Genomic DNA, 54731 nt, shown 5'->3' with positions numbered 1-54731 from the left:
CTGGCTCCTCGATCATGCCGGGCAAGGTCAACCCGGTGATCCCGGAGGCCACTGCCATGGTCGCCGCCCAGGTCATCGGCAACGACGCGACCATCGCCGTGGCCGGCCAGTCGGGCAACTTCGAGCTGAACGTGATGCTGCCGGTGATCGCCCGCAACCTGCTGGAAAGCATCGAGCTGATGGCCAATGCCAGCCGCCTGTTGGCCGACAAGGCCATCGCTACCTTCAAGGTCAACGAAGGCAAGCTCAAGGAAGCCCTGGCGCGCAACCCGATCCTGGTCACCGCATTGAACCCGATCATCGGCTACCTGAAAGCCGCCGAGATCGCCAAGACCGCCTACAAGCAGGGCCGGCCGATCATCGATGTGGCACTGGAGCACACCGACCTGTCGCGTGACCAGCTCCAAGCGCTGCTGGACCCGGAAAAACTCACCGCCGGCGGCATCTGATCCGCGCCAGCGCTCAGGAGAACACACGTCATGCAGCACTGGAAACGCACCACCGACACTGCCAACCGCCTGTTCGAACAAGGTGAGTGGGTCGACGCCCGGGAGCACTACCTGCAAGCCCTGGCCCTGGCCCAGGTGCTCTTCGAGCGCTGGCATGACGTTGATGAGGCGGTGGCCGCGTTGGTCATCTCCCACCACAACCTGGCCGACCTGCACCTGCGGCTGAACCAGCCGCACGAGAGCGCCGACTACCTGTGCTCGGCGCACCAGCGCCTGCTCCAGGCCAGCCAGGAGGCGCGCCTGCCGCAAGCGCTGCGTGACGCTGCCCTGCGCCACAGCAGCCGTACCTACACCGAATTGCTGAGTTTCATCGCCGAGTACGGCCAGTACCCGCGTACCGAGCGCCTGCTCAACCGCCAGGGCGCCGAGGCCAGCGAACTCGCTGCACAGCCGGACTCGCCACCCAGAACCCAAGCCTACGGAATCCACTGACATGCCACATACCTTGCCTGCACTGACCTACGCCTACGATGCCCTGGAGCCGCACATCGATGCGCAAACCATGGAAATCCACCACACCAAGCACCACCAGACCTACGTCAATGGCCTGAATGCGGCCATCGAGGGCACCGAATGGGCCGATTGGCCGGTGGAAAAGCTGGTGGGCGCGGTCAAGCAGCTGCCAGAAAACCTGCGCGGCGCAGTCACCAACCACGGCGGCGGCCATGCCAACCACAGCCTGTTCTGGACTGTCATGTCGCCCAAGGGCGGTGGCCTGCCACAAGGTGAACTGGCCAAGGCCATCGATGCCCAGCTGGGTGGTTTCGAGGCCTTCAAGGACGCCTTCACCAAGGCCGCGCTGACGCGCTTCGGCAGCGGCTGGGCCTGGCTCAGCGTGACCCCGCAGAAAACCCTGGTGGTGGAGAGCAGCGGTAACCAGGACAGCCCATTGATGCACGGCAACACGCCGATCCTGGGCCTGGACGTGTGGGAGCACGCCTACTACCTGAAGTACCAGAACCGTCGCCCGGAATACATCGGTGCCTTCTACAACGTGATCGACTGGGCGCATGTGGATCAGCGCTACCACGAAGCCCTGAAGTGAGCCTTGCCGGTATGCGTTCCGAGGTGATGTCTGTCAGCAGTGTGCGCTTGTTCCGGCTGGCAATGGGTACCTTGCTGTTACTGGCCGGCACTGCGCTGCTGCTGGCGCGTGGCATCGCCTGGCTGGACCTTGAACCGCGCATGTTGCGTGCCCTTGAGGGCGGTGCATTGTGCGCGCTGGGTACGGCGTTGGGCGCAGTACCGGTGCTGGTGATTCGCAACATGCCGGTGGCCCTGGCCGACACCCTGTTGGGTTTCGGCGCGGGAGTCATGCTGGCGGCAACGGCCTTTTCCCTGATTATTCCTGGGCTCAATGCGGCCCAGGCGATCGGTTTCAGCCAATGGGGCGCCGGCGGCTTGATCAGCTTCGGCCTGCTGTTCGGGGCGTTGTGCCTGTTCTTGGTCGACCTCAAGGTATCCGGCGCCTCGCCAGAGGCCTTGGTTGGCAGCGAGAACCAGCCGGTGATCGCGGCGCGCATCTGGCTGTTCGTGATCGCCATCATCGCCCACAACATTCCCGAAGGCATGGCCATTGGCGTTTCTGCCGGTGGCGGCATGCCTGATGCTGACAGCCTGGCGATGGGCATTGCCTTGCAGGATGTGCCCGAGGGCCTGGTGATTGCGCTGGTGCTGGCGGGGGCGGGCATGCCGCGGTTCAATGCGTTCCTGATCGGCGCAGCGTCCGGCCTGGTCGAACCGCTGGCCGCCGTGGTGTGTGCGTGGCTGGTGAACGTTGCCGAACTCTTGCTGCCACTGGGGCTGGCTTGTGCGGCGGGGGCGATGTTGCTGGTGGTGACCCAGGAGATCATTCCCGAGTCGCGCAGCAACGGCCATCACCGCCTGGCCAGCTTGGGGCTGTGCATCGGCTTTTGCCTGATGATGGTGATGGACACAGCGATGTCCTGACGGGACGCATCGCGAGCTCTGCTCGCTCCTACAGGATACACACAGGCCTGGTAGGAGCGAGCGCAGCTCGCGATGCGCCGCTTGCGGCGCTTATTCGCCTTCGTCGAAGTAGTTGTTGATCAGAGCCACCAAGGCTTCCAGGGCGTCGTTGTCCTGTTCGCCCTCGGTAAACAGGTGCACCTGGGTGCCCTTGCCGGCGGCCAGCATCATCACCGCCATGATGCTCTTGCCGTCCACCAGCTTGTCGGGTGCGCGGCCGACGCGAACCTGGCAGGGAAACTTGCCGGCCACGCCAACGAACTTGGCTGCCGCCCGGGCATGCAGCCCCAACTTGTTGATGATGGTGATTTCGCGGGCGGGCATGGTGGGGTGGATCCTGTGGGCTAGAGGTCGCGGTGACGGACCTGGACGTTTTTCAGAGACTGTTGCAACAGCTGGCCGAGGCGTTCGGTGATGTACACCGAGCGGTGGTGGCCGCCAGTGCAGCCAATGGCGATGGTGACATAGGCGCGGTTGCTGGCGGCAAAGCGCGGCAACCATTTCAGCAGGTAGCTGGAGATATCATTGAACATCTCCTCGACATCCGGCTGGGCCGCCAGGTAGTCGATGACCGGCTGCTCCAGGCCCGAATGCTCGCGCAATTCCGGCTTCCAGTAGGGGTTGGGCAGGCAGCGAACGTCGAACACCAGGTCGGCATCGACCGGCATGCCGCGCTTGAAGCCGAACGACTCGACCAGGAACGCGGTGCCAGGCTCGGGCTGGTTCAGCAGGCGCAGCTTGATCGAGTCGCGCAGCTGGTACAGGTTGAGGTTGGTGGTGTCGATCTTCAGGTCGGCAAGGTCGGCGATCGGCCCCAGCAGTTCGGTTTCTACCCGGATGGCCTCGGCCAGCGAGCGGTCGGCGTTGGTCAGCGGGTGGCGCCGGCGGGTTTCCGAGAAGCGCTTGAGCAGGGTGTCCTCGTCGGCATCGAGGTACAGCACATCACACTGGATATGACGGGCACGGGCTTCCTCCAGCAGCTCGGGGAAGCGCGACAGATGGCTGGGCAGGTTGCGCGCATCGATGCTGACCGCCACCTTCGGCTGCAGCAGCTCGGTGTTGATCAGCGCATTTTCCGCCAACTGCGGCAGCAGCCCGGCCGGCAGGTTGTCGATGACGTAGTAGCCGTTGTCTTCCAGTACATCGAGGGCCGTGCTCTTGCCGGAGCCGGACCGGCCGCTGACGATGATCAGGCGCATGTTCAGTGCTCGTTCTGGGCGTCCAGGACAACCTGGTACAGGGACTCGCTGCTGACGGCGGCACGCAGGCGATCGCGAACCTCCTTGCGATCGAGCATGCTGGCAATCTGGCGCAGCAGTTCAAGGTGCGCATCGGTGGCCGCTTCCGGCACCAGCAGCACGAACAGCAGGTCGACCGGGGCGCCGTCGATGGCGTCGTAGTCGATCGGTGCATCCAGGTGCAGCAGGGCACTCACCGGTGCGGCGCAGCCTTCGAGCCGGCAGTGGGGAATGGCAATGCCATTGCCAAAGCCGGTGGAGCCGAGCTTTTCGCGGGCGATGAGTTTTTCGAAGACGTCTTGCATCGCAAGCTCGGGCACTTGCTCGGCAATCAGGGTAGCGACCTTTTCCAGGGCGCGCTTCTTGCTGCCGCCCGGCACGTTCACCAGGGAACGGCCGGGGGTCAGGATGGTTTCAAGTCGGATCATGGGTGAGAGGGATCAGCGGGCGGCTGCGCCTTGCAGCAAGCTTTGCTGTTTTTCCTTGTGTTTTTTCAGTTGGCGGTCGAGCTTGTCGGCCAAGGCGTCGATCGCTGCATACATGTCTTCGTGTTCGGCGTTGGCAACCACTTCACCGCCGGGAATCTGCAGGGTCGCTTCGACCTTCTGCTGCAGCTTCTCAACTTTCATGATGACCTGCACGTTGGTGATCTTGTCGAAGTGACTTTCCACGCGGGCGAGCTTTTCAAGCACGTAATCGCGCAGTGGCTGGGTGACTTCTACATGCTGTCCACTGATATTGACTTGCATACAGCTTCTCCTTTGTTGCCCGTGCATAAAGAGGCAGGTGTTGCACCTGCCCCGCAAACGCTGTGGCACATCCAGGGGCTACATCAGTCGCTTGCGCTCGCTCGACGGTGCGATGCCGAGGGACTCGCGGTACTTGGCGACGGTGCGACGGGCTACCTGGATGCCTTGTGCCTCCAGTAAACCAGCGATCTTGCTGTCACTCAATGGCTTTTTCTGATTTTCCGCCGCAACCAGTTTCTTGATGATCGCGCGGATCGCCGTGGACGAGCATTCTCCGCCTTCGGCGGTGCTGACGTGGCTTGAGAAAAAGTATTTCAGTTCGTAGATGCCACGCGGGGTGTGCATGTATTTCTGCGTGGTGACCCGGGAAATGGTCGACTCGTGCATGCCCACCGCTTCGGCGATGTCGTGCAGCACCAGCGGCTTCATGGCCTCGTCGCCGTGGTCGAGGAAACCGCGCTGGTGCTCGACGATCTGCGTGGCCACCTTCATCAGGGTTTCGTTGCGGCTTTGCAGGCTCTTGATGAACCAGCGCGCCTCCTGCAGCTGGTTGCGCATGAAGGTGTTGTCGGCGCTGGTATCGGCGCGGCGCACGAAACCTGCGTACTGCGGGTTGACCCGCAGGCGCGGAATGGCTTCCTGGTTCAGCTCGACCAGCCAGCGCTCGCTGTCCTTGCGCACGATCACGTCGGGCACCACGTATTCCGGCTCGCTCGACTCGATTTGCGAACCCGGGCGCGGGTTCAAGCTCTGCACCAGCTCGATGACCTGGCGCAGCTCGTCTTCCTTGAGCTTCATGCGGCGCATCAGCTGGCTGTAGTCGCGGCTGCCGAGCAGGTCGATGAAATCGGTGACCAGGCGCTGGGCCTCGGTCATCCATGGCGTGTTTGCGGGCAGTTGGCGCAGTTGCAGCAGCAGGCATTCGCCCAGGCTGCGCGCGCCGACGCCGGCTGGCTCGAACTGCTGGATGCGGTGCAGCACGGCCTCGACCTCGTCGAGCTCGATGTCCAGCTCGGGGTCGAAACCTGCGCAGATTTCTTCGAGGGTGTCTTCCAGGTAGCCCTGGCCGTTGATGCTGTCGATCAGGGTAACGGCGATCAGGCGATCGGTGTCGGACATCGGCGCCAGGTTCAACTGCCACAGCAGGTGGCTTTGCAGGCTTTCGCCGGCCGATGTGCGGGTGGTGAAGTCCCACTCGTCGTCATCGTTGCTCGGCAGGCTGCTGGCGCTGGTCTGGTAGATGTCTTCCCAGGCCGTGTCGACCGGCAGCTCGTTGGGAATGCGCTCGCTCCACTCGCCCTCTTCGAGGTTTTCGGCACTGGCAGTGCTTTCCTGGAAGCTGGTGTCCTGAACTTCGGCGGCCGGTTTGTTCTCGGCGTTGTCGGCCATCGGGTCGCTGTTGTCGAAGTCGTCGCCGTCTTCCTGACGTTCGAGCATCGGGTTGGACTCCAGCGCTTCCTGGATTTCCTGTTGAAGGTCCAGGGTCGACAACTGGAGGAGGCGAATGGCCTGTTGCAACTGAGGGGTCATCGTCAGTTGCTGGCCCATTTTTAGGACGAGCGATGGTTTCATGGCAGGGGCTTAATACCTTGTTCGCCGGCGCGCATGCGCCATCCACTACACGAGGGCGCCGCGGCGCCAAATTCAAGCAAGTTTTATGCCTCAAATTGTAGCGTTTGCCTAGAGCACGGTAACAACTTAAGCCCCCATCGGGCGGGATTACCAGTGCTCCGGGCGCGTCCCGGGGTCAGAGTCGGAACTCGTGGCCCAGGTAGACCTCCTTGACCAATTCGTTGGCCAGAATGGTCTGGGCATCGCCTTCGGCGATCAGTTGGCCGTCGTTGACGATATAGGCGGTTTCGCAGATATCCAGGGTTTCACGCACGTTGTGGTCGGTGATCAGCACCCCGATGCCCTTGGCCTTGAGGTGGTGGATGATCTGCTTGATGTCGCCCACGGAAATCGGGTCGACGCCAGCAAAGGGTTCGTCCAGCAGGATGAACTTCGGTGCAGTGGCCAGGGCGCGGGCGATCTCGACGCGGCGGCGTTCGCCACCGGAAAGGCTCATGCCCAGGTTGTCGCGGATGTGGCTGATGTGGAATTCCTGCAGCAGGCTTTCCAGCTCCTTGCGCCGGCCGTCACGGTCGAGGTCCTTGCGGGTTTCGAGGATGGCCATGATGTTGTCGGCCACCGACAGCTTGCGGAAAATCGATGCTTCCTGCGGCAAGTAGCCGATGCCTGCGCGGGCGCGGCCGTGCATGGGCTGGTGGCTGACGTCGAGGTTGTCGATCAGGACGCGGCCCTGGTCGGCCTGGACCAGGCCCACGATCATGTAGAAGCAGGTGGTCTTGCCGGCGCCGTTGGGGCCGAGCAGGCCAACGATCTGGCCACTGTCGATCGACAGGCTGACGTCGCGCACGACCTGTCGCTTCTTGTAGCTCTTGGCCAGGTGCTGGGCTTTGAGGGTTGCCATTTACTCGGCCTTCTTCTTCGGCTGGATCACCATGTCGATGCGCTGACGTGGCTGGGTCACGTTGCCACCACGACCGGCGGTCGCAACCTGGGTCTTGGTGTTGTAGACGATCTTCTCGCCTTCGGTGGTGTTGCCTTCGTTCTCGACCTTGGCGCGGTCGGTGAGGATCACGGTGTCCTTCTGCGCCTGGTACTGGATGGTCACCGCCCAGCCCTTCATCTTGTCGGGCTTGGCAGCGGTTTGCTGCTGCTCGAAGTAGGCCAGGTTGCCCACCGAGGTCACCACGTCGATGTCGCCATTGGCGGCACGGGTCATGGTCACGGTGTTGCCTTTGATCATCATGGAGCCCTGGGTGATGATCACGTCGCCGGTGTAGGTCGCCACGCCTTGCTTGTCGTCCAGGTGCGCGTTGTCGGCCTGGATGCGGATCGGCTGGTCACGGTCGTTCGGCAGGGCGAAGGCGCTCGCGCTTCCCAGTGCTGCTGCGCTCAGGCTGAGCAAAAGGGGGAGGGTTTTAACGAGCCTCATACTGTCCTCTTACGTTAGAGAGCAAGTCCATCTTGCTTTCTTTCAAATACGCTTTCATTCCTGTGCCCGTAGTCGTGCCACCGGCGCCGTCGATTCTAACGGGTTGGTCGGTCTGCGCATATTGCTTCTGCGGGAACACGGTCATGCGCGAACTGGTAATGATGGTGTCACGTTTCTTTTCGTCGGTGCGGGCCACCCGAACGTTGTCGATCAACTCGACCTGGGTGCCGTCCGGGTTGACCTCGGCGCGCACGCTCTGCACGTGCCAGGGGTACTCGGTGCCGCGGTACATGTGCAGGTCGGGCGTGGTCAGCAGGGTGACCTCGGTGGCCTTGACGTGCTCGACCTTGTCGGCGGTCATTTCATACTGCAGCTTGCCGTCTGGCAGGAACTGCACGCTGTGCGCATTGATCGCGTAGTAGTCGATGGCGCTTTCGTCGACCTGGGCCACGGGCTGGTCGAGGAAGCTCTCCGGGCTGACATTCCAGTAGCCGATTGCCACCAGCAGGGCGGCGGTCGCCGCGAGCAGCGCAATATTGCGGGCTTTCTTGCTGAACATGGGCAGCCTTACAGGTAGTTGGCGTTGGCAGCGTCCAGGGTGCCCTGGGCCTGCATGATCAGTTCGCAGAACTCGCGCGCCGCCCCCTCGCCGCCGCGTGCCTGGGTCACGCCGTGGGCGTGCTGGCGAACGAACGGCGCGGCGTTGGCCACCGCGATGCCCAGGCCTACCCGGCGGATCACCGGCAGGTCGGGCAGGTCGTCGCCCAGGTAGGCGACTTGCTCATAGCTTAGGCCCAGTTCGGCAAGCAAGCCGTCGAGAACCACCAATTTGTCTTCGCGGCCCTGGAACAGGTGCGGGATTCCGAGGTTCTTCGCCCGGCGCTCGACCACCGGGGTCTTGCGCCCGCTGATGATCGCCGTGGTCACGCCCGAGGCCATGAGCATCTTGATGCCCTGGCCGTCGAGGGTGTTGAAGGTCTTGAATTCGCTGCCGTCTTCAAGGAAGTACAGGCGGCCGTCGGTGAGCACGCCGTCGACATCGAAGACGGCGAGCTTGATGGCCTTGCCGCGTTGCATCAGGTCCTGGGTCATCTTTAAGGCTCTCTTGTTACATCACGCCGGCGCGCAGCAGGTCATGCATGTTCAGGGCGCCGGTGGGGCGGTCGTGCTTGTCGACGACCACCAGGGCGCTGATCTTGTGGTCTTCCATGATTTTCAGGGCCTCGGCGGCGAGCATGTCGGCGCGGGCGGTCTTGCCGTGTACGGTCATCACCTGGTCGATCAGGGTGGTGTGCACGTCGATGTTGCGGTCCAGGCTGCGGCGCAGGTCGCCGTCGGTGAAGATCCCGGCCAGGGTGCCGTCGGCTTCCATGACAACGGTCATGCCCAAACCTTTGCGAGACATTTCCAGCAGGGCGTCCTTGAGCAGGGTGCCGCGCTGCACTTGCGGCAGTTCGTCGCCGGCGTGCATCACGTTTTCCACCTTCAGCAGCAGGCGACGGCCCAAGGCACCGCCGGGGTGCGAGAAGGCGAAATCTTCGGCGGTGAAACCGCGTGCTTCAAGCAGGGCGATGGCCAGGGCGTCACCCAGCACCAGCGCCGCGGTGGTGGAGGAGGTGGGCGCCAGGTTCAGCGGGCAGGCTTCCTGGCTAACGCTGGCGTCGAGGTTGACCTCAGCGGCCTGGGCCAGGGGCGAGTCCGGGTTGCCGGTCAGGCTGACCAACTGGATGCCCAGGCGCTTGATCAGCGGCAGCAAGGTAACGATTTCAGCGGTGCTGCCGGAGTTGGACAGGGCCAGGATGACGTCGTCACGGGTGATCATGCCCATGTCGCCGTGGCTGGCCTCGGCCGGATGCACGAAGAATGCCGGCGTGCCGGTGCTGGCCAGGGTGGCGGCGATCTTGTTGCCGATGTGCCCGGACTTGCCCATGCCAACCACCACGACCCGGCCCTTGCTGGCCAGGATCAGTTCGCAGGCCTTGACGAAATTGGCGTCGAGACGGGCCACCAGGCCTTCTACGGCCTCGAGTTCCAGGCGCAAGGTACGCTGGGCGGATTGGATCAGCTCGCTGGATTGGCTCATGTCGAAAAGCAATGCCTGATTAAAAGGCGGCGATTATAGCTGCAATGGAAGAAAGCCTCACCCTTTCGATTGCCTCATCAATTGCCATCAAAGCCTGTCATTGGCCTGAACGACTCGTTCCATGGCCTTGGGGCGGGGCTGTCAGCGGTGCTATAGTTCGCCGCTATTCAGCCTGCCAGGGGTACGTGTGCCTTCCATGAGGGGGCCGGCGTCCATGAGTGCGAGGCTGCACTAGCAAGGAGTCTAGATGAGTGTGGATAGCGCCTACGCGGTCGAGTTGAAGGGAGTGACCTTCAAGCGCGGTTCGCGCAGCATTTTCAGCAATGTCGACATCCGCATCCCGCGGGGCAAGGTCACCGGCATCATGGGGCCTTCGGGGTGTGGCAAGACCACGCTGCTACGCCTGATGGGCGCGCAGCTGCGGCCGTCGAGCGGTGAGGTGTGGGTGGCCGGGCAGAACCTGCCGAGCCTGTCGCGCAGCGACCTGTTCGACGCCCGCAAGCAAATGGGCGTGCTGTTCCAGAGCGGCGCGCTGTTCACCGACCTCGATGTGTTCGAGAACGTCGCGTTCCCGCTGCGCGTGCATACCCAGCTGTCGGACGAGATGATCCGTGACATCGTGTTGATGAAGCTGCAGGCCGTGGGCCTGCGCGGTGCCATCGACCTGATGCCCGACGAGCTCTCCGGCGGCATGAAGCGCCGGGTGGCGCTGGCCCGGGCGATTGCCCTGGACCCGCAGATCCTGATGTACGACGAGCCGTTCGTCGGCCAGGACCCGATCGCCATGGGCGTTCTGGTGCGCCTGATCCGCCTGCTCAACGATGCCCTGGGCATCACCAGCATCGTGGTGTCCCATGACCTGGCGGAAACCGCCAGCATCGCCGACTACATCTACGTCGTGGGCGATGGCCAGGTGCTGGGCCAGGGCACTCCGGACGAGCTGATGGGCTCGGACAATCCGCGGATTCGCCAGTTCATGAAGGGCGACCCGGACGGCCCGGTACCGTTCCATTTTCCCGCGCCTGACTACCGCGCCGATTTGCTGGGAGCGCGTTGATGCGCAGAAAATCCATTCTCGAACGTATTCGCCTGTTCGGCCGCTCGGCGATCGACGTGCTGGCGGTGCTGGGGCGTTCCTGCCTGTTCCTGTTCCATGCCCTGGCAGGGCGTGGCGGCATCGGTGGCGGCTTCCAGCTGCTGACCAAGCAGCTGTATTCGGTGGGCGTGCTGTCGCTGGCGATCATCGTCGTGTCCGGCGTGTTCATCGGCATGGTGCTGGCCCTGCAGGGCTACAGCATCCTGACCAAGTACGGCTCCGAGCAGGCCGTGGGGCAGATGGTCGCCCTGACCCTGCTGCGCGAACTGGGCCCGGTGGTGACCGCGCTGTTGTTCGCCGGCCGCGCCGGTTCCGCGCTGACGGCCGAAATCGGCAACATGAAATCCACCGAGCAGCTGTCGAGCCTGGAAATGATCGGCGTCGACCCGCTCAAGTACATCGTCGCGCCGCGCCTGTGGGCGGGCTTCATCTCGCTGCCGCTGCTGGCGCTGATCTTCAGCGTGGTCGGCATCTGGGGCGGTTCGTGGGTCGCGGTCGACTGGCTGGGCGTCTACGAAGGCTCGTTCTGGGCCAACATGCAGAACAGCGTTTCCTTTACCGACGACGTGCTCAACGGGCTGCTCAAGAGCCTGGTGTTCGCCTTCGTCACGACCTGGATCGCCGTATTCCAGGGGTATGACTGCGAGCCCACCTCAGAAGGGATCAGCCGTGCCACCACCAAGACCGTGGTTTATGCCTCGTTGGCAGTACTGGGTCTGGACTTTATTCTGACCGCCTTGATGTTTGGAGATTTCTGATGCAAAACCGCACCCTGGAAATCGGTGTCGGCCTGTTCCTTCTGGCCGGGATCCTGGCGTTGCTGCTGCTGGCCCTGCGTGTCAGCGGCCTGTCGGCCAGCCCGAGCAGCGATACCTATAAAGTTTACGCCTACTTCGACAATATCGCCGGTTTGACGGTCAGAGCTAAAGTGACCATGGCCGGTGTCACCATCGGCAAGGTTACCGCCATCGATCTGGACCGTGATTCCTACACCGGTCGGGTGACCCTGCAGCTGGACAAGTCGGTGAACAACCTGCCGACCGACTCCACTGCCTCGATCCTGACCGCCGGTTTGCTTGGCGAGAAATACATCGGCATCAGCGTGGGCGGCGAGGAAGACGTGCTCAAGGATGGCTCGACCATCCATGACACCCAGTCGGCACTGGTGCTGGAAGATCTGATTGGCAAGTTCCTGCTCAACACCGTTGGCAAGGAACCCAAAGAAGCGCAACCGGCTAAATAAGGAGTTTCCATGATTTCGATCCTGCGACGTGGCCTGCTGGTGTTGCTGGCGGCCTTCCCCCTGATGGCACTGGCTGCGCAGTCGCCGCACGACGTGGTTCAGGGCACCACCACCGAACTGCTCAGCGACCTCAAGGCCAACAAGGAGCAGTACAAGGCCAACCCCAATGCCTTCTACGATGCGCTCAACCGCATCCTCGGCCCGGTGGTGGATGCCGACGGCATTTCCAAGAGCATCATGACCGTCAAGTATTCGCGCAATGCCACCCCAGCGCAGATGCAGCGCTTCCAGGAAAACTTCAAGCGCAGCCTGATGCAGTTCTATGGCAATGCGCTGCTGGAATACAACAACCAGGGCATCACCGTCGACCCGCCCAAGGCTGACGACGGCAAACGCGCCAGCGTTGGCATGAAGGTCACCGGCAACAATGGCGCGGTGTACCCGGTGCAGTACACCCTGGAAAACCTCGCCGGCGAGTGGAAGGTGCGTAACGTGATCGTCAACGGCATCAACATCGGCAAGCTGTTCCGCGACCAGTTCGCCGACGCCATGCAGCGCAACGGCAACAACCTGGACAAGACCATCGATGGCTGGGCCGGCGAAGTGGCCAAGGCCAAGCAAGCGGCGGACAGCTCGCCGGAGAAAACCGTCAAATGAGCGAGGCTGCCGTGAGCATGGCCGAGCCAGGCGTGCTGTGCCTGGCCGGCGTGCTGGATTACCGCAGCGGCCCGGGCCTGCGCAAGCAGGGCAAGGCGTTGATCGACGCCTGCCGGGAAACCCGGCTGGTGCTCGATTGTTCGGCGGTGGTGCGCTCCACCAGCGTCGGCCTGTCGCTGCTGCTGGCGTTCATCCGTGACGCCCAGGCGGCGGGCAAGGCCTGCGACGTGCGCGGCATGCCCGATGACATGCGGGAAATTGCCGAGGTCTATGACCTCGATGAGGTACTGGCGAGCTAATGGCTTGGCAGTGAAGAACAGCCCCTCGGTCGCGTGCCCCTTCGTTGGGCTTCGCAGGCGAGGGGCTTTTTTGTATGATGGCCGACCCGTGCGCATCGGGCGCCGATTGAGGTTGAGCATGCAGGCCGTAGAAGTTAAGAGCTTCCTTGAAGAGAAATTGCCGGGATCCCGGGTCGAAGTTGAGGGCGAAGGCTGCAACTTCCAGTTGAACGTGATCAGCGACGAGTTGGCTGGCCTGAGCCCGGTCAAGCGTCAGCAGGCGATCTATGCTCACCTGAATCCGTGGATCGCCAATGGCAGCATCCATGCGGTAACCATGAAATTTTTCAGCAGCGCAGTCTGGGCTGAGCGCACCTGAGCCAACATGGCGGCGAGACACCAATGGACAAACTGATTATTACTGGCGGCGCTCGTCTTGATGGCGAGATCCGCATTTCGGGCGCGAAGAACGCTGCCCTGCCGATCCTGGCGGCGACCCTGCTGGCCGATGGCCCGGTCACCGTGGGCAACCTGCCGCACCTGCACGACATCACCACCATGATCGAGCTGTTCGGGCGCATGGGCATCGAGCCTGTGATCGACGAAAAGCTGGCGGTGGAAATCGACCCGCGCACCATCAAGACCCTGGTCGCGCCGTACGAGCTGGTCAAGACCATGCGCGCCTCGATCCTGGTGCTCGGCCCCATGGTCGCACGCTTCGGCAAGGCCGAAGTCGCGCTGCCGGGCGGCTGCGCCATCGGCTCGCGCCCGGTCGACCTGCACATCCGCGGCCTTGAGGCCATGGGTGCGAAGATCGAAGTCGAAGGCGGCTACATCAAGGCCGAAGCCCCTGAAGGCGGCCTGCGCGGCGCGCAGTTCTTCTTCGACACCGTGAGCGTCACCGGCACCGAGAACATCATGATGGCCGCTGCCCTGGCCAAGGGCCGCAGCGTGCTGCAGAACGCCGCCCGCGAGCCTGAAGTGGTCGACCTGGCCAACTTCATCAATGCCATGGGCGGCAAGGTGCAGGGTGCTGGCACCGACACCATCACCATCGATGGCGTCGAGCGCCTGGGTTCGGCGCACTACCGCGTCATGCCCGACCGTATCGAAACCGGCACCTACCTGGTTGCCGCTGCCGTGACCGGTGGCCGCGTCAAGGTCAAGGACACCGACCCGACCATCCTCGAGGCGGTACTGGAAAAGCTCAAGGAAGCGGGCGCCGACATCACCACCGGCGAAGACTGGATCGAGCTGGACATGCACGGCAAGCGGCCAAAGGCCGTCAACCTGCGTACCGCGCCGTACCCGGCCTTCCCGACCGACATGCAGGCCCAGTTCATTTCCCTGAACGCCATTGCCGAAGGCACGGGCGCGGTCATCGAAACCATCTTCGAGAACCGCTTCATGCACGTGTACGAAATGCACCGCATGGGCGCGCAGATCCAGGTCGAGGGCAACACCGCCATCGTCACTGGCGTGCCGTCGCTCAAAGGTGCGCCGGTCATGGCCACCGACCTGCGTGCGTCCGCCAGCCTGGTGCTGTCGGCGCTGGTTGCCGAAGGCGACACGCTGATCGATCGCATCTACCACATCGACCGTGGTTACGAGTGCATCGAGGAAAAACTGCAGATGCTCGGCGCGAAAATCCGCCGCGTACCGGGCTAGTTGCCCGCGGGTGCAAGGACGCACCCTTCGAATTGAATGCGGTCGGGCGAAACACGCCCGGCCGGCAGTAGCCGCTTAAGGACCGACGTTCCAATGTTGACCATCGCGCTTTCCAAAGGCCGTATTCTCGACGATACCCTGCCGTTGCTGGCCGAGGCCGGTATCGTGCCTACCGAGAACCCGGACAAGAGCCGCAAGCTGATCATCCCCACCACGCAGGACGACGTGCGCCTGCTGATCGTGCGTGCCACCGACGTGCCGACCTATGTCGAGCATGGCGCCGCCGACCTCGGTGTGGCTGGCAAGGACGTGCTGATGGAGTACGGCGGCCAGGGCCTGTACGAACCGCTGGACCTGCAGATCGCCCGCTGCAAGCTGATGACCGCCGGCGTGGTTGGCGCGCCTGAGCCCAAGGGCCGCCTGCGCGTGGCCACCAAGTTCGTCAACGTAGCCAAGCGCTACTACGCCGAACAGGGCCGCCAGGTCGACATCATCAAGCTGTACGGCTCCATGGAGCTGGCCCCGCTGATCAACCTCGCCGACAAGATCATCGACGTGGTCGACACCGGCAACACCCTGCGTGCCAACGGCCTGGAGCCCCAGGAACTGATCGCCACGATCAGCTCGCGCCTGGTGGTCAACAAGGCCTCCATGAAAATGCAGCACGCCCGCATCCAAAGCCTGATCGACACGCTGCGCCAAGCAGTCGAATCACGACACCGCGGCTGACTCCTGAGCGCGGCCTCTGCTGCCGCGCCCGTCTATCCGCGTCATAGCCATTTTTCTCGGGTGCCCGCGCGGATGGACTGGTAGCCTAGGGCGCCTGAGCATTCGCTAATAATCGAGGCCCTCGCCATGACCGTGTCCACTGCAATTGCCCGTCTCAACGCCGCTGATCCGGATTTCGCCCGACATCTGGATCATCTGCTGAGCTGGGAAAGTGTGTCCGATGACGCGGTCAACCAGCGCGTGCTCGACATCATCAAGGCTGTGCGCGAGCGCGGCGATGCGGCGTTGGTGGAGTTCACCCAGCGTTTCGATGGCGTCGATGCCCAGTCGATCAACGACCTGATCCTGGGCCGCGAGCGCCTGGAACTGGCCCTGACCCGGATCACCCCGGCCCAGCGTGAAGCCCTGGAAAAAGCCGCCAACCGCGTGCGTGTGTACCACGAGCGGCAGAAGCAGGACTCCTGGCAATACACCGAAGCCGATGGCACCGTGCTTGGCCAGAAGGTCACCCCGCTGGACCGTGCCGGCCTGTACGTGCCGGGTGGCAAGGCGTCGTACCCCTCGTCGGTGCTGATGAACGCCATCCCGGCCAAGGTAGCCGGCGTGGCCGAAGTGGTGATGGTAGTGCCGACCCCGCGTGGCGAAATCAACGAGCTGGTGCTGGCGGCAGCCTGCATCGCCGGGGTCGACCGGGTGTTCACCGTGGGCGGCGCCCAGGCTGTTGCGGCATTGGCCTATGGCACCGATAGCGTGCCTCAGGTGGACAAGATCGTCGGCCCGGGCAACATCTACGTGGCCACCGCCAAGCGCCATGTGTTCGGCCAGGTGGGTATCGACATGATCGCCGGCCCGTCGGAAATCCTCGTGGTGTGCGATGGCCAGACCGACCCGGACTGGATCGCCATGGACCTGTTCTCCCAGGCTGAACACGACGAAGACGCCCAGGCCATTCTGGTCAGCCCGGATGCCGCGTTCCTCGACCGCGTGGCTGCCAGCATCGACAAGCTGCTGCCGACCATGGAACGTGCCGAAATCATCGAGAAGTCGGTCAACGGCCGTGGCGCGCTGATTCAGGTGCGTGACATGCAGCAGGCCATCGAAGTCGCCAACCGCATCGCCCCCGAGCACCTGGAGCTGTCGGTCGCCGACCCGCAGGCCTGGTTGCCGCACATTCGCCACGCCGGTGCGATCTTCATGGGCCGCCATACCAGCGAAGCGCTGGGCGACTACTGCGCCGGCCCCAACCACGTGCTGCCAACCTCCGGCACTGCGCGCTTCTCGTCGCCGCTGGGGGTGTATGACTTCCAGAAGCGTTCGTCGATTATCTTCTGCTCCGAGCAGGGCGCGTCGGAGCTGGGCCACACCGCATCGATCCTGGCCCGCGGCGAGTCGCTGACCGCCCACGCCCGCAGTGCCGAATACCGTATCCTGACCCAAGACAAGGGGAACTGAGCATGAGTCGATTCTGGAGCCCCTTCGTCAAGGACCTCGTGCCTTACGTCCCGGGCGAGCAACCCAAGCTGGCCCGCCTGGTCAAGCTGAACACCAACGAGAACCCCTACGGCCCGTCGCCCAAGGCGCTGGAAGCCATGCGCGGCGAGCTGAACGACAACCTGCGCCTGTACCCGGACCCCAACGGCGACCGGCTCAAGCAGGCAGTGGCCGACTACTATGGCGTCACCCCGGCCCAGGTGTTCGTCGGCAATGGCTCGGACGAGGTGCTGGCGCACATCTTCCACGGCCTGTTCCAGCACGCCCAAGGCCCGCTGCTGTTCCCGGATGTCAGCTACAGCTTCTACCCGGTGTACTGCGGCCTGTACGGTATTCCGTTCGAGCAGGTGGCGCTGGACGAGCAGTTCCAGATCCACGTTGCCGACTACAGCAAGCCCAATGCCGGGATCATCTTCCCCAACCCCAACGCGCCAACGGGTTGCCTGCTGCCGCTCGAAGCCGTCGAGCAACTGCTGCAGGCCAACCGTGACTCGGTGGTGGTGGTGGACGAGGCCTATATCGATTTCGGCGGTGAAACGGCCATCGGCCTGGTGGACCGCTACGACAACCTGCTGGTGACCCAGACCCTGTCCAAGTCGCGTTCGCTGGCAGGCCTGCGTGTTGGCCTGGCAGTCGGCCACCCAGACCTGATCGAGGCGCTGGAGCGGATCAAGAACAGCTTCAACTCCTACCCGCTGGACCGTATGGCAATCGTGGGTGCGGCCGTGGCCTTCGAGGACCAGGCGTATTTCGAGGAAACCTGCCGCAAGGTGATCGACAGCCGCGAGGCGCTGGTCGAGCAGCTGGTTGCCAAGGGCTTCGAGGTACTGCCTTCGGCGGCCAACTTCATCTTCGCCCGCCACCCGCAGCAGGATGCGGCGCAACTGGCTGCGCGGCTGCGTGAGCAGGGCGTGATCGTGCGCCACTTCAAGCAGCAGCGGATCGCCCAGTTCCTGCGCATCACCATCGGTACGCCAGAGATGAACCAGGCGCTGATCGACGCGCTGAGCTAACCCACGCCCGGTGATGTACCGGTAGGAGCGAGCGCAGCTCGCGATGCGGTGCCACAGGCAGGTTGCTAGTTTGAAGCCTGTTGCGCCTGTTCGATCGCATCGCGAGCTTTGCTCGCTCCTACGGGGTTTTGGCGCGCAGGCGTCACCTGAATTGATGTAAACGTGGGGTTCGATTAAGCTGCAGCAATTCATCGGATGATTGGTTGAATTGCATGAACACAGAAGTCACCCGCCGATCCCTGGTGGAATTGGCCGTGGAGCGCATGCGTGAACGCATCCTCCAGGGCGACTGGCAGGTCGGGCAGCGCCTGCCCACCGAGCCTGAACTGGCCCTGCAGCTGGGCATCAGCCGCAACACCGTGCGCGAAGCCATGCGGGTGCTGGCCTTCGCCGGCCTGGTGGAAATCCGCCAGGGCGACGGCAGCTACCTGCGCACCAGCCAAGACCCACTGCAGGCGGTGCAGGCCATGGCGCGCTGCACGCTGGAGCAGGCCCGGGAAACCCGGCATATCCTCGAAACCGAGGCCATCGGCCTTGCCGCCTTGCGCCGTACCGAGGCCGACCTGCAAGGGCTGCGCGCCGCACTGGCCGGCAGTGGCGAGCATTTTCACGGTGACGTCGATGCCTATGTGACCTGCGACCTGGTGTTTCACCAGCGGCTGATCGATGCCGCGCACAACCCGGCCCTGAGCGAGCTGTACCGCTACTTCTCCGGGGTGGTCGCCAGCGCGCTGCAGCACAACATGGCCACTGTTCCGCGCTGCCAGGCAACCTTCGACCTGCACGGGCAGATCGTCGACGCCATCGAGCAGCGTGACCCACAGCGGGCCAAGCAGCTGAGCCGTACCCTCATCGAATCCTGACCACGAGAAAAGCATGTCTGAATCCATCACCCGCGAGCGCGAGCTCGACCCCTTGCTGATCGATGCCGAGGCCGACGATGCCCAGGTGCAGGCTACCGTGCAGCGCGTACGGCCCTGGTTGCTGCTGCTGGGCCTGGTGCTGGTGGCGCTGAACCTGCGCCCGGCGCTATCGAGCATGGCGCCGGTGCTTGGCCTGGTGTCCGAAGGGCTGGGGCTTAGCGCGTCGCAGGCCGGCTTGCTGACCACCTTGCCGGTGCTTTGCCTGGGCCTGTTCGCGCCCCTGGCGCCGCTGCTGGCGCGGCGTTTTGGCAGCGAGCGGGTGATTCTTGGCATTCTCCTGGTCCTGGCCCTGGGCATTGTCGTGCGCAGCACGCTGGGCGAGGCAGGGGTGTTCATCGGCAGCATCATGGCCGGCGCGAGCATCGGCATCATCGGTGTGTTGTTGCCGGGTATCGTCAAGCGCGACTTCCCCCGGCATGCCGGGACCCTCACCGGCGTGTACACCATGGCCCTGTGCCTGGGCGCCGCCATGGCAGCCGGCGCCACCGTGCCGCTGACCCAGCACTTCGAAGGCAGCTGGGCGCTGGGCCTGGGCTTCTGGATGATCCCGGCGCTGCTGGCGATGCTCGTCTGGTTGCCCCAGGCACGGCAGGGCCATGGCCTGCACAAGGCGGCTTACCGCGTGCGCGGGCTGTGGCGCGACCCGTTGGCCTGGCAGGTAACCCTGTACATGGGCCTGCAGTCGTCGCTGGCGTACATCGTGTTCGGCTGGCTGCCCTCGATTCTGATTGGCCGTGGCCTGAGCCCCACCGAGGCGGGGTTGGTGCTGTCCGGCTCGGTGATCGTGCAACTGGCCAGTTCCCTGGCCGCGCCGTGGCTGGCGACGCGGGGCAAGGACCAACGGCTGGCCATCGTGGTGGTGATGCTGGTGACCCTGGCCGGGTTGTTCGGTTGCCTGTATGCGCCGCTGTCCGGGTTGTGGGGCTGGGCAGTGGTGCTGGGGCTGGGGCAGGGCGGCACCTTTGCCCTGGCGCTGACCCTGATCGTGTTGCGTTCCAAGGATGCCCATGTGGCGGCGAACCTGTCGAGCATGGCCCAGGGCGTGGGTTATACCCTGGCGTCCATGGGGCCGTTCGCGGTAGGGCTGGTGCATGACCTCACCGGCGGCTGGGCGGCGTTGGGCTGGATCTTTGCGGTGCTCGGGGTGGGGGCCATCGTGTTTGGCCTGGGCGCCGGGCGGGCGTTGCATGTGCAGGTGACCAGCGAGAAGGTTTGACATTGTGGGTGGTTTTGCCGGCCCTTTCGCGGGGCAAGCCCGCTCCTACAGGAGCGAAGAGGCCGGTACTGGCTAATCCATACGCGGCAGATTATCGTGCAGCTTCCCACTTGCCAGGAACGGACCTGCCCCATGAGCGACGCCAACCGTGAGCTGATCACCCGCTTCTACCAGGCCTTCCAGCGCCTGGATGCCGAGGCCATGGTGGCCTGCTACAGCGACGATATCGCATTCAGCGACCCGGTGTTCGGCACCTTGCGCGGCCGCGATGCCGGCGACATGTGGCGCATGCTCTGCGCGCGCGCCAAGGATTTCTCGTTGACCTTCGACAGCATTCGCGCCGATGAGCGCGGTGGCGCTGCCCACTGGGTGGCTACCTACCTGTTCAGCCAGACTGGCCGCACCGTGGTCAACGATATCCAGGCCCGCTTCGTGTTCCGCGATGGCCTGATCTGCCAGCATGACGACAGCTTCGACCTGTGGCGCTGGTCGCGTCAGGCCCTGGGCGCGCCGGGGGTATTGCTGGGCTGGTCGCCGATGTTGCAGAACAAGGTGCGCCAGCAGGCCTTCAAGGGGCTGCGTGCGTTCCAGCAGGCCAGCTGAGCGGTTAAGCTGTCGGCCATGAACACGGTCAACGAAACTGCCCCCACCCCAGTGTGCAAGCCCTGGTACGTCTACCTGGTGCGCGCAGCCAACGGCTCGCTGTACTGCGGCATCAGCGATGACCCGCAACGTCGGTTCATCGCCCATCAGAAAGGGCAGGGCGCCCGCTACTTCAAGACCAGCCCGGCGCAGGCGCTGGTGTATGTGGAGCAGTGGCCAGACAAGGGCGAGGCGCTGCGCCAGGAGCGCCTGGTGAAGAAGTTGCGCAAGTCGGCCAAGGAGGCGCTGGTGACCTCCTATGGGGCCTTGGCGGGTAGCGGTTAGGGCCGCTCGTGCAGGGAACATTGCACGCATGCGCGCCCCTGTAGGAGCGGGCTTGCCCCGCGAACACCGGCGAAGCCGGTGCCACGTACCGCGTCGCCTGCTTCGCGGGGCAAGCCCGCTCCTACAGAAATCTACCTTAAATCAGACAGTTACGATTCAGTCTTTGCGGCGCTTGAGCTGATCCACCAGGGTGGTCGGCAGGCCCTTGATGATCAAGGTGCCAGCCGCTTCGTCATATTCCACCTTGTCGCCCAGCAGGTGGGCTTCGAAGCTGATCGACAGGCCTTCGGCGCGCCCGGTGAAGCGGCGGAACTGGTTGAGCGTGCGTTTGTCCGCAGGAATCTCCGGCGACAGGCCGTAGTCCTTGTTGCGGATGTGGTCATAGAAGGCCTTGGGGCGGTCCTCGTCGATCAGGCTGGACAGCTCTTCGAGCGTCACCGGCTCACCCAGCTTGGTCTGGGTGGTGGCGTACTCGACCAGGGTCTGGGTTTTCTCGCGGGCGGATTCTTCCGGCAGGTCCTCGCTCTCGACGAAATCACTGAAGGCCTTGAGCAGGGTACGGGTTTCACCCGGGCCGTCGACGCCCTCCTGGCAGCCGATGAAGTCGCGGAAGTAGTCCGACACCTTCTTGCCGTTCTTGCCCTTGATGAACGAGATGTACTGCTTGGAGTTCGGGTTGTTCTTCCACTCCGAGAGGTTGATGCGCGCTGCCAGGTGCAACTGGCCGAGGTCGAGGTGGCGCGAGGGCATCACGTCCAGCTCGGCGTTTACCGCCACGCCTTCGCTGTGGTGCAGCAGGGCAATCGCCAGGTACTCGGTCATGCCCTGCTGGTAGTGGGCGAAGAGGATGTGGCCGCCGGTGGAGAGGTTGGACTCCTCCATCAGCTTCTGCAGGTGTTCGACGGCTTGGCGGCTGAACCCGGTGAAGTCTTTTTCGGCGTCCAGGTACTGCTTCAGCCAGCCGCTCAGCGGGTAGGCGCCGGACTCGCCGTGGAACAGCCCCCAGGCCTTGCCTTGCTTGGCGTTGTAGCTGTCGTTGAGGTCGGCCAGCAGGTTTTCGATGGCATCCGATGCGCCCAGCTCGGAGTCACGGGCATGCAGCACAGCGGGGCTGCCATCGGGCTTCTTGTCGATCAGGTGGACGATGCAATGACGGATTGGCATGAAGTTCTCGGTGCGTCTGAGCGGGCTGGGGCGGCCGGGTTGTGCCGCGCTGCAAAAGTCGTTCAGTTTACCCCAGACCACAGGGGGTGCAGTGGCCGGATGTTGGCGGAAATGCCGGTTGTTCGTTTTTTGTTCAAATTTGTGGCTTTTCGGCTGAAACCCCCGAAAAACCTGCACTAAATCGAAGCCGGTAGCGGATATTTATCCATTCCTGTGGTAGCTTTGCGCGGTCTTGCGCCCCCCGTGTGGCGCATTGCTGGCAGCGCGCTCATGCCGTGTCGAACCAAACGCCAATTTGCGTATCTACATGCGCGATTGGCGCGGCCCTCCAGAATTCAGGGGCTGGCCCGATAACGTCGTAGCACGCTGCATAACTACCTGAATTTGATAGGGAAGGAACACCACCATGGCATTGACCAAAGACCAACTGATTGCCGACATCGCCGAATCGATCGACGCGCCAAAAACCACCGCTCGCGCTGCCCTGGAGCAACTGGGCCAGATCGTAGCCGACCAACTGGAAAACGGCGCTGAAATCACCCTGCCAGGCATCGGCAAGCTGAAAGTCTCCGAGCGTCCTGCCCGTACCGGCCGCAACCCTTCGACTGGCGCTGCCATCGAAATCGCTGCCAAGAAAGTCGTCAAGTTCGTTCCTGCCAAAGTGCTGAACGATTCCATCAACAAGTAATTGTTGATGCGTTGACCAAAACCGCGCCCGGCTTGCCCGGGCGCGGTTTTTTCATGCCTGCGATTTACGCAGCAGGTGCCAGGCCTGGCGTGCCTCGGTATCCGCGAAGCTCCAGGCAACCATGCGGCTTTGCTTTTGCCCCTGGCCCATCTCGACGATACGCACGGCCTGGGCGCCGGCTTTCTTCAGCGCCGCCTCGATGCCGGGCAGGTTGCTGGCCTTGGACACCAGGCTGGTGAACCACAGCACTTGCCGGGCGAACTGCGCGCTTTCCTCGACCAGTTGGCTGACGAAGCGAATCTCGCCACCTTCGCACCACAGCTCATTGTTCTGCCCGCCAAAGTTCAGCACGGGCAGCTTGCGCTTGGGGTCTTGCTTGCCAAGGTTCTTCCACTTGCGCTGGCTGCCCCGGGTGGCCTCTTCGCGCGAGGCGTGGAAGGGCGGGTTGCACAAGGTGAGGTCGAAGCGTTCATCCTCGTGCAGCAGGCCGCCAAGGATATGCTTGCGGTTGGCTTGCTGGCGCAGGGCGATGGCCTTGCCCAGGCCGTTGGCTTGGACGATGGCCTTGGCCGAGGCCAGGGCCACCGGGTCGATGTCCGAGCCCAGGAAGCGCCAGCGGTAGTCGCTATGGCCCAGCAGCGGGTAGATGCAGTTGGCGCCCACGCCGATGTCCAGTGCGCGCACCTGGGCGCCCTTGGGGATCTCGCCGGCGTTGTCCTCGGCCAGCAGGTCGGCGGCGACGTGCAGGTAGTCGGCGCGGCCGGGAATCGGTGGGCACAGGTAGTCGGCGGGGATGTCCCAGTGCTGGATGCCGTATTGGGCCTTGAGCAGGGCACGGTTGAACACGCGCACGGCTTCGGGGTTGGCGAAGTCGATGCTGGGTTTGCCGTGGGGGTTGGTAATGGTGAAGCGGGCCAGGTCAGGGTGGGCCTTGATCAGGCTGGGGAAGTCGTAGCGGCCCTGGTGGCGGTTGCGCGGGTGCAGGGTGGGTTTGGTGGTCATGGTGAGGTCCGGTGTTGCAGGCCGAGGGGCTGCTGTGCAGCCCCTTCGCGGCACAAGGCCGCTCCTACAGGATAGCGGCGCCTGATCTACCGGCGCCGTCCCTGTAGGAGCGGCCTTGTGCCGCGAAAGGGCCGCGCCGCGGCCCCATCGGTCTTAATGATTACAGCGCTGCAATCCGCGCATGCTGCTCGGTGAAGTTGGCCAGGGCCTGTTCCGACTCGGCCAGCTTGGCGCGTTCCTTCTCGATCACCGCAGGCGGTGCCTTGTCGACGAAGGCGGCGTTGGACAGCTTGCCGCCGACACGCTGAACCTCACCCTGCAGACGCTGGATTTCCTTGTTCAGGCGCGCAAGCTCGGCATCCTTGTCGATCAGCCCGGCCATCGGTACCAGCACCTGCAGGTCACCGACCAGGGCAGTGGCCGACAGCGGCGCTTCGTCGGCGTCGCCCAGCACGGTGAACGACTCGACCTTGGCCAGTTTCTTCAGCAGTGCCTCGTTTTCCTGCAGGCGGCGCTGGTCGTCGGCGTTGGCGTTCTTCAGGAACAGCGGCAGCGGCTTGCCTGGGCCGATGTTCATTTCGGCGCGGATGTTGCGCAGGCCGACCATCAGCTCCTTGAGCCACTCGATGTCACCTTCGGCAGCGGCATCGATGCGGCTTTCATTGGCCACTGGCCATGGCTGCAGCATGATGGTCTTGCCTTCGATACCGGCCAGCGGCGCGATGCGCTGCCAGATTTCCTCGGTGATGAATGGCATGAACGGGTGCGCCAGGCGCAGGGCAACTTCCAGCACGCGCACCAGGGTACGGCGGGTGCCGCGGGCACGTTCGACCGGGGCGTTCTCGTCCCACAGTACCGGCTTGGACAGCTCCAGGTACCAGTCGCAGTATTGGTTCCAGATGAACTCGTACAGCGCCTGGCTGGCCAGGTCGAAGCGGAACTGCTCAAGCTGGCGGGTCACTTCGGCTTCGGTGCGCTGCAGCTGCGAGATGATCCAGCGGTCAGCCAGCGACAGCTCGTAGGCTTCGCCGTTCTGGCCGCAGTCCTCGCCCTTGTCCAGCACGTAACGGGCGGCGTTCCAGATCTTGTTGCAGAAGTTGCGGTAGCCTTCGACGCGGCCCATGTCGAACTTGATGTCGCGGCCGGTGGAGGCCAGCGAGCAGAAAGTGAAGCGCAGGGCGTCGGTGCCGTAGCTGGCGATACCTTCCGGGAACTCGGCCTTGGTCTGCTTGGCGATCTTCTCGGCAAGCTTGGGCTGCATCATGCCGCTGGTGCGTTTTTCCAGCAGGGCGTCGAGGGTGATGCCGTCGACGATGTCCAGCGGGTCGAGCACGTTGCCCTTGGACTTGGACATCTTCTGGCCCTGGCCGTCGCGCACCAGGCCGTGCACGTACACGGTCTTGAACGGCACTTGCGGGGTGCCGTCCTCGTTCTTGATCAGGTGCATGGTCAGCATGATCATGCGCGCAACCCAGAAGAAGATGATGTCGAAGCCGGTCACCAGTACGTCGGTGGAGTGGAACTTCTTGAGGAACTCGGTTTGTTCCGGCCAGCCCAGGGTGGAGAAGGTCCACAGGCCCGAGCTGAACCAGGTGTCGAGCACGTCGTCGTCCTGGCGCAGGGTCACGTCGCTGCCCAGGTTGTGCTTGGCGCGCACTTCTTGCTCGTTGCGCCCGACATAGACCTGGCCGGCCTCGTCGTACCAGGCCGGGATGCGGTGGCCCCACCACAGCTGGCGGCTGATGCACCAGTCCTGGATGTCGCGCATCCAGGAGAAGTACATGTTCTCGTACTGCTTGGGCACGAACTGGATACGGCCGTCTTCCACGGCGGCGATGGCAGGCTCGGCCAGCGGCTTGGTGGAAACGTACCACTGGTCGGTCAGCCACGGCTCGATGACCGTGCCCGAACGGTCGCCCTTCGGCACTTTCAGGGCATGGTCGTCGATGCTGACCAGCAGGCCCTGGGCGTCCAGGTCGGCGACGATCTGCTTACGCGCCACGAAGCGGTCGAGGCCGGCGTACTGGGCGGGCAGGGTGGTGTCGAACTGCTCGTTGACGCTGCCGTCGAGGTTGAAGGCCTGGGCGGCGGACAGCACCAGGGCGTTCTTGTCGAAGATGTTGAGCAGCGGCAGGTTGTGGCGCTTGCCGACTTCGTAGTCGTTGAAGTCGTGGGCCGGGGTGATCTTCACGCAGCCGGTGCCGAACTCAGGGTCGCAGTAGTCGTCGGCGATGATCGGAATGCGACGGCCAACCAGCGGCAACTCGACGAACTTGCCGATCAGCGCCTGGTAGCGCTCGTCGGTTGGGTTGACGGCGACGGCGGCGTCACCGAGCAGGGTTTCCGGACGGGTGGTGGCGACCACCAGGTGGTCCTTGCCTTCGGCGGTCTTGGCGCCGTCGGCCAGCGGGTAGCGCAGGTTCCACAGGTGGCCCTTCTCGTCGTGGTTTTCCACTTCGAGGTCGGAGATGGCCGTGTGCAGCTTGGTGTCCCAGTTGACCAGGCGCTTGCCGCGGTAGATCAGGCCGTCTTCGTGCAGGCGCACGAACGCTTCCTTGACGGCCTCGGACAGGCCGTCGTCCATGGTGAAGCGTTCGCGGCTCCAGTCTACCGAGGAGCCCAGGCGGCGGATCTGGCGGCTGATGTTGCCACCGGACTGATCCTTCCACTCCCAGACTTTTTCCAGGAACTTGTCACGGCCCAGGTCGTGGCGGTTCTGGCCCTTGGCTTCGAGCTGGCGCTCGACCAGCATCTGGGTGGCGATACCGGCGTGGTCGGTGCCTGGCTGCCACAGGGTGTCGCGGCCTTGCATGCGGCGGAAACGGATCAGGGCGTCCATGATCGCGTTGTTGAAGCCGTGGCCCATGTGCAGGCTGCCCGTCACGTTCGGTGGCGGGATCATGATGGTGTAGGACTCACCTGCACCTTGTGGAGCGAAATAGTTTTCGGACTCCCAGGTGTTGTACCAGGAAGTTTCGATAGCGTGCGGCTGGTAGGTCTTATCCATGCGCGGCGGGACCCTGTGCATTTATTCGGGAAAGCCGGGAAGTATAACCAAGCTGGGGGGTTGAGGCGACAGCCGCTGGGGCTGCTTTGCAGCCCATTCGCGGCACAAGGCCGCTCCTACAAGGGCATGGCGGTGCCTGCAGGAGCGGCCTCGTGCCGCGAATGGGGCGCAAAGCGCCCCTGGGTGTTACTCGGAACGCTTGATCAACCGCTCGATCCGCGCATCCAGGCGGCGCTTGATTTCGTTCTCGATGTGCGGGGTGAAGTCGTTGATCACGTCCTGCATGATCATCTGCGCAGCGGCGCGCAGTTCGCTTTCCAGGTGCAGCAGGGTGTCCTGGCGGCGGGTTTGCGGGTCGTCCTCGGGGGCCGCTTCCGGCTCGGGCGCAGCCGGCAGCGGCGCGTTGCCCGGCGGAACATCCAGCAGCAGGGGAATCTGCTCGACCGTTTCGGTCAGCAACGGCGGCTGCAGGTCGGCGTCGCCCAGTAGCTGGCGAATCGACTCGAGGTCGTCGAGCAGATGGGCGGAATCGGGAAGGGGGGAGGGCTTGTCCATCGTCTTCAAAGTCGCTGTAAGCGGTGATCTTGCAGAGCATAGCCCTGTTCACGGTAGAAACGGAACCGCTCGCGGGCCGATTGGCGGATGCCCGGCTCCTCGACCACGATCTCGGCCACCCGCTGGAACTGGCCGACGAACCCCGGCACATCGGCGCCCAGGTTGATCAGCAGGTCGCGGTGCTCGCCGGCACCGTCGGCCGCCAGGCCAAGCGCCACTTGGGCGTCGGCGTGCAGCTCGGCAAGGTCGTGGGGCACGAAGGCTTCGCCCTTGAAGCGCCACAGGCGCGCGTCCAGCTCGCTGCGCTGCTCGGCATCCTGGCAATGCAGGTAGACCTGGTGGCCAAGGCGCCAGGCCTTCTCGCACAGCTTGCAGGCGAAATCCAGCCGCGCCGACAACGAGTCGGTGGGCAGGATATAGAAATCGACTTTACTCATGGTGGGTTCGGCCAACCGGCGGCGCCAGGGGCGCCACCGGTTTCAGCGCATCAGGCGCCGGCGCGGTCGAGCAGGTACTGGGTCAGCAGCGGCACCGGGCGGCCAGTGGCGCCCTTGTCCTTGCCACCGCTGATCCAGGCGGTGCCGGCGATGTCCAGGTGCGCCCAGTGGTAGGCCTTGGCAAAGCGCGACAGGAAGCAACCGGCGGTGATGGTGCCCGCCTTCGGCCCGCCAATGTTGCCCATGTCGGCGAACGGGCTGTCGAGCTGTTCCTGGTACTCATCGAACAGCGGCAGTTGCCAGGCGCGGTCGTCGGCACGCTTGCCGGCGTCGAGCAGCTGGCCCACCAGCTCGTCGTCGTTGCCCATCAGGCCCGAGGTGTGGCTGCCCAGGGCAACGATGCAGGCGCCGGTCAGGGTGGCGATGTCGATCACCGCCTGGGGCTTGAAGCGCTCGGCGTAGGTCAGGGTGTCGCACAGCACCAGGCGGCCTTCGGCGTCGGTGTTGAGGATTTCGACGGTTTGCCCGCTCATGGTGGTGACGATGTCGCCCGGGCGGGTAGCGCCGCCGCTGGGCATGTTCTCGGCGCAGGCCAGCAGGCACACCAGGTTGATCGGCAGCTGCAGTTCCAGCACGGCGCGCAGGGTGCCGAACACGCTGGCGGCGCCGCACATGTCGAACTTCATTTCATCCATGCCGGCACCGGGCTTGAGGCTGATGCCGCCGGTGTCGAAGGTGATGCCCTTGCCCACCAGCACGAATGGCTTGTCGGCTTTCTTGCTGCCCTGGTAGTTGAGCACGATCAGGCGTGGCGGCTGGTCGCTGCCCTGGCCCACGGCATAGAACGCGCCCATGCCCAGGTCCTTGATCTTCTTCTCGTCCAGCACTTCGACCTTCAGGCCCTTGTGCGCCTTGCCCAGCTCCTTGGCCTGTTCGGCCAGGTAGGTCGGGTGGCACAGGTTCGGCGGCAGGTTACCCAGGTCGCGGGTGAAGGCCATGCCGGTGGCGATGGCGCTGGCGTGCTTGACGGCACGCTCGACCTCGGCCTGGCCGGCCTTGTCGGCCAGCAGGGTGATTTTCTTCAGGGCACGGGGCTCGGCCTTCTGGCTCTTGAAGCGGTCGAACACATATTCGCCGTCGACCAGGGTTTCGGCCAGCAGGCGGTATTTGCCGTAGTGGCCATCACGGTTGCTCACCGCGATGTCATCCAGGGCCAGCACCGCGTCGCTGCCGCCCAGGCCCTTGAGCACGCCGGCCACGCTGGCGGCCAGCTTGCGCCAGGCGCGATCGCCCAGGGTCTGGTCCTTGCCGCTGCCCACCAGCAGCACGCGCTCGGCCTTCAGGCCCGGCAGGCTTTGCAGCAGCAGGGTCTGGCCTGGCTTGCCGGCCAGGTCGCCGCGCTTGAGCACGGCGCTGATGGCGCCTTCGCTGGCCTCGTCGACGGCCTTGGCCACGGCGCCGAGCTTGCGCCCTTCAGCGACCGGCACGACCAGGGTGGCGGTTTTAATCGATGCAGCAGCTACGCTTTTTACAACCAGTTCCATGTCAGGGTCCCCGAGAGATCTTTGCAGGTGGCGCGTGTTGAGAGTGGCGCGCTGGACGGGGCTGGCGGCGAACCCGCGCACCAGCGGAAAAGCTGCCAGTTTGAGCCTCTGACAAGCGTGCTGACAACCCCGGCGTGCGGCTTCATGCGCGGCCAAGTGACAGGCGCGGCCAATCACAGGATAATGCGCGCACTTTAAATGGAGGTTCGTCCTAGGCGAACCGGCTTTGGTCCTGGCTGTCACAGGCCAATGTTTGGCAGTCCGCCCCTGACAACCCAGGAGTGTCTGGTTTGATCGTCTTTCGTTATCTGTCCCGCGAGGTCCTGGTGACCTTGAGCGCCGTCAGCGCCGTGCTGCTGGTGATCATCATGAGCGGGCGTTTCATCAAGTACCTGGCCCAGGCGGCCCAGGGCATACTCGACCCGGGCGTGTTGTTCCTGATCATGGGCTTGCGCCTGCCGGGCTTCCTGCAGCTGATTCTGCCGCTGGGGCTGTTCCTGGGCATTCTGCTGGCCTATGGCCGGCTGTACCTGGAAAGCGAGATGACCGTGCTGTCGGCCACCGGCATGAGCCAGCAGCGCCTGCTGGCCCTGACCATGGCACCGGCGGCGCTGACCGCCCTGGTGGTGGCCTGGTTGAGCCTGAGCCTGGCGCCCCTGGGGGTTGGCCAGCTGCAGCAGGTGATTGCCCAGCAGGACGCCCTGACCGAGTTCGACACCCTGGTGCCGGGCCGCTTCCAGACCCTGCGCGACGGCTCGCGCGTTACCTATACCGAGCAGCTGTCGGACGACCGCATCCGGCTTGGCGGCGTGTTCATTTCCGAGAAACGCTTCAACCAGGACAAGACCAAGGACCGCGCCCCGTCGGTACTGGTAGCCGAGAAGGGCCACCAGGAAGTGCAGGCCGACGGCAACCGTTACCTGGTGCTGGAGAACGGCTACCGCTATGACGGCAACCCCGGCCAGGCCGATTACCGTGCGATCAAGTACGACACCTACGGGGTGCTGCTGCCCAAGCCGGAAGTGGCCGAGGAAGTGACCGACCGCGAAGCCATCCCGACCCTGGACCTGTTCGGCAAGACCGACCCGCGCGAGCGTGCCGAGCTGCAATGGCGGCTGTCGCTGCCGATCCTGGTGTTCATCGTGACCCTGATGGCGGTGCCGCTGGCCCGGGTCAACCCACGCCAGGGGCGCTTCCTCAAGCTGCTGCCGGCAATTCTTCTGTACATGGCTTACCTGACGATGCTGATTTCCGTACGCGGCGCCCTGGAAAAGGGCAAGTTGCCAATTGGCCTGGGCATCTGGTGGGTGCATGGCCTGTTCCTGCTGATCGGCCTGGCCCTGATGTACTGGGAACCGCTGCGCCTGAAGCTGGCAGCCCGCCGCGCGGAGGTGGCCCATGGCTAAGCTCGACCGCTACATCGGCATGAGCGTGCTGGTGGCCATCCTGGCCGTGCTGGGCATCATTCTGGGCCTAGCGTCGCTGTTCGCCTTCATCGACGAGATGGGCGACCTGAGCGACACCTACACCCTGATGGACGCCAGCAGCTTCGTGCTGCTGACCGCACCGCGCCGGGTGTATGAAATGTTGCCGATGGCGGCACTGATCGGCTGCCTGATCGGCCTGGGCAGCCTGGCCAGCAGCAGCGAACTGACCATCATGCGCGCCGCGGGGGTTTCCATCGGCCGCATCGTCTGGGCGGTGATGAAGCCGATGCTGGTGCTGATGCTGGTCGGCCTGCTGGTGGGCGAGTATGTGGCCCCGGTGACCGAGAACAAGGCCCAGGCCGACCGCTCCCTGGCCCAGGGTGGTGGCGAGGCGCAGAGCTCCAAGCGTGGCATGTGGCACCGCCAGGGCGAGGAATTCGTGCACATCAACGCCGTGCAGCCAAGCGGGCTGCTGCTGGGTGTGACCCGCTACCGCTTCGACAACGAGCGCAAGATCCTCACCTCCAGCTTCGCCCGCCGTGCCCAGTACAACGACGACCACTGGATGCTCAGCGATGTCAGCACCACCTTCTTCCGCGGTGACCACACCGAGGTGGTGAAGGCGCCGTCCGAGCGCTGGGATGTTTCCCTGACGCCGCAGCTGCTCAACACAGTGATCATGGCCCCTGAGTCGCTGTCGATCACAGGGCTGTGGGACTACATCCACTACCTGTCCGACCAGGGCCTGAACAACGCCCGTTACTGGCTGGCGTTCTGGACCAAGGTGCTGCAGCCGATGGTGACCGCGGCGCTGGTGCTGATGGCCATCTCGTTCATCTTCGGCCCGCTGCGTTCGGTCACCCTGGGCCAGCGCGTGTTCACCGGTGTGCTGGTGGGCTTCGTGTTCCGTATTGGCCAGGACCTGCTCGGCCCTTCGAGCCAGGTGTTCGGCTTCCCGCCGCTGCTGGCGGTGGTGATTCCGGCAGGCATTTGCGCCGTGGCCGGTTTGTGGCTGCTACGCCGCGCCGGTTGATGGCCCGGGCCTAGCATCGCGAGCTGCGCTCGCTCCTACCAGGCCCGGTAGGAGCGAGCGCAGCTCGCGATACGGCCACACAGGCAAACCACGACCAACCCCTTCACTTCTTCTGTTTCGGCACCCGCACCAGTTGGGTTTCCGAATAGATGTCATGCCACCCGCGCTTGCGCTTGTCGACCAGCGACCAGAAGAAACCCAGCCCCAGGCATAGCAGCGATGCGATCGACACCACGAAGCGCAGCAGCGCCTGCCACAGGCTGATCGCGCTGCCGTCGGCATTCTGCACCCGCACGCCCCACACCTGCATGCCCAGGGTCTGGCCGCCATGGGTCCAGAACTTGGCAAAAAAACCAAACAAGGCAAACAGCAGCACCGTCGACAGCAGCGGGTCGCCGTCCAGTGCACCGGCCTCGGTCAGTTCGCGCATGCGCGCCTCGCCAATGATCGCCATCTGGATCATCTTGTAGGCCCCGGCGGTGACGATCAGCAATGCAGTGCACAACAGGCAGTCATAGAACATCGCCGCCAGGCGTCGGCCCAGGCCGACCGGTGGGAAATCACCCTGGGGGGAGAGCAGGGGCTTGGACATGCGAAACGGCTCCAGTTAGCGAAGCCGGTATTCTACGGGCAAAAAAAAGCCCCTGCACATGGCAGGGGCTTTTCTTCGAAGTCGGGGGCGGCTTAGCCGGCGACCTGAACCTTGTCAGCCTGCATGCCTTTCTGGCCTTGGACTGCTTCGAAGGTGACCTTCTGGCCTTCTTTCAGGCTCTTGAAGCCGTTGCCTTCGATGGCACGGAAGTGCACGAACAGATCCGGACCGCTTTCTGGGGTGATGAAACCGTAACCTTTCTCGTCATTGAACCACTTGACGGTACCGTTCTGACGCTCAGCCATTGTCTTATTTCCTATGAAGCTTAAATTTTGATGACAGTTACTTTCGCATTAATCAGTACGCGAAAGTTTACCGGGCTGGGTTGCAGGAAAGTAAGAGACGCCAAACGGGTTGTAGCAAATTGCGGCTACTGGCCCAGGTCACGAACTGTTGCGACCCACGCAAACACAGTGCACTGACTCTACGCCAACTCCCAAGAAAAAAACAAGCCCTTGGTCGACTAGAAAATAGGCGTTTTTTCGATTACCGCCCGCCGTGCCAGAACGGGCGTGGCGCCTGGCCTGGCGCCATGTTCAAAAGTTATTGGGCAGGTTCGAAATCGAATATGCCGAACCTGCCAAAAAACCTCAGGTCACACCTTCAACCCCGGTAGTAACGTTGTGCAACGAAAGGCATTTTGCTGACTTTCAAGGCAACTTGCTTGCCGCGTACCAAGGCGAACAATGGCGTGTCGAGCGCGGCATGTTCGTTATCGATATAACCCATTGCCACCGGCGCACCGAGCGTCGGGCCAAAACCTCCGCTGCACACTTTGCCAACGCTTTTGCCGCCGGCATCGACAATCTCTGCACCTTCGCGCACCGGCGTACGTTCCTGTGGCAGCAGGCCGACCCGTTTGCGTGCCACGCCTTGCTGCTGTTGGGCGAACACCGGCTCGGCGCCGGGGAAACCACCGGCACGGGCGCCATCGGCGCGGCGCACCTTGGAAATGGCCCAGAGCAGGCTGGCTTCGATCGGCGTGGTGCTGCTGTCCATGTCATGGCCGTACAGGCACAGGCCGGCCTCAAGGCGCAGCGAGTCGCGTGCGCCCAGGCCGATTGGCTGCACTTCAGGCTCGGCCAGCAGGCGCCGGGCCAGGGCTTCGGCGGCGCTGGCAGGCACCGAAATTTCGTAGCCGTCTTCACCGGTGTAGCCCGAGCGGCTGACGTAGCAGGCCTGGCCCAGCAGGGTCAACGGACGGAACTGCATGAAGGTCATGCCGGCCACTTCCGGCGCCAGGCGCTCAAGCACCTTTACCGCTGCCGGGCCTTGCAGGGCGAGCAGGGCACGCTGCTCGAACAGCGGCTGCACCTCGCAGCGGCCACCGATGTGCTGCTGCAGGTGGGCCAGGTCCTGTTCCTTGCAGGCGGCGTTGACCACCAGGAACAGCGTGTCGTCACCCAAGTTGGCGACCATCAGGTCGTCGAGAATGCCGCCTTGCGGGTTGGTGAACATGGCATAGCGCTGCATGCCCACCGGCAGGTCGATGATGTCTACGGGCACCAGGCTCTCCAGGGCGGCAGCCGCGTCGGCGCCGCGCAGGATGATCTGGCCCATGTGCGAGACGTCGAACAGGCCGGCCTGTTCGCGGGTGTGCAGGTGCTCCTTGAGTACCCCCAGCGGGTACTGCACTGGCATGTCGAAGCCGGCGAACGGCACCATGCGCGCGCCCAGTTCCAGGTGCAGGGCGTGCAGTGGGGTCTTTTGCAGTGTTTCGGACATCGATGACTCCTTGGTTGTTTGTCGGGTCAACATTCGATGATGTTGACGGCCAGACCGCCGCGAGCGGTCTCCTTGTATTTGCTTTTCATGTCGGCGCCGGTCTGGCGCATGGTGCGGATCACCTTGTCGAGCGACACGTAGTGCTGCCCGTCGCCGCGCAGGGCCATGCGCACCGCGTTGATGGCCTTCACCGAGCCCATGGCGTTGCGCTCGATGCACGGCACTTGCACCAGCCCGCCAATCGGGTCGCAGGTCAGCCCCAGGTTATGTTCCATGCCGATCTCGGCGGCGTTTTCCACTTGCTGCACGGTGCCGCCCAGCACTTCGCACAAGGCCCCGGCGGCCATCGAGCAGGCCACCCCGACCTCGCCCTGGCAGCCGACTTCGGCCCCGGAAATCGAGGCGTTTTCCTTGTAGAGGATGCCGATGGCGGCAGCGGTGAGCAGAAAACGCACCACGCCGTCCTCGTTGGCCCCGGGAATGAAACGCATGTAGTAATGCAGCACCGCCGGCACGATCCCCGCCGCGCCATTGGTGGGCGCGGTGACCACGCGCCCGCCATGGGCGTTTTCCTCGTTCACCGCCAGTGCGTAGAGGTTGACCCAGTCGAGCACCGACAGCGCATCGCGCAGGCTGGCCTCGGGGTGGCTGCTCAGTTGCCGGTACAGCGCCGGTGCGCGGCGCTTGACCTTGAGCCCGCCGGGCAGGATGCCTTCGTGGCGGCAACCGGCTTCGACGCAGTCTTGCATCACCTGCCAGATACGCAGCAGCCCGGCACGGGTTTCGGCTTCGGGGCGCCAGGCTGCTTCATTGGCCAGCATCACCTGGCTGATCGCCAGGTGCTGCGCGCTGCAGTGGCCAAGCAACTGCTTGGCGGTGGTGAACGGGTAGGCCAGTGCGGTGCTGTCTTCAACGATGCGGTCCTGACCGGCGGCGTCCTCGTCGACCACGAAACCGCCGCCCACCGAGTAGTATTCGCGGCTGCGAATTTGCAGGCCGGCGCTGTCGAAGGCGCGGAAGATCATGCCGTTGGGGTGATAGGCCAGTGGCTTGCGGATCATGGCCAGGTGCTGCTTCTCGACGAAGTCGATTGGCTGTTCACCCAGCAGGCTGAGCTGGCCGCTGGCACGGATGGCCTGCAAGCGGGCGGGGATGGCTTCGGTGTCGACGGTATCGGGGTGCTCGCCTTCCAGGCCGAGCAATACCGCCTTGTCGCTGCCATGCCCCTTGCCGGTGGCGCCCAGCGAGCCGTACAGCTCGGCCTTGACGCAGGCGGTGCTCGCCAGCAAGCCATCGCGGCGCAGCCCCTCGGCAAAGCGCGCGGCGGCGCGCATGGGGCCGACCGTGTGGGAACTGGAAGGGCCGATGCCGATCTTGAACAGGTCGAAGACGCTCAGTGACATGATGATCTCCCTACCGGTTTGCCAGTTTATCGAAGGGCCTTGCAGGAGCGGGCTTGCCCCGCGAACACCGGCGAAGCCGGTGCCATGTAGCGCGCCGGCTTCTTCGCGGGGCAAGCCCGCTCCTACACCATGCCTGCAGCCTTGCCGGTTAAGCTATCAGGCGTCCTGATAGCTCTCGATCGACGGGCAGGCACACACCAGGTTGCGGTCGCCGAACACGTTGTCGACCCGCCCGACCGGCGGCCAGTACTTGCCTTCAACCAGGCTCGCCAGCGGGTACACCGCCTGCTCACGGCTGTAGCCATGGGCCCATTCGCCAACCAGCTCGGCCGCGGTGTGCGGGGCGTTTTTCAGCGGGTTGTCGTCCTTGTCCAGGCTGCCGTTCTCCACGGCGCGAATCTCCTCGCGGATCTGGATCATCGCGGCGCAGAAGCGGTCCAGTTCTTCCTTGGACTCGCTTTCGGTCGGTTCGATCATCAGCGTGCCGGCCACTGGGAAGGACATGGTCGGGGCGTGGAAGCCGAAGTCGATCAGGCGCTTGGCCACGTCGTCGACACTGATGCCGCTGCTGTCCTTGAGCGGGCGCAGGTCGAGGATGCACTCGTGCGCCACCAGGCCATTGCCACCGGTATACAGCACAGGATAGTGCTCTTCCAGGCGCCGGGCGATGTAGTTGGCGTTGAGAATCGCCATCTGCGAGGCGCGCTTGAGGCCGGCGCCGCCCATCATGCGAATGTACATCCAGGTGATCGGCAGGATGCTGGCGCTGCCGAACGGTGCGGCGCACACCGCGCCTTCGGTGTTCTCCAGCTGCGCGTGGCCGGGCAAGAACGGCGCCAGGTGCGACTTCACGCCAATCGGGCCGACACCCGGGCCGCCGCCGCCGTGGGGAATGCAGAAGGTCTTGTGCAGGTTCAGGTGCGAGACATCACCGCCGAACTTGCCCGGGGCGCACAGGCCGACCATGGCGTTCATGTTGGCGCCATCGATGTACACCTGGCCGCCGTTGTCGTGGATGATCGCGCAGATTTCGCCGATGGCTTCCTCGAACACGCCATGGGTGGACGGGTAGGTAATCATGATCGCGGCCAGGCGCTCGCGGTGTTCGATGGCCTTGGCGCGCAAGTCCTCGACATCGACGTTGCCACGGGCGTCGCAGGCGGTGACCACCACGCGCATGCCAGCCATGTGCGCGGTGGCCGGGTTGGTGCCATGGGCCGAGGACGGGATCAGGCAGATGTCGCGGTGGCCTTCGCCACGGCTGCGGTGGTAGGCGCGAATCGCCAGCAGGCCTGCGTATTCGCCCTGGGAGCCGGCGTTGGGCTGCAGCGACACGGCGTCGTAGCCGGTGGCGGCGCACAGCATGGCTTCCAGCTCGTTGGTCATCTGCAGGTAGCCCTGGCTCTGGGCGGCCGGTGCGAATGGGTGCAGGTTGCCGAACTCGGCCCAGGTGACCGGGATCATCTCGCTGGCGGCGTTGAGCTTCATGGTGCACGAGCCCAGTGGGATCATGCTGCGGTCCAGCGCCAGGTCCTTGTCGGCCAGGCGGCGCAGGTAGCGCATCAGCTCGGTTTCGCTGTGGTAGCGGTTGAACACCGGGTGTTCGAGGATGGCCGACTGGCGCAGCAGCGCGGCCGGCAGGCGCGAGCCGGTGCTGGCGGCCAGGGCGGCGAAGTCAGGCTGGGCCTGGTCGCCACCGAGCAGTTGCCACAGCGCCTCGACATCGGCCTGGGTGCTGGTTTCGTCGAGCGACAGGCCCAGCAGGCCTGCGTCGATCTGGCGCAGGTTGATGCCCTGGGCGCGGGCCTTGTCATGCAGGCTGGCGGTGGCGCTGCCGGTGGCCAGGGTCAGGGTATCGAAGGCGCTTTCACCCACGACGCCCAGGCCCAGGCGCTGCAGGCCGGCGGCGAGGATCGCGGTCAGCGCGTGGGTGCGCTGGGCAATGCGCTTGAGGCCGGCCGGGCCGTGGTACACGGCGAACATGCTGGCGATGTTGGCCAGCAGCACCTGGGCGGTGCAGATGTTGCTGGTGGCCTTCTCGCGGCGGATGTGCTGCTCGCGGGTTTGCATGGCCAGGCGCAGGGCCGTCTTGCCGAAGCGGTCGATCGACACGCCAACCAGGCGCCCCGGCATGTCGCGCTTGAACCCATCGCGGGTGGCGAAGTAGGCCGCATGGGGGCCGCCGAAGCCCAGGGGCACGCCGAAGCGCTGGGCGCTGCCGATGGCCACGTCGGCGTCGAATTCGCCCGGCGGGGTGAGCAGGGTCAGGGCCAGCAGGTCGGCGGCAACGGCCACCAGGGCGTTGGCCGCGTGGAAGCGCTGCACCACCTCGCGGTAGTCGAACACTTCGCCATTGCTGGCCGGGTATTGCAGCAGCGCGCCGAAGAAGGCGCTGACATCATCGAGCTCGCGCTCGTCACCCACGACGATTTCGATGCCCAGCGGTTCGGCTCGGGTGCGCAGCACGTCGAGGGTTTGCGGGTGGCAGTGCACGGAGGCGAAGAAGGCGTGGCTGGCCTTGTTCTTCGACAGGCGCTTGCAGAAGGTCATGGCCTCGGCGGCGGCGGTGGCTTCGTCGAGCAGGGAGGCGTTGGCGATCGGCAGGCCGGTGAGGTCGCTGACCAGGGTCTGGAAGTTCAGCAGCGCTTCCAGGCGGCCCTGGGAAATCTCTGGCTGGTAGGGGGTGTAGGCGGTGTACCAGGCCGGGTTTTCCAGCAGGTTGCGCAGAATCGGCGCTGGGGTGTGGGTGTTGTAGTAGCCCTGGCCGATGTAGCTCTTGAACAGCTGGTTCTTGCCGGCGATGGCCTTGAGCGCGGCCAGTGCATCGGCTTCGCTCTGGCCGTCGTGGTCACCGAGCACGCTGGTGCCCTTGATGCTGTCTGGGATAACGGCGGCGGACATGGCGTCCAGCGAGTCGAAGCCCAGGCTGGCGAGCATGGACTGCTCGTCGGCGGCACGTGGGCCGATGTGGCGGGCGATGAATTCGTTGGCGGTGCCGAGGTTGATGGTCATGGTCTGGTTCCTCAGGCGTCGTCGTTGGCTTTGATCAGGCGGTCGTAAGCGTCTTGGTCGAGCAGGGCACCGACTTCGGCCATGTCGGCCGGCTTGAAGCGGAAGAACCAGCCTTCGCCCAGCGGGTCTTCGTTGACCAGCTCAGGGCTGTCGTTGAGCGCATCGTTGACGGCAAGCACTTCACCGCCCAGGGGCATGTACACACCGCTGGCGGCCTTCACCGATTCGACGGTGGAGGCTTCGGCACCCTTGTCGTAATGCTGCAGCTCCGGCAGTTGCACATAGACCACATCGCCAAGGGCGTTCTGGGCATAGGCGGTGATGCCTACGGTGACGCTGCCGTCGGCTTCGACGCGCAGCCATTCGTGATCTTCGGTGAAACGCAACTCGCTCATGGGGATTCCTCGGGAAGCAGGACGTTGGGCGCGGTGGGCCCGCGCTCTTGGGGTGAGGAATGCTAAGCAATAATGCGGCCAATCATTATAAACCCATATAAATCAATAAGTTATGTTGTTTTTTAGTGAGGTCTCTTTTGTGACTGGAATGAATACGTTCCAGTTAGGAAGGCGAGGGAAAGAACTTGAGGATCAAACCCTTGGATTACGGCGACAAGGGGGTGTGTATTGTTTTCGTTACGATGTATCGAAATCGATACTGGCGTCGCAACATGCCATCTGGCAGGCCTGCCGTTCTGATCGAGATGTGACTGGAATAAGAGCAACTTTGTAGTACGGAATACATTGTTGCGTGGGAAGTTTCCCAATAGTGCCGGATCGTCTGTATGCCAATAGAACTGAGGGTAGACTTATTCCCGGACGTCAGCGAAGGTGGGGCGGTATAGGGTGTTGTAATATAATTATACATTCTACGATGTTTCATGTTGATATGCACGGATAGAGGGATTGGTTTATGAGGCAGTTTTCTGATTATACAGAAAAAGAATTTTATGATTTTTTAAATGGTATTTATCGAGTGGATGTGTATTTGTATCCGACGGAGCGATCCCATATAGATGCAGTTATCGATTTTGAACGATTGACTGGTCATCCGGTCGGGTCTGATCTTATATCTAAACCTAAAAAATTCGGTATTGAAGATGCTCCGCGAGCCATGCTGAATGAAGTAATGAGATGGCGTGCCGAGCAGGGCCTTCCGGGCTTCAAGGATTCTTGACTTGCCTATAAAACGCCGCGGCCGTTTCAGGTTGGGGAGTCTGTGTTCACTGCTCTCGGCGTATCGTGAGCTCTGCTCCTTCCAGGACGACAGGTAGGCAGGTTGACCGGTGTGGTTTCCCATAAGCGGTGGATGGCACCGGCTCTGCCGGTGTTCGCGGGCAAGCTCGCTCCTACAGTGATACGGCTACGTCAGAGACTTACGAATTTTTCCATAGAAGGTAATTTATGCGAAGGCTAATATCTGATTACACAGAGGAAGAATTTTTTGAAATAGTGGATGCGATTTATCAGGGTGACCCTAGGCTTTATCCGACCGACCGGGCTCACACGCAAGGAATACTGGAGTTTGAACGTCTAGCAGAGCATCCAGCGAAATCCAATCTAATTTTTAGACCTAGTAAAGTCGGAATTAAGGATACCCCGACTGATATTGTAAATGAGGTCAAAAGATGGCGAGCTGAGCAAGGCCTACCGGGATTCAAGGAGTCCTGATCACCCTCCGGAATTCCCCGGCCCAAACAGGCTGGGGAATTTTTGGTGTCAGCGAATTAATTTTTTGGGATGAACAAAAATCTTGGCATTTGTAATGCTGGGGATTGAGCGTCGCGAGCGGCGTATCGTGAGCTTTGCTCCTTCTAGGACGACAGGTGGGCAGGTTGACCGGTGTGGTTTTCCGTAAGTGGTGACCCAGCAGGCGGCGCGGTGGATGGCACCGGCTTTGCCGGTGTTCGCGGGCAAGCCCGCTCCTACAGGATACGGTTAAATCAGAGACTTACGAATTTTCCATAGAAGGTAATTTTTATGCGAAGGCTGATATCTGATTACACTGAAAGAGAATTTTTTGATTTTGTTTATGCGATATTTCACGCTGATCCTAGAGTTTATCCGACGGATCGGGCGCATACGAAGGGGATACTGGAGTTCAAGAGGCTCTCGGGACATCCTTCTGGCTCTGATGTGATTTTTCGGCCTAGAAAAGTGGGAATTAAAGATTCTCCTGCGGATGTAGTAAAGGAGGTTAAAAGATGGCGAGCCGAACAAGGCTTACCGGGTTTTAAGGATTATTGACTTACCTATAAAACTCCCCGGCCGTTCCAGGCTGGGGAGTCTGTGTTCACTGCTCGCGATTGGCTGCAACGCAGCCCCGGCATGATGGGTCGCAAAGCTGAAACCCTGGGGCCGCTGCGCGCCCCATCGCGAGCTGCGCTCGCTCCTACCGGGGCGGTGTCGGGCTGAGGTAGGCGCTCGACTTCGTCGATAAAGAACCCCCACCATCGGCCCCACCAGAAACGCCAGCTGCGAGGGGCCGAAACGGTGGGTCACGGCCTGCGTGTTGGTGATGGCAGTGGGGCTGCGCCCAGGCCGAACCCGCAGTGGCCTGCCGCCAATACTGCGGCATCGTAGTTGCGTTCCATGACCCGGAAGCATCGCAAACTTTGCTCGCTTCTATGAAAGAAATCGTAACTTTCTGATTTAGCGGGGAACTCTGTAGGAGCGGGCTTGACCCGCGAAGCAGGTAATGCGGTGAATGGCACCGGCTGCGCCGGTGTTCGCGGGGCAAGCCCGCTCCTACAGGGGCTATTGCCCGCAAGCGCGCTGCAATATTTCACGTGGCGGATCAAAAGGAGATGTGAAAGCGATGAAAGATAGAATCTCGGATTACACAGAGCACGAGTTTCTTGAGCTTGTACACGGCATTTATCATGGTGATCCAGTTCTTTATCCGACGGATCGGAAGCATACGGATGGGATTATTAAGTTCGAGCGGTTATGTGAGCACCCACTGGGTTCTGATCTGATTTTCTATCCGAGCAAGGTAGGAATTAAGGACTCCCCTCAAAGCGTGGTAGAGGCAGTGAAGAAATGGCGAGCCGAGCAAGGCTTACCAGGGTTCAAGGAGTCCTGACCACCCTTCGCAACTCCCCGGTCCATCGAGGCCGGGGCGGGTGCCTGGTAGGAGCGAGCAAAGCTCGCGATGGGCTGCAAAGCAGCCCCGGCATTGCGAGCCGCGGAGCTGAAAACGTGGGGCCGCTGCGCGCCCCATCGCGAGCTGCGCTCGCTCCTACCGGGGCGGTGTTGGGCTGAGGTAGGCGCTCGAATTCGACGGTAATGTTCAGCCTGCGGCAACGAACGGCAGCGCCAGGTACAGCTTGATTACGATCACGTTGATGATGTCGATAAAGAACGCCCCCACCATCGGCACCACCAGAAACGCCAGCTGCGAAGGCCCGAAACGGTGGGTCACGGCCTGCATGTTGGCGATGGCAGTGGGCGTAGCGCCCAGGCCGAATCCGCAATGGCCGGCTGCCAATACCGCAGCATCGTAGTTGCGGCCCATGACCCGGAAGGTGACGAAGATGGCGAACAGCGCCATCAGCAGGGTTTGTGCCGCCAGGATGACCAGGAAGGGCAGGGCCAGTGCTGCCAGGTCCCACAGTTTCAGCGACATCAGCGCAATGGCCAGGAACAACGACAAGCTCACATTGCCCAGCACCGACACTTCCCGCTCGAACACCTGGTAAAGGCCCAGGGCGGACAGCCCGTTGCGCAGCAGCACACCAACGAACAGCACGCAAACGAAGGTCGGCAGTTCGAACGCCGTGCCCTGCAGCTGGCCATTGAGCAGCGTGCCGCCCAGCAGGCTGACAGCAATCAACGCCAGGGTTTCAATAAACGACAAGGGCGTGATCAGGCGCTCTTTACCAGGCTCTTCAAAGCCCTTGGGCATGTGTGGCGCTGCCTGCTCGCCGCCGGGCAGTTGGACCCGCTTGATCAGCAGGCGGGCGACCGGGCCGCCGATCAGGCCACCCAGCACCAGGCCAAAGGTGGCCGACGCCAGGGCCAGCTCCGAGGCCGAGGCCAGGCCGTATTTCTCGCTGAAAGTGGTGCTCCAGGCCGCCCCGGTGCCGTGGCCGCCGGACAGGGTGATCGAGCCGGTCAGCAGGCCCATCAGCGGGTCCAGGCCCAGCGCCGTGGCCAGGCCGATGCCCATGGCATTCTGCACCAGCAGCAGCCCGGTGACCGCGAGCAGGAAAATGCCCACCACCCGGCCACCCTTCTTCAAGCTGGCGAAGTCGGCATTCAGGCCGATGGTGGCGAAGAAGGCCAGCATCAACGGCGCCTGCAGCGAGGTGTCGAACTGCACCTTCAGGTCAAAGCTACGTAAACCAAGCAACAGCAAGGCGACCACCAGGCCGCCAGCCACCGGCTCGGGAATGTTGTAGGTGCGCAGGATGGCCACGCGCTTTACCAGGCCATGCCCAAGCAACAGGACGAGAGAAGCGGCTACCAGCGTGCCGTAGAAATCGAGTTCCAGCATGAGAGGCGTTCTTTCCAGCAAACAGGGATGAACGCCATTTTCGCAGCAGTGTTCGATGAAGTATTGGCCAGGCCCGTAGGGCTTTTCTGAAAGCTTTCCGCGATAAGGATTAGCCTTTGCCCGGAATACCGTATTTGCGCAAACGTTGCGCAATGGCCGTATGCGAGGTCTGCAGGCGCCCGGCCAACTGCCGGGTGGACGGGTAGCTGGCGTACAGGCGTTGCAGCAGTTCGCGCTCGAAGTCGCCCACCGCCTGTTCCAGGCTTGCCACTTCGCCATCCTGGCCTCGGGCCACCGAGGTGCCGGCGATATCCAGGTCACCGATATCCACCAGGTTGCTTTCGCAGATGGCCGCTGCGCGGAAAATCACGTTCTGCAACTGGCGCACATTGCCTGGCCAGGGGTTGGCCAGCAGCGCCGAGTGGGTGGCGGGTGTCAGCCGGCACGCTGGGCGCTGGATCTGCGTGCAGGCCTGCTGCATGAAGTAATGGGCGAGCATCAGGATGTCCTGGCCGCGGTCGCGCAGGGGCGGTACTTGCAGGTTCAGCACATTCAAACGGTAGAACAGGTCTTCGCGGAAAGTACCTTCGGCCACCATGCGCTCAAGGTCGCGGTGGGTGGCGCTGATGATGCGCACGTCCACCTTGACCTCGCGGTCGCCGCCTACCCGGCGAAAGCTCCCGTCGCTGAGAAAACGCAACAGCTTGGCCTGCAGGTAGGGTGACATTTCGCCAATTTCGTCGAGGAACACCGTGCCCTGGTTGGCCAGTTCCATCAGCCCCGGCTTGCCGCCACGCTGGGCACCGGTGAAGGCGCCGGGGGCGTAGCCGAACAGCTCGCTCTCGGCCAGGCTTTCGGGCAGTGCCGCGCAGTTCAGGGCCAGGAAGGGCGCGGCCTGGCGGCTGCTGATGGCGTGGCAGGCGCGGGCCACCAACTCCTTGCCGGTGCCGGTTTCGCCGTGTACCAGCAGCGGTGCATCCAGGGCCGCGACACGCAGGGCGCGGGCCTTGAGGGTGCGAATGGCCGGCGACTCGCCCAGCAGGGCGTCGAAGCCTTCGGCGTGGTCGTGGTGCAGGGCCGACAGGCGCTCGCCCATGCGGTTGGGCGGGTACAGGGTCAGCAGGCCGCCAGCGTGGGTGATCGGCGATGCGTCCAGCAACAGGCTCTGGCCGTTGAGCTGCATCTCGCGCATGGGCAGGTGAAAATTGTTGTCCAGCAGCGCCTGCAGCAGGCCGGGGTCGTTGAACAGTTCACCCACCGTACGCCCGGCCGACTCCCGGCCGCACAGGGCAATCAGCGCGGGGTTGGCCAGCAGCACCTTGCCTGCGCTGTCCACCGCCAGCACCGGGTCGCTCATGGCCGCCAGCAGCGCGTCGAGCTGCAGGTGGCGGCGCTGGCCGGGGAGGATGTCGACCACGTCCACCGATTGCACGCCGTGTACCTCGAACAAGGCATCGTGCAGTTCTTCGAGCACGGCAGGGCTCAGGGTCGGGGCGTCGATGTAGACGTTGGGCGGGACCATCTCCACGGCGTCCAGGTTGAGGTTGCGGGCACCGAGCAGGGCGAGGACTTCCTGGGTGATGCCGACGCGGTCGATGAAGCTGACGTGGATGCGCATGGGGGAGGCGGGGGTCGTGGCCGGGGAGGGCAGTAGTATGCCTCAACATCGCCGGGGCCGCTCTGCGGCCCTTTCGCGGCACAAGGCCGCTCCTACAGGGGGCGCGGTTGCCTGTAGGAGCGGCCTTGTGCCGCGAAAGGGATCACTCCAGGTGTTCAGACTTGATCGGGTCGCCGGATTTCACATCCAGTTTCTGGCGGATGTCTTCGAACATGGCGTCGTAGAGTTTGTGCGGCGACGCCAGGGTTTCGAATTTCTTGGGCGGGGCAAGGTGCTGCTGCGCCTTGCGGCTGAGCACCATCAGAAAGCTCGGCAGCACCTGGTCCTTGGCCAGGAAGAACGGTTCATCGACGGGCTTGCCCTCGATGCTGCCGTGCATGCGGAACTGGATGCCTCTGCCTTCCTTGGGGTCGGTGACCGCTTCGTAGTCGATGTTCAGGTCGTAACTGTGGTCATTGTTGTTCAGCGCGGTGCGCTCGATATGGACATGACCTGGCGCGTACTTGGCCATAGCAGACTCCTGCAGAAGGTGAACATGGCGAGCCTTCACGGCCCGCCGACTGCATTCAACGGTAGCTGATACCGGGCTTGGCGGTACTGACGCGGGTGCCGGCGGTGCCCTTGACGATATCTTCGATGTTTTCCAGCGAGCTGACTACCGCCACCTTGCCGGTGTGCCGGGCGAAGTCGCAGGCAGCCTGCACCTTTGGCCCCATGGAGCCGGCGGCAAAGCCCAGGCGTTCAAGCTCGTCGGGGTGGGCCTGGGCAATGGCTTTCTGCGTCGGCTTGCCCCAGTCGATGTAGGCGGCATCCACGTCGGTGGCGATGATCAACAGGTCGGCATCCAGTTGTTCGGCCAGCAATGCCGAGCACAGGTCCTTGTCGATCACCGCCTCGATGCCCTTGAGCTTGCGGTTTTCATCGTACATGGTGGGGATGCCGCCGCCACCGGCGCAAATCACGATGCTGCTCTTTTCCAGCAGCCACTTGATCGGGCGGATTTCAAAGATGCGCTTGGGTTTGGGGCTTGCCACCACGCGGCGGTACTTGTCGCCATCGGGCTTGACCACCCAACCTTTTTCCTTGGCCAGGCGCTCGGCCTCGTCCTTGGCATAGACCGGGCCGATGAACTTGGTCGGGTCTTTGAAGGCCGGGTCGTTGGCGTCCACTTCGACCTGGGTCAGCAGGGTGGCGAAGGGCACTTCGAAGGCGAGCAGGTTGCCCAGCTCCTGTTCGATCATGTAGCCGATCATGCCTTCGGTTTCGGCACCCAGCACGTCCAGCGGGTAGGCCTCGTCGGGCTTGTAGGCCATGCCTTGAAGCGACAGCAGGCCAACCTGCGGGCCGTTGCCGTGGGCGATGACCAGCTCGTTGCCGGGGTGAATCTTGGCGATCTGTTCGGTGGCGGTGCGGATATTGGCGCGCTGGTTGTCAGCGGTCATGGGCTCGCCGCGGCGCAGCAGGGCGTTGCCGCCCAATGCAACAACGATACGCATGGGGAATGTCCTTTGAACGAATAGACAATGAACCGTCATTACACAAGGGCCGGTGGGTTACCTGTGGGAGCGGGCAGGCCCGCTGCCACAGTTACCCTGCAAGCCACTTGCGAGCGGTGGCGGATTACAAGTCAGCCAGGGTCGAAACCAGGATCGCCTTGATGGTGTGCATGCGGTTTTCCGCCTGCTCGAAGGCGATGCAGGCCGGCGACTCGAACACGTCATCGGTCACTTCGATGCCGTTGGCCAGGTCCGGGTACTGCTCGGCGATCTGCTTGCCAACCTTGGTTTCGGAGTTATGGAACGCCGGCAGGCAGTGCATGAACTTGGTCCGTGGGTTGCCGCTGGCCTTCATCAGCTCCTTGTTCACCTGGTAAGGCTTGAGCAGCTTGATGCGCTCGCCCCAGGCTTCGATCGGCTCGCCCATCGACACCCACACATCGGTGTGGATGAAGTCCACGCCCTTGACCGCCGCCTTGGCGTCTTCGGTCAGGGTGATGCGTGCGCCGCTTTCTTCGGCGTACTGCTTGCAGCGCGCTACCAGGTCGTCATGGGGCCACAGGTCCTTCGGTGCGGCGATGCGCACGTCCATGCCCAGCTTGGCGCCGATCAACAGCAGCGAGTTGCCCATGTTGTTGCGGGCGTCGCCCAGGTAGGCATAGCTGATGTCGTGGAGGGGCTTGTCGCTGTGCTCGCGCATGGTCAGCACGTCGGCGATCATCTGCGTGGGGTGGTATTCATCGGTCAGGCCGTTGAACACCGGCACGCCGGCGAACTTGGCCAGCTCCTCGACGATCTCCTGCTTGAAGCCGCGGTACTCGATGGCATCGTACATGCGCCCAAGCACGCGGGCGGTGTCCTTCATGCTTTCCTTGTGGCCGATCTGCGAGGAATTGGGGTCGATGTAGGTGACGTTGGCGCCCTGGTCGTAGGCGGCCACCTCGAAGGCGCAGCGGGTGCGGGTGGAGGTTTTCTCGAAGATCAGGGCGATGTTGTTGCCCTTCAGGTGTTGCTGCTCGGTGCCGGTGTACTTGGCGCGCTTGAGGTCGCGGGACAGGTCCAGCAGGTACTTCAGCTCGCGGGTGCTGTGGTGTTCGAGGCTGAGCAGGTTGCGGTTGTGGATGTTGAACGCCATGACAGAGTCTCCTTGAGTGTGGTGAACGTCCCGGCCGCCACTTCGTGGGTGCGGCCGGGTGTGCAATGGGCGTTAGTAGTCGATTGGGTCGCGTACGATCGGGCAGGTCATGCAGTGGCCGCCGCCGCGGCCGCGGCCCAGCTCGCCGGCGCTGATGGTGATGACCTCGATGCCGGCCTTGCGCAGCAGGGTGTTGGTGTAGGTGTTGCGGTCGTAGCCGATGACCACGCCGGGCTCGATGGCCACCACGTTGTTGCCGTCATCCCACTGCTCGCGCTCGGCGGCGAAGCTGTTGCCGCCGGTTTCGACCACGCGCAGCGTGACCCCCAGCTGCTCGCCGACCACCTCGATGAACGATTTGTTGATGCGGCGCACGTCCATGCCGTACGGCTTGCTTTCGTCGGGGCGGATGATGAACGGCACGATCTCTTTCACCACTTCCGGGAAGACCGTGACCAGGTCGCGGTCGCAGAAGCTGAACACGGTGTCCAGGTGCATGGCGGCGCGGGACTTCGGCAGCCCGGCGACGATCACTTCCTTCACTGCGCCCTTGGCGAACAGGTTGCGTGCCAGCTGGCCGATGGCCTGGCGCGAGGTGCGCTCGCCCATGCCGATCAACACGATGCCATTGCCAATGGGCATCACGTCACCGCCTTCGAGGGTGGACTGGCCGTGTTCCTTGTCTGGGTCGCCGTACCAGACTTGGAAGTCGGCGTTGGTGAATTCCTTGTGGAACTTGTAGATGGCGGTGGTCAGCAGGGTTTCCTGGCGACGCGCCGGCCAGTACATCGGGTTCAGCGTCACGCCGCCGTAGATCCAGCAGGTGGTGTCGCGGGTGAACTGGGTGTTGGGCAGCGGTGGCAGAATGAAACTGGAATGGCCCAGGTAGTCGTTGTACATCTTGACCACATCGGCGCCTTCGCTCTGCGGCAGGTCCTGGCCGGCTACACCACCAATCAGGAACTCGGCCAGGTGGCGTGGCTCAAGGCCTTCGAGCCAGCTGCGCACTTCGTTCTTCAGGCCCACGCCCACGGTGTCGTCGGTGATCTTGCGGTCAAGGATCCAGGCCAGGGCCTCCTTGTTCTGCACGATGTCGGTCAGCAGGTTGTGCATCTCCAGCACGTCCACGCCGCGCTCGCGCATCTTGGTGACGAAATCGAAGTGGTCACGCTTGGCCTGGTCGACCCAGATCACGTCGTCGAACAGCAACTCGTCGCAGTTGCTTGGGGTCAGGCGCTTGTGCGCCAGGCCCGGGGCGCAAACCATTACCTTGCGCAGCTTGCCAGCTTCGGAGTGCACGCCGTACTTCTGTTTCTCAGTGGACATGGTTCAATCCTCCATTAAGGCAAATACGTGGGTCACAGGGTCAGGAAGCCGTCATACAGGCCATAGGCCGCCAGCAGGGCGCCAATGACCACGGCGGCGAAGATCAGTTTTTCCACGCTGGTGAAGATGGGTTGGCCCACCTCGCGCTTGGCCTTGGCGAACAGGATCACGCCAGGGGCGTAGAGCAGGGCCGAGAGCAGCAGGTATTTGACGCCGCCGGCGTACAGCAGCCAGATGGCATAAACCAGGGCGATGGCGCCGATGAGCAGGTCCTTGTTGCGTTCGCCTGCGGCCTGTTCGTAGGTTTCCCCGCGCAGTGCCAGCAGGAAGCCGTAGCCGGCCGACCACAGGTATGGCACCAGGATCATCGAGGTGGCCAGGTAGATCAGCGACAGGTAGGTACTGCTGGAGAACAACGTGATCACCAGGAAGATCTGCACCATGGCGTTGGTCAGCCACAGGGCGTTGGCCGGCACCTGGTTGGTGTTTTCCCGGCGCAGGAACTCCGGCATGGTGTGGTCCTTGGCCGCGGCGAACATGATCTCGGCGCACAGCAGCACCCACGACAGCAGCGCCCCAAGCAGCGAGATGATCAGGCCGACGCTGATCAGCACCGCCCCCCAGTGGCCGACCACGTGCTCCAGCACGGCGGCCATCGACGGGTTCTGCAGCTTGGCCAGCTCCGGTTGGGTCATCACCCCCAGCGACAGCACGTTGACCAGCACCAGGAACAGCAGCACGGTGATGAAGCCGATCACGGTGGCCTTGCCCACGTCGGAGCGTTTTTCCGCCCGTGACGAGAAGATGCTCGCGCCCTCGATGCCGATGAACACCCACACGGTGACCAGCATCATGTTGCGCACCTGGTTCATCACGCTGCCCAGCTCCGGTGTGCCCTGGCCCCAGATGTCGGCGGTGAACACATCGAGCCTGAAGGCGAACAGGCAGATCAGCGCAAACAGCACCAGCGGCACCACCTTGGCCACGGTGGTGACCAGGTTGATGAACGCTGCTTCCTTGATGCCGCGCAGCACCAGAAAGTGCACCGCCCACAGCAGAATCGACGCGCCGATGATGGCCGCCGGGGTGTTGCCTTCACCGAAGATCGGGAAGAAGTAGCCCAAGGTGCTGAACAGCAGCACGAAGTAGCCGACGTTGCCCAGCCAGGCACTGATCCAGTAGCCCCAGGCCGAGGAAAAGCCCATGTAGTCACCAAAGCCGGCCTTGGCGTAGGCGTACACACCGCCGTCCAGATCAGGCTTGCGGTTGGCCAGGGTCTGGAACACGAAGGCCAGGGTGAGCATGCCCACCGCGGTGATCGCCCAGCCGATCAGAACGGCGCCGACACCTGCGCTGGCAGCCATGTTCTGCGGCAACGAAAATATCCCGCCACCGATCATCGAACCGACCACCAGTGCCACCAGTGCGCCTAGTTTAAGTTTTCCGGATGAATCAGACATTTAACAACTCCTGCCAGGAGAAAGTTGACGACAGAATAAATCCGTCGCCGTTACCATGAGCTGACATGGATCAGTTCATGGGGCATGAAGTAGGAAAAATCCTTCATGCGACTCCTGGAGAGTGCCGACAGCGTTGCTGCAGGCCTTGTGCGCTGGCACCTCCATGTCGATCGATAGAGCGAACACTCTGTTTAGCCTGCGAACACTGAACCTAGTCCGTTTTCTCGTTTTCGCAAATTTCCGATACGCTTTTTATGTGTTATTAGAATCTTTCTGGTTGCGCAGACAACTGACAATTTTACTAGGTTGACACCGATAGACAGTCTGGTTATGGCTGCTATAAGTTTAAGGTTTTAACTGTATAAGTAACTGCATAGGTAGGCAGCTGCTTGATAGAGCCAATTGGTTGATAACAGTGAGTGGGGAGGCCCATGGGCGAGCCAGGACAGAAGCTGCGCCTTGGTGCATTGATCGCACTGGTGGTCGGTTCGATGATTGGCGGCGGGATCTTTTCCCTGCCGCAGAACATGGCGGCACGGGCCGATGTCGGTGCCGTGCTGATTGGCTGGGCGATCACCGCGGTGGGCATGCTGGCGCTGGCCTTCGTGTTCCAGACCCTGGCCAACCGCAAGCCCGAGCTGGACTCGGGGGTGTACGCCTATGCCAAGGCGGGCTTTGGCGACTACATGGGCTTTTCCTCGGCCTGGGGCTACTGGATCAGCGCCTGGCTGGGCAACGTCGGCTACTTCGTGCTGCTGTTCAGTACCCTGGGCTTCTACTTTCCAGTGTTCGGTGAAGGCAATACGCCGGTAGCCATCGGTTGTGCCTCGGTGTTGCTGTGGTCGGTGCATTTCCTGGTGCTGCGCGGCATCAAGGAAGCGGCATTCATCAACCAGGTCACCACCGTGGCCAAGGTGGTGCCGCTGCTGATCTTCATCGTCATCGCCGCCTTTGCCTTTCGCGCCGATATCTTCACCCGCGACATCTGGGGCCTGAGCAACCCGCAGTTCGGCAACGTGCTGGATCAGGTGCGCAACATGATGCTGGTCACGGTGTTCGTGTTCATTGGCATCGAAGGTGCCAGCGTGTATTCCGGGCGCGCCCAGCGCCGCGCCGATGTGGGCAAGGCCACGGTGATCGGCTTTCTCGGGGTGCTGGCGCTGCTGGTGCTGGTCAACGTGCTGTCGCTGGGGGTGATGACCCAGCCGGAGTTGGCCAGGTTGCAGAACCCGTCCCTGGCCTCGGTGCTGGAGCATATCGTCGGGCCCTGGGGCGCCTTGTTGATCAGCATCGGCCTGGCGGTGTCGTTGCTGGGGGCGTTGTTGTCCTGGGCGCTGTTGTGCGCCGAGATCCTCTATGCCACGGCGCGCGACCGGACCATGCCGCGCTTTTTGGCCAAGGAAAATGCCAACCAGGTGCCGGCCAATGCCCTGTGGCTGACCAACTGCATGATCCAGGGCTTCTTGTTGATTACCCTGGTTTCAGCGGGTACCTATACCAGCCTGATCTACCTGGCCTCGTCGATGATCCTGGTGCCCTACCTGTGGTCGGCGGCCTATGCGCTGCTGCTGGCGTGGCGCGGCGAGCGCTATGAAGGGCAGGCCGGGCTGCGCCGCAAGGACCTGCTGGTGGCGGCGCTGGCGCTGCTGTATGCGGTGTGGCTGCTGTACGCCGGTGGGCTGAAGTACCTGCTGCTGTCGGCGTTGCTGTATGCCCCGGGCGTGATCCTGTTCGCCCGCGCCAAGCACGAGCAGGGGCAGGCGCTGTTCACCACGTGGGAAAAACTGATTTTCGTGGCGGTGCTGGCCGGTGCGGCGCTGGCGGCGTACCTGCTGTATTCAGGGCTGCTGAGCCTGTGACGCGGCGGGGCACAGGCGCTCCGGGCGCGACCAGATCCACAGGTTGCCCAGGGTCATGCCGGCGATGGCCAGGAACACCGGCCAGTGGTGGTCGAGGAAGGTCAGCATCAGGCCTGCGCACAGCAGCATGCTGAGGGTCGCGCTGACTTTGGCGCGGCGCTGGATCACCTTGCCGTTGCGCCAGTTGTGCAAAATGGGCCCGAACAACCGGTGATTTTCCAGCCAGGCCGACAGGCGCGGCGAACTGCGCGTTGCCGCCCAGGCGGCCAGCAGAATGAACTCGGTGGTCGGCAGGCCGGGAATGACGATGGCGACCAGGCCGATACCCAAGCTGACATAAGCCAGGATGCCGTACAGCAGGCGGGACAGTTTGGAGCGGGCGGGTCGGGTCATGGTCTCACTGCGAAAAACGTCCGGCCGCCGGAGGGGCGGCCGGTTGGTGCGTCTCAGGCCAGTGCGGCGTCGGCGGCGTAGGCATGCTTGAGCAGTTCGGTGAAACGCTCGAAGGCGGCGACCGCAGCGCGCTCGGCGGCGGCGTCTTCCTCAGGCGACAGCTCAAGGCCGTCGAGGATGCGGGTGAACTGCTTCCAGCCTTCGGCACGGCCACCGGCCGGCTCGCCGAGGTGACGGGCGCCGAAGCTGTCGGACAGTTCCAGGGCCACGGCACGCTTGATCAGAAACGCAGCGCCCAGTTTGGAGCCTTCGGAGACGAAGATCCAGCCCATGGCTTCAGCCAGGCTCGGATTCTGCACGGCACCGGGCACGGCGGCCGGAACTTCGGTGTTCAGGTCGGCCAGGTCCAGGCGCGCCTGTTCGGCGCGGCAACGCTCGGCCAGGTCCGGGACGATGGCGATCAGTTGCGGGTCGTTGTACAGGGCCTTGAGTTCGGCCTGGAACAGGTATTGGGCGACCACGAAGCGTGCGAAGCTTTCACGGCTGTCGAACGGCGCGTGGGATTTGACCAGGGCATCGAGCTCGCTGTGGGGGGCGTGGGTGACCTGGTTCAGGCGTTGCGAGCGCAGGGCTGGGCGGTCGGTCATGGGGGTGTCCTTGGAAAAATGAGGGCGTCTAGTGACAAGACGAAACAGCAGGGCGGGGACAGTAAAAAAATTGCGGTTTTGGGTTTGATTTACTGGCCTCTTCGCGGGGCAAGCCCGCGCCTACAGGGGATGTAGGCGCGGGCTTGCCCCGCGAAGAGGCCAGGCCTGCGGTCAGATATCCCACACCACATTGATGGCGAAATTGCGCCCAGGCATGGTCAGGCGGTCGAGGTTGGCGGGTTGGGTCACGCCGGCTTCACCCTGGCCGTCGTAGCCGCGTACCGAATCCCACTGCCAGTATTTCTTGTCGGTCAGGTTGTACAGCCCGGCATTGACGGTCACGTCGTCGGTCACCTTGTAGAAGCCGCTCAGGTCCAGCACGCCGTAGCCGGGGGTGCGGAACTGCGAGCTCTTGCCGTCGGGGGCGAAGAAGGTGGAATCGTCGACGCGGGTTTTACGCTTGACCAGGGTCCAGCTCAGCAGGCCGCCGTAGTTCTGCTGCTCGTAGCCCAGGCCGAACACACCGGTCAGCGGGTTGACGGTGTTCAGCGGCTGGCCATTGTCATCGTTGCGGCCGTACTGGTAGGCGATCGAGCCTTGGGTGTAGAGGCCGGCCGGTGCACCGAAGTGGTCGAGGTTCAGGCGGCCCTTGATCTCGGCACCCTTGATGGTGGCGTGCTTGATGTTGTTGGCCTGGAAGGTGGTTTCCAGGTTGGCCGACTGCACGGCGTCTTCGTCGATGAAGTCGCGGTACTTGTTGTAGAACACTGCGGTGCTGAAGTTGCCCGCCTCGAAGTTGCCGCGCAGGCCGGTTTCGTAGCTCTTGCTCTTTTCCGGCTCAAGCCCGGGGTTGCCCTGCACGACGTAGCCCAGGGTCTGGTTTTCGAAGCGCCCGTACATCGACTTGGCGGTCGGCGTGCGGAAGCCCTCGGCGTACTGGCCGTACCAGGTGTAGTTGTCGTTGAAGGCGTAGGTTACGCCGAACTTCGGCGACACCCGGTGCCACTTCTTGTCCGAGTCGTCGAGGCTGGAAGGCGCGGTACCCGTGCCCTGGATGCCGCGCAGGAAGGCGTCGGTGAACTTCGGCTCCATGCGCGTGTAGTCGTAGCGGGCACCGGGCAGGAAGGTCCAGTTGTTCCAGCGAATTTCATCCTGGGCAAACAGGCTGTAGGTGTTGACGGTTGGGTCCGGGAAGTCGCTGACCAGGGTCTGGCCGTCTGCTGGGCGGTCGGCACCTACGGCCGAGCAACCCGAACCCACTGCCAGGCAAGTGCCGGTGCCGCTGCGCGAGCCGCTGACCTTCTCATGCTTGAGGGTGGTGCCATAGGTCAGCAGGTGGTCGGTAGCACCGAGGCTGAAGGCTTTGTCCAGCTGGGCATCGAATACCCACTGGCGGTCTTTGTAGGTGGTGTCTCGGGTCCGCAGCACCTGGCGGCCCGGAGGCGCGTAGATTTCATCGGTGTGCTGGTCGGTCTTGGCGATCTGGTAGTTCAGGCTCCACTTCACGTGGTCGGCAACCAGCGAATCCAGGCCGAATTCATGGTTGATGCCGAAGCGCTCGCGCGTGACGGTATCGTTGCCACTGCGTGCCTTGTAGTACCCCATGCCGCCAAATGCCGGAATGAACGGGCCGCCGACGGCGCTCTTGATGTTCTGGTCGCGGTCATCCTTGTAGCGCTCGTAGGTGAAACCCAGGCGTGCGTCGTCGGCGTAGTTCCAGCCGAGCTTGGCCAGCACGTTGGTGGTGCGCACGTCTTCAGGGTTGGCTGCGGTACGGGCAAGGCCGGTGCCGCCATGGCCGCCGTAGGACTCGGTTTCGTGGCCATTGCGCTGGCTCAGGTGCA

General features: G+C 63.4%; 58 protein-coding genes and 1 pseudogene (2 of these 59 cut by a window edge). 26 read left to right on the top strand and 33 right to left on the bottom strand.

The features are described from left to right. The 4 genes in view from F3J45_RS09010 to F3J45_RS30305 are tightly spaced (at most 30 nt apart) and all read left to right on the top strand, a layout consistent with a single transcriptional unit that may run on beyond the window. A protein-coding gene (locus F3J45_RS09010; RefSeq protein WP_167060537.1) for a lyase family protein crosses the window boundary here: on the top strand, positions 1-449 show its final stretch. 928 nt of this gene lie to the left of the window's left edge; 449 of the gene's 1377 nt are visible here — the last part of the coding sequence; the start codon falls outside the window, past its left edge; it ends in the stop codon at positions 447-449. Between the two features lie 30 nt (positions 450-479). Then, entirely contained in the window at positions 480-941 is a 462-nt protein-coding gene (locus tag F3J45_RS09005) for a hypothetical protein (protein ID WP_167060534.1), read from the top strand. Between the two features lies 1 nt (position 942). Continuing rightward, a complete protein-coding gene (locus tag F3J45_RS09000) occupies positions 943-1554 on the top strand; it encodes a superoxide dismutase (RefSeq protein WP_167060531.1) in 612 nt (203 codons plus the stop codon). Continuing rightward, positions 1551-2459 carry a ZIP family metal transporter gene (locus F3J45_RS30305; RefSeq protein ID WP_205300449.1) on the top strand — a complete coding sequence of 303 codons (909 nt, stop codon included), beginning with the start codon at positions 1551-1553 and terminating at the stop codon, positions 2457-2459. Before F3J45_RS09000 ends, F3J45_RS30305 begins: the two co-directional genes overlap by 4 nt. A gap of 90 nt (positions 2460-2549) precedes the next feature. Here the strand turns inward: F3J45_RS30305 and F3J45_RS08990 are convergent, their stop codons facing one another. The 10 genes from F3J45_RS08990 to F3J45_RS08945 all read right to left on the bottom strand — a co-directional run bounded on the left by F3J45_RS08990 (position 2550) and on the right by F3J45_RS08945 (position 9569). Continuing rightward, positions 2550-2822 carry an HPr family phosphocarrier protein gene (locus tag F3J45_RS08990; RefSeq protein WP_167060528.1) on the bottom strand — a complete coding sequence of 91 codons (273 nt, stop codon included), beginning with the start codon at positions 2820-2822 and terminating at the stop codon, positions 2550-2552. A 20-nt stretch (positions 2823-2842) separates the two neighbouring features. Beyond that, a complete protein-coding gene (gene rapZ / locus F3J45_RS08985; RefSeq protein ID WP_167060525.1) occupies positions 2843-3697 on the bottom strand; it encodes an RNase adapter RapZ in 855 nt (284 codons plus the stop codon). Between the two features lie 2 nt (positions 3698-3699). Continuing rightward, entirely contained in the window at positions 3700-4164 is a 465-nt protein-coding gene (ptsN, locus tag F3J45_RS08980; RefSeq protein ID WP_167060522.1) for a PTS IIA-like nitrogen regulatory protein PtsN, read from the bottom strand. A gap of 12 nt (positions 4165-4176) precedes the next feature. After that, positions 4177-4485 (bottom strand): ribosome hibernation-promoting factor, HPF/YfiA family, encoded by a 309-nt coding sequence (hpf, locus tag F3J45_RS08975; RefSeq protein WP_003255135.1) that lies wholly within the window; start codon positions 4483-4485, stop codon positions 4177-4179. A gap of 78 nt (positions 4486-4563) precedes the next feature. After that, a complete protein-coding gene (locus F3J45_RS08970; RefSeq protein WP_167060519.1) occupies positions 4564-6057 on the bottom strand; it encodes an RNA polymerase factor sigma-54 in 1494 nt (497 codons plus the stop codon). A 175-nt stretch (positions 6058-6232) separates the two neighbouring features. Beyond that, on the bottom strand, positions 6233-6958 hold the full coding sequence (gene lptB, locus F3J45_RS08965) for an LPS export ABC transporter ATP-binding protein (RefSeq protein WP_167060517.1): 726 nt from the start codon (positions 6956-6958) through the stop codon (positions 6233-6235). Further along, positions 6959-7486, bottom strand: a complete 528-nt coding sequence (lptA, locus tag F3J45_RS08960) for a lipopolysaccharide transport periplasmic protein LptA (RefSeq protein ID WP_060511296.1) — start codon at positions 7484-7486, stop codon at positions 6959-6961. Next, positions 7473-8045 carry an LPS export ABC transporter periplasmic protein LptC gene (gene lptC, locus F3J45_RS08955; RefSeq protein ID WP_167060514.1) on the bottom strand — a complete coding sequence of 191 codons (573 nt, stop codon included), beginning with the start codon at positions 8043-8045 and terminating at the stop codon, positions 7473-7475. The genes lptA and lptC overlap by 14 nt, the downstream gene beginning before the upstream one ends. Positions 8046-8053: 8 nt before the next feature. Next, complete coding sequence (locus F3J45_RS08950) at positions 8054-8578, bottom strand: HAD family hydrolase (RefSeq protein WP_167060511.1); 525 nt, start codon at positions 8576-8578, stop codon at positions 8054-8056. A 16-nt stretch (positions 8579-8594) separates the two neighbouring features. After that, positions 8595-9569, bottom strand: a complete 975-nt coding sequence (locus F3J45_RS08945; protein WP_167060508.1) for an SIS domain-containing protein — start codon at positions 9567-9569, stop codon at positions 8595-8597. Between the two features lie 247 nt (positions 9570-9816). Here F3J45_RS08945 and F3J45_RS08940 point away from each other — a divergent pair, with 247 nt between their 5' ends. From F3J45_RS08940 to F3J45_RS08875, 14 genes are all read left to right on the top strand, one after another. Then, the gene (locus F3J45_RS08940; protein WP_043213285.1) at positions 9817-10626 is read left to right on the top strand and encodes an ATP-binding cassette domain-containing protein; all 810 of its coding nucleotides are present in this window, start codon (positions 9817-9819) and stop codon (positions 10624-10626) included. After that, positions 10626-11423, top strand: coding sequence for a lipid asymmetry maintenance ABC transporter permease subunit MlaE (gene mlaE / locus F3J45_RS08935; protein WP_167060505.1), 798 nt, complete (start codon positions 10626-10628; stop codon positions 11421-11423). The genes F3J45_RS08940 and mlaE overlap by 1 nt, the downstream gene beginning before the upstream one ends. Beyond that, complete coding sequence (gene mlaD / locus F3J45_RS08930; RefSeq protein ID WP_167060502.1) at positions 11423-11908, top strand: outer membrane lipid asymmetry maintenance protein MlaD; 486 nt, start codon at positions 11423-11425, stop codon at positions 11906-11908. The genes mlaE and mlaD overlap by 1 nt, the downstream gene beginning before the upstream one ends. A 9-nt stretch (positions 11909-11917) precedes the next feature. Beyond that, the gene (locus F3J45_RS08925) at positions 11918-12565 is read left to right on the top strand and encodes a phospholipid-binding protein MlaC (protein WP_167060499.1); all 648 of its coding nucleotides are present in this window, start codon (positions 11918-11920) and stop codon (positions 12563-12565) included. Beyond that, entirely contained in the window at positions 12562-12864 is a 303-nt protein-coding gene (locus F3J45_RS08920) for a lipid asymmetry maintenance protein MlaB (RefSeq protein WP_167060496.1), read from the top strand. Before F3J45_RS08925 ends, F3J45_RS08920 begins: the two co-directional genes overlap by 4 nt. A 118-nt stretch (positions 12865-12982) precedes the next feature. Continuing rightward, on the top strand, positions 12983-13222 hold the full coding sequence (locus F3J45_RS08915; protein ID WP_167060493.1) for a BolA family protein: 240 nt from the start codon (positions 12983-12985) through the stop codon (positions 13220-13222). 23 nt (positions 13223-13245) lie between these two features. Continuing rightward, a complete protein-coding gene (murA, locus tag F3J45_RS08910) occupies positions 13246-14511 on the top strand; it encodes a UDP-N-acetylglucosamine 1-carboxyvinyltransferase (RefSeq protein ID WP_167060490.1) in 1266 nt (421 codons plus the stop codon). Between the two features lie 93 nt (positions 14512-14604). Then, positions 14605-15240, top strand: a complete 636-nt coding sequence (hisG, locus tag F3J45_RS08905; protein WP_023382134.1) for an ATP phosphoribosyltransferase — start codon at positions 14605-14607, stop codon at positions 15238-15240. Positions 15241-15366: 126 nt separating this feature from the next. Beyond that, the gene (gene hisD, locus F3J45_RS08900) at positions 15367-16692 is read left to right on the top strand and encodes a histidinol dehydrogenase (RefSeq protein ID WP_167060487.1); all 1326 of its coding nucleotides are present in this window, start codon (positions 15367-15369) and stop codon (positions 16690-16692) included. Positions 16693-16694: 2 nt separating this feature from the next. After that, on the top strand, positions 16695-17744 hold the full coding sequence (gene hisC, locus F3J45_RS08895) for a histidinol-phosphate transaminase (RefSeq protein WP_167060484.1): 1050 nt from the start codon (positions 16695-16697) through the stop codon (positions 17742-17744). Between the two features lie 212 nt (positions 17745-17956). Continuing rightward, the gene (locus F3J45_RS08890; protein WP_167060481.1) at positions 17957-18607 is read left to right on the top strand and encodes a FadR/GntR family transcriptional regulator; all 651 of its coding nucleotides are present in this window, start codon (positions 17957-17959) and stop codon (positions 18605-18607) included. A 13-nt stretch (positions 18608-18620) separates the two neighbouring features. Continuing rightward, positions 18621-19883, top strand: a complete 1263-nt coding sequence (locus F3J45_RS08885) for an MFS transporter (protein ID WP_167060478.1) — start codon at positions 18621-18623, stop codon at positions 19881-19883. A 132-nt stretch (positions 19884-20015) separates the two neighbouring features. Then, positions 20016-20486, top strand: a complete 471-nt coding sequence (locus F3J45_RS08880; protein ID WP_167060475.1) for a nuclear transport factor 2 family protein — start codon at positions 20016-20018, stop codon at positions 20484-20486. An 18-nt stretch (positions 20487-20504) separates the two neighbouring features. Then, a complete protein-coding gene (locus F3J45_RS08875; RefSeq protein ID WP_167060472.1) occupies positions 20505-20810 on the top strand; it encodes a GIY-YIG nuclease family protein in 306 nt (101 codons plus the stop codon). A 156-nt stretch (positions 20811-20966) separates the two neighbouring features. On the opposite strand, the gene yejK is transcribed toward F3J45_RS08875, so the two are convergent. After that, a complete protein-coding gene (gene yejK / locus F3J45_RS08870; RefSeq protein ID WP_167060470.1) occupies positions 20967-21974 on the bottom strand; it encodes a nucleoid-associated protein YejK in 1008 nt (335 codons plus the stop codon). 406 nt (positions 21975-22380) lie between these two features. On the opposite strand from yejK, the gene F3J45_RS08865 reads away from it, so the two are divergent. Then, complete coding sequence (locus tag F3J45_RS08865) at positions 22381-22662, top strand: HU family DNA-binding protein (protein ID WP_167060467.1); 282 nt, start codon at positions 22381-22383, stop codon at positions 22660-22662. Positions 22663-22713: 51 nt separating this feature from the next. Here the strand turns inward: F3J45_RS08865 and rlmF are convergent, their stop codons facing one another. The 5 genes from rlmF to F3J45_RS08840 all read right to left on the bottom strand — a co-directional run bounded on the left by rlmF (position 22714) and on the right by F3J45_RS08840 (position 29207). Continuing rightward, the gene (gene rlmF, locus F3J45_RS08860) at positions 22714-23664 is read right to left on the bottom strand and encodes a 23S rRNA (adenine(1618)-N(6))-methyltransferase RlmF (RefSeq protein ID WP_167060464.1); all 951 of its coding nucleotides are present in this window, start codon (positions 23662-23664) and stop codon (positions 22714-22716) included. Between the two features lie 160 nt (positions 23665-23824). Then, complete coding sequence (locus F3J45_RS08855) at positions 23825-26671, bottom strand: valine--tRNA ligase (protein WP_167060461.1); 2847 nt, start codon at positions 26669-26671, stop codon at positions 23825-23827. A 186-nt stretch (positions 26672-26857) separates the two neighbouring features. After that, positions 26858-27226: a DNA polymerase III subunit chi gene (locus F3J45_RS08850; RefSeq protein ID WP_167060458.1), complete on the bottom strand. Its 369-nt coding sequence runs from the start codon at positions 27224-27226 to the stop codon at positions 26858-26860. Positions 27227-27231: 5 nt separating this feature from the next. Then, positions 27232-27663, bottom strand: coding sequence for a DNA polymerase III subunit chi (locus F3J45_RS08845; protein WP_167060455.1), 432 nt, complete (start codon positions 27661-27663; stop codon positions 27232-27234). 50 nt (positions 27664-27713) lie between these two features. Further along, positions 27714-29207 (bottom strand): leucyl aminopeptidase, encoded by a 1494-nt coding sequence (locus F3J45_RS08840; RefSeq protein ID WP_167060452.1) that lies wholly within the window; start codon positions 29205-29207, stop codon positions 27714-27716. A 290-nt stretch (positions 29208-29497) separates the two neighbouring features. Here F3J45_RS08840 and lptF point away from each other — a divergent pair, with 290 nt between their 5' ends. Together lptF and lptG are read left to right on the top strand one after the other, a co-directional pair. Next, positions 29498-30613: an LPS export ABC transporter permease LptF gene (gene lptF, locus F3J45_RS08835; protein WP_167060449.1), complete on the top strand. Its 1116-nt coding sequence runs from the start codon at positions 29498-29500 to the stop codon at positions 30611-30613. After that, on the top strand, positions 30606-31667 hold the full coding sequence (gene lptG, locus F3J45_RS08830; RefSeq protein ID WP_167060446.1) for an LPS export ABC transporter permease LptG: 1062 nt from the start codon (positions 30606-30608) through the stop codon (positions 31665-31667). The genes lptF and lptG overlap by 8 nt, the downstream gene beginning before the upstream one ends. A 103-nt stretch (positions 31668-31770) precedes the next feature. Here lptG and F3J45_RS08825 read toward each other — a convergent pair whose 3' ends face one another. The 6 genes from F3J45_RS08825 to gcvH form a co-directional block, all read right to left on the bottom strand. After that, positions 31771-32259, bottom strand: coding sequence for an RDD family protein (locus F3J45_RS08825; RefSeq protein WP_167060443.1), 489 nt, complete (start codon positions 32257-32259; stop codon positions 31771-31773). A 92-nt stretch (positions 32260-32351) separates the two neighbouring features. Beyond that, a complete protein-coding gene (locus F3J45_RS08820) occupies positions 32352-32564 on the bottom strand; it encodes a cold-shock protein (RefSeq protein ID WP_003257941.1) in 213 nt (70 codons plus the stop codon). A gap of 358 nt (positions 32565-32922) precedes the next feature. Further along, complete coding sequence (gcvT, locus tag F3J45_RS08815; RefSeq protein WP_167060440.1) at positions 32923-34044, bottom strand: glycine cleavage system aminomethyltransferase GcvT; 1122 nt, start codon at positions 34042-34044, stop codon at positions 32923-32925. Positions 34045-34070: 26 nt separating this feature from the next. Then, the gene (locus F3J45_RS08810) at positions 34071-35447 is read right to left on the bottom strand and encodes an L-serine ammonia-lyase (protein ID WP_167060437.1); all 1377 of its coding nucleotides are present in this window, start codon (positions 35445-35447) and stop codon (positions 34071-34073) included. 156 nt (positions 35448-35603) lie between these two features. Beyond that, positions 35604-38459: an aminomethyl-transferring glycine dehydrogenase gene (gene gcvP / locus F3J45_RS08805; protein ID WP_167060434.1), complete on the bottom strand. Its 2856-nt coding sequence runs from the start codon at positions 38457-38459 to the stop codon at positions 35604-35606. Between the two features lie 11 nt (positions 38460-38470). Next, complete coding sequence (gcvH, locus tag F3J45_RS08800) at positions 38471-38854, bottom strand: glycine cleavage system protein GcvH (RefSeq protein WP_167060431.1); 384 nt, start codon at positions 38852-38854, stop codon at positions 38471-38473. A 514-nt stretch (positions 38855-39368) separates the two neighbouring features. On the opposite strand from gcvH, the gene F3J45_RS08795 reads away from it, so the two are divergent. The 3 genes from F3J45_RS08795 (at position 39369) to F3J45_RS08785 (ending at position 40702) form a co-directional block, all read left to right on the top strand. Further along, positions 39369-39632 carry a bacteriocin immunity protein gene (locus F3J45_RS08795; protein ID WP_167060428.1) on the top strand — a complete coding sequence of 88 codons (264 nt, stop codon included), beginning with the start codon at positions 39369-39371 and terminating at the stop codon, positions 39630-39632. 227 nt (positions 39633-39859) lie between these two features. Next, the gene (locus F3J45_RS30485) at positions 39860-40126 is read left to right on the top strand and encodes a bacteriocin immunity protein (RefSeq protein WP_167060425.1); all 267 of its coding nucleotides are present in this window, start codon (positions 39860-39862) and stop codon (positions 40124-40126) included. 309 nt (positions 40127-40435) lie between these two features. Further along, positions 40436-40702 (top strand): bacteriocin immunity protein, encoded by a 267-nt coding sequence (locus F3J45_RS08785; RefSeq protein ID WP_167060422.1) that lies wholly within the window; start codon positions 40436-40438, stop codon positions 40700-40702. A gap of 189 nt (positions 40703-40891) precedes the next feature. Here the strand turns inward: F3J45_RS08785 and F3J45_RS30030 are convergent. Further along, positions 40892-41058, bottom strand: a pseudogene (locus tag F3J45_RS30030) (sodium/glutamate symporter); the annotation flags it as partial. Between the two features lie 215 nt (positions 41059-41273). Here F3J45_RS30030 and F3J45_RS08775 point away from each other — a divergent pair. After that, positions 41274-41540: a bacteriocin immunity protein gene (locus F3J45_RS08775; protein WP_167060750.1), complete on the top strand. Its 267-nt coding sequence runs from the start codon at positions 41274-41276 to the stop codon at positions 41538-41540. A 207-nt stretch (positions 41541-41747) separates the two neighbouring features. Here F3J45_RS08775 and gltS read toward each other — a convergent pair whose 3' ends face one another. The 7 genes from gltS to arcD (F3J45_RS08740) all read right to left on the bottom strand — a co-directional run bounded on the left by gltS (position 41748) and on the right by arcD (F3J45_RS08740) (position 49988). Further along, on the bottom strand, positions 41748-42953 hold the full coding sequence (gene gltS / locus F3J45_RS08770; protein ID WP_167060419.1) for a sodium/glutamate symporter: 1206 nt from the start codon (positions 42951-42953) through the stop codon (positions 41748-41750). Positions 42954-43062: 109 nt separating this feature from the next. Beyond that, on the bottom strand, positions 43063-44571 hold the full coding sequence (locus F3J45_RS08765; protein WP_167060416.1) for a sigma-54-dependent transcriptional regulator: 1509 nt from the start codon (positions 44569-44571) through the stop codon (positions 43063-43065). Positions 44572-44713: 142 nt separating this feature from the next. Continuing rightward, positions 44714-45082: a DUF5064 family protein gene (locus F3J45_RS08760; protein WP_167060413.1), complete on the bottom strand. Its 369-nt coding sequence runs from the start codon at positions 45080-45082 to the stop codon at positions 44714-44716. Between the two features lie 55 nt (positions 45083-45137). Further along, a complete protein-coding gene (gene arcC / locus F3J45_RS08755; protein WP_167060410.1) occupies positions 45138-46067 on the bottom strand; it encodes a carbamate kinase in 930 nt (309 codons plus the stop codon). A 124-nt stretch (positions 46068-46191) separates the two neighbouring features. Next, positions 46192-47202 (bottom strand): ornithine carbamoyltransferase, encoded by a 1011-nt coding sequence (locus F3J45_RS08750; RefSeq protein WP_167060407.1) that lies wholly within the window; start codon positions 47200-47202, stop codon positions 46192-46194. 72 nt (positions 47203-47274) lie between these two features. Then, on the bottom strand, positions 47275-48528 hold the full coding sequence (arcA, locus tag F3J45_RS08745) for an arginine deiminase (RefSeq protein ID WP_167060404.1): 1254 nt from the start codon (positions 48526-48528) through the stop codon (positions 47275-47277). Positions 48529-48560: 32 nt separating this feature from the next. Beyond that, positions 48561-49988, bottom strand: coding sequence for an arginine-ornithine antiporter (gene arcD, locus F3J45_RS08740; protein ID WP_167060401.1), 1428 nt, complete (start codon positions 49986-49988; stop codon positions 48561-48563). Positions 49989-50419: 431 nt separating this feature from the next. On the opposite strand from arcD (F3J45_RS08740), the gene arcD (F3J45_RS08735) reads away from it, so the two are divergent. Next, positions 50420-51847 carry an arginine-ornithine antiporter gene (gene arcD, locus F3J45_RS08735; RefSeq protein WP_167060398.1) on the top strand — a complete coding sequence of 476 codons (1428 nt, stop codon included), beginning with the start codon at positions 50420-50422 and terminating at the stop codon, positions 51845-51847. On the opposite strand, the gene F3J45_RS08730 is transcribed toward arcD (F3J45_RS08735), so the two are convergent. The 3 genes from F3J45_RS08730 to F3J45_RS08720 form a co-directional block, all read right to left on the bottom strand. After that, positions 51827-52240: a YbaN family protein gene (locus F3J45_RS08730; protein ID WP_167060394.1), complete on the bottom strand. Its 414-nt coding sequence runs from the start codon at positions 52238-52240 to the stop codon at positions 51827-51829. The genes arcD (F3J45_RS08735) and F3J45_RS08730 overlap by 21 nt on opposite strands. Positions 52241-52293: 53 nt before the next feature. Continuing rightward, a complete protein-coding gene (locus F3J45_RS08725; RefSeq protein ID WP_167060392.1) occupies positions 52294-52887 on the bottom strand; it encodes a biliverdin-producing heme oxygenase in 594 nt (197 codons plus the stop codon). Positions 52888-53058: 171 nt separating this feature from the next. Next, on the bottom strand, positions 53059-54731 hold the 3' portion of the coding sequence (locus tag F3J45_RS08720) for a TonB-dependent receptor (RefSeq protein ID WP_167060389.1). Its footprint extends 916 nt past the window's final position; only the last 1673 of its 2589 coding nucleotides appear in the window; its start codon lies beyond the right edge, outside the window; the stop codon is at positions 53059-53061.

Origin of the sequence: Pantoea sp. Ap-967 (genome assembly GCF_011752565.1) — a bacterium.
Taxonomy (GTDB): domain Bacteria; phylum Pseudomonadota; class Gammaproteobacteria; order Pseudomonadales; family Pseudomonadaceae; genus Aquipseudomonas.
Note: the sequence above shows the minus strand (reverse complement) of the source record. Positions and strands in the feature narration are given on the sequence as shown.

Bases quoted from the DNA above. Each gene is read 5' to 3' on its own strand.
- F3J45_RS09005 (WP_167060534.1), top strand. From the start codon at position 480: ATGCAGCACTGGAAACGCACCACCGACACTGCCAACCGCCTGTTCGAA.
- F3J45_RS09000 (WP_167060531.1), top strand. From the start codon at position 943: ATGCCACATACCTTGCCTGCACTGACCTACGCCTACGATGCCCTGGAG.
- F3J45_RS08990 (WP_167060528.1), bottom strand. From the start codon at position 2,822: ATGCCCGCCCGCGAAATCACCATCATCAACAAGTTGGGGCTGCATGCC.
- rapZ (WP_167060525.1), bottom strand. From the start codon at position 3,697: ATGCGCCTGATCATCGTCAGCGGCCGGTCCGGCTCCGGCAAGAGCACG.
- ptsN (WP_167060522.1), bottom strand. From the start codon at position 4,164: ATGATCCGACTTGAAACCATCCTGACCCCCGGCCGTTCCCTGGTGAAC.
- hpf (WP_003255135.1), bottom strand. From the start codon at position 4,485: ATGCAAGTCAATATCAGTGGACAGCATGTAGAAGTCACCCAGCCACTG.
- F3J45_RS08970 (WP_167060519.1), bottom strand. From the start codon at position 6,057: ATGAAACCATCGCTCGTCCTAAAAATGGGCCAGCAACTGACGATGACC.
- lptB (WP_167060517.1), bottom strand. From the start codon at position 6,958: ATGGCAACCCTCAAAGCCCAGCACCTGGCCAAGAGCTACAAGAAGCGA.
- lptA (WP_060511296.1), bottom strand. From the start codon at position 7,486: ATGAGGCTCGTTAAAACCCTCCCCCTTTTGCTCAGCCTGAGCGCAGCA.
- lptC (WP_167060514.1), bottom strand. From the start codon at position 8,045: ATGTTCAGCAAGAAAGCCCGCAATATTGCGCTGCTCGCGGCGACCGCC.
- F3J45_RS08950 (WP_167060511.1), bottom strand. From the start codon at position 8,578: ATGACCCAGGACCTGATGCAACGCGGCAAGGCCATCAAGCTCGCCGTC.
- F3J45_RS08945 (WP_167060508.1), bottom strand. From the start codon at position 9,569: ATGAGCCAATCCAGCGAGCTGATCCAATCCGCCCAGCGTACCTTGCGC.
- F3J45_RS08940 (WP_043213285.1), top strand. From the start codon at position 9,817: ATGAGTGTGGATAGCGCCTACGCGGTCGAGTTGAAGGGAGTGACCTTC.
- mlaE (WP_167060505.1), top strand. From the start codon at position 10,626: ATGCGCAGAAAATCCATTCTCGAACGTATTCGCCTGTTCGGCCGCTCG.
- mlaD (WP_167060502.1), top strand. From the start codon at position 11,423: ATGCAAAACCGCACCCTGGAAATCGGTGTCGGCCTGTTCCTTCTGGCC.
- F3J45_RS08925 (WP_167060499.1), top strand. From the start codon at position 11,918: ATGATTTCGATCCTGCGACGTGGCCTGCTGGTGTTGCTGGCGGCCTTC.
- F3J45_RS08920 (WP_167060496.1), top strand. From the start codon at position 12,562: ATGAGCGAGGCTGCCGTGAGCATGGCCGAGCCAGGCGTGCTGTGCCTG.
- F3J45_RS08915 (WP_167060493.1), top strand. From the start codon at position 12,983: ATGCAGGCCGTAGAAGTTAAGAGCTTCCTTGAAGAGAAATTGCCGGGA.
- murA (WP_167060490.1), top strand. From the start codon at position 13,246: ATGGACAAACTGATTATTACTGGCGGCGCTCGTCTTGATGGCGAGATC.
- hisG (WP_023382134.1), top strand. From the start codon at position 14,605: ATGTTGACCATCGCGCTTTCCAAAGGCCGTATTCTCGACGATACCCTG.
- hisD (WP_167060487.1), top strand. From the start codon at position 15,367: ATGACCGTGTCCACTGCAATTGCCCGTCTCAACGCCGCTGATCCGGAT.
- hisC (WP_167060484.1), top strand. From the start codon at position 16,695: ATGAGTCGATTCTGGAGCCCCTTCGTCAAGGACCTCGTGCCTTACGTC.
- F3J45_RS08890 (WP_167060481.1), top strand. From the start codon at position 17,957: ATGAACACAGAAGTCACCCGCCGATCCCTGGTGGAATTGGCCGTGGAG.
- F3J45_RS08885 (WP_167060478.1), top strand. From the start codon at position 18,621: ATGTCTGAATCCATCACCCGCGAGCGCGAGCTCGACCCCTTGCTGATC.
- F3J45_RS08880 (WP_167060475.1), top strand. From the start codon at position 20,016: ATGAGCGACGCCAACCGTGAGCTGATCACCCGCTTCTACCAGGCCTTC.
- F3J45_RS08875 (WP_167060472.1), top strand. From the start codon at position 20,505: ATGAACACGGTCAACGAAACTGCCCCCACCCCAGTGTGCAAGCCCTGG.
- yejK (WP_167060470.1), bottom strand. From the start codon at position 21,974: ATGCCAATCCGTCATTGCATCGTCCACCTGATCGACAAGAAGCCCGAT.
- F3J45_RS08865 (WP_167060467.1), top strand. From the start codon at position 22,381: ATGGCATTGACCAAAGACCAACTGATTGCCGACATCGCCGAATCGATC.
- rlmF (WP_167060464.1), bottom strand. From the start codon at position 23,664: ATGACCACCAAACCCACCCTGCACCCGCGCAACCGCCACCAGGGCCGC.
- F3J45_RS08855 (WP_167060461.1), bottom strand. From the start codon at position 26,671: ATGGATAAGACCTACCAGCCGCACGCTATCGAAACTTCCTGGTACAAC.
- F3J45_RS08850 (WP_167060458.1), bottom strand. From the start codon at position 27,226: ATGGACAAGCCCTCCCCCCTTCCCGATTCCGCCCATCTGCTCGACGAC.
- F3J45_RS08845 (WP_167060455.1), bottom strand. From the start codon at position 27,663: ATGAGTAAAGTCGATTTCTATATCCTGCCCACCGACTCGTTGTCGGCG.
- F3J45_RS08840 (WP_167060452.1), bottom strand. From the start codon at position 29,207: ATGGAACTGGTTGTAAAAAGCGTAGCTGCTGCATCGATTAAAACCGCC.
- lptG (WP_167060446.1), top strand. From the start codon at position 30,606: ATGGCTAAGCTCGACCGCTACATCGGCATGAGCGTGCTGGTGGCCATC.
- F3J45_RS08825 (WP_167060443.1), bottom strand. From the start codon at position 32,259: ATGTCCAAGCCCCTGCTCTCCCCCCAGGGTGATTTCCCACCGGTCGGC.
- F3J45_RS08820 (WP_003257941.1), bottom strand. From the start codon at position 32,564: ATGGCTGAGCGTCAGAACGGTACCGTCAAGTGGTTCAATGACGAGAAA.
- gcvT (WP_167060440.1), bottom strand. From the start codon at position 34,044: ATGTCCGAAACACTGCAAAAGACCCCACTGCACGCCCTGCACCTGGAA.
- F3J45_RS08810 (WP_167060437.1), bottom strand. From the start codon at position 35,447: ATGTCACTGAGCGTCTTCGACCTGTTCAAGATCGGCATCGGCCCTTCC.
- gcvP (WP_167060434.1), bottom strand. From the start codon at position 38,459: ATGACCATCAACCTCGGCACCGCCAACGAATTCATCGCCCGCCACATC.
- gcvH (WP_167060431.1), bottom strand. From the start codon at position 38,854: ATGAGCGAGTTGCGTTTCACCGAAGATCACGAATGGCTGCGCGTCGAA.
- F3J45_RS08795 (WP_167060428.1), top strand. From the start codon at position 39,369: ATGAGGCAGTTTTCTGATTATACAGAAAAAGAATTTTATGATTTTTTA.
- F3J45_RS30485 (WP_167060425.1), top strand. From the start codon at position 39,860: ATGCGAAGGCTAATATCTGATTACACAGAGGAAGAATTTTTTGAAATA.
- F3J45_RS08785 (WP_167060422.1), top strand. From the start codon at position 40,436: ATGCGAAGGCTGATATCTGATTACACTGAAAGAGAATTTTTTGATTTT.
- F3J45_RS08775 (WP_167060750.1), top strand. From the start codon at position 41,274: ATGAAAGATAGAATCTCGGATTACACAGAGCACGAGTTTCTTGAGCTT.
- gltS (WP_167060419.1), bottom strand. From the start codon at position 42,953: ATGCTGGAACTCGATTTCTACGGCACGCTGGTAGCCGCTTCTCTCGTC.
- F3J45_RS08765 (WP_167060416.1), bottom strand. From the start codon at position 44,571: ATGCGCATCCACGTCAGCTTCATCGACCGCGTCGGCATCACCCAGGAA.
- F3J45_RS08760 (WP_167060413.1), bottom strand. From the start codon at position 45,082: ATGGCCAAGTACGCGCCAGGTCATGTCCATATCGAGCGCACCGCGCTG.
- arcC (WP_167060410.1), bottom strand. From the start codon at position 46,067: ATGCGTATCGTTGTTGCATTGGGCGGCAACGCCCTGCTGCGCCGCGGC.
- F3J45_RS08750 (WP_167060407.1), bottom strand. From the start codon at position 47,202: ATGGCGTTCAACATCCACAACCGCAACCTGCTCAGCCTCGAACACCAC.
- arcA (WP_167060404.1), bottom strand. From the start codon at position 48,528: ATGTCCACTGAGAAACAGAAGTACGGCGTGCACTCCGAAGCTGGCAAG.
- arcD (WP_167060401.1), bottom strand. From the start codon at position 49,988: ATGTCTGATTCATCCGGAAAACTTAAACTAGGCGCACTGGTGGCACTG.
- arcD (WP_167060398.1), top strand. From the start codon at position 50,420: ATGGGCGAGCCAGGACAGAAGCTGCGCCTTGGTGCATTGATCGCACTG.
- F3J45_RS08730 (WP_167060394.1), bottom strand. From the start codon at position 52,240: ATGACCCGACCCGCCCGCTCCAAACTGTCCCGCCTGCTGTACGGCATC.
- F3J45_RS08725 (WP_167060392.1), bottom strand. From the start codon at position 52,887: ATGACCGACCGCCCAGCCCTGCGCTCGCAACGCCTGAACCAGGTCACC.